Origin of the sequence: Shewanella frigidimarina (assembly GCF_003797125.1) — a bacterium.
GTDB lineage: Bacteria > Pseudomonadota > Gammaproteobacteria > Enterobacterales > Shewanellaceae > Shewanella > Shewanella frigidimarina.
This window is the reverse complement of record NZ_RKKE01000003.1, coordinates 1-57,671: the sequence shown is the minus strand read 5'-3', so window position 1 is coordinate 57,671 and position 57,671 is coordinate 1. Positions and strand designations below refer to the sequence as shown.

Sequence of the window (57,671 nt, the reverse complement as noted above, 5' to 3'; positions counted from 1 at the left end):
GATTTTGATCATTCGTATACGAGTGAATGGTTTCTACGTGGCCATTCTCAATAACGTATTTGTCGTTAACCGCTTTTAACACTGGTGTAATGGCGTTTGTGGTGCAGCTTGCCGCCGATACTATAGTGTCTTCATCAAGAATATCGTTTTCATTAACACCGTAGACGATATTTTTAATGGCGCCTTTAGCTGGTGCCGTTAACAATACTTTTGAAGCTCCAGGGCTTTTAAGGTGTAAACCTAAACCCTCTTCATCTTTCCAAATACCAGTATTATCGACAATTAACGCATCTTTAATATCATACTGAGTGTAATCAACTTGATCAGGAGAGTTAGCGTAAATAATCTGAATATAAGTGCCATTAGCAATGATTGCGTTGTTTTCTTCATCGACCTCAACAGAGCCATTAAATGGTCCGTGTACCGAGTCACGACGCAACAAGCTAGCACGTTTCTCTAAATCGCCCTTCTTACCACCGCGTAATACAATGGCACGCAAACGCAATTTGTTGCTTTTACCGGTACGTTCTATTAATAAACGAGCGAGTAAACGGCCGATACGACCAAAACCATAAAGTACAACATCGCGAGCCGGGGTATCATCACCGTGATTAACCGCTTCTGACAATTCCTGTGTCATATAAGCTTCAATGCCGCTTGCATCCTTGTTATTACGCCAGTAATTAATCGCTAATTTACCAATATCCACTCTGCAATGTTTAATCGCTAATTTGCTAAGTGCTACAACAAATGGGAAACTTTCACGAAGACGTAATTTTTCACCGACATGACGACGTACTAAACGGTGTGACTTAATGATTTCGATGGTTGATGCATTTAGTAATGGTTTACCATATACCATTACTTCAATGCCTTGGTTACGATACAACTTGCCAAGCAACGGTTGCATTGCTTCTGCCATTTCGAAACGTTCTTGCCAGCTCTGTAAATGTTTATCTGCGCTCATGTAGGGATCCTTTATCTCACTTTTCTCGTTTTTTCAGAAAGGTTTGAGTAACAAAAAGAAAAGACCAATAATTTAGTATATTGTATGGGGGTGGCCCCTGTTGGTCGCCGACATTGTAATGAAATACAGGCTATTTCGCTAGTAACAAATTTTCGGTAAATGTGTAATTTTATTAGACAATTTACCTCTCGGAGAGCATTTTGAGCAATAATTTTGTATTAATTACATCATTTACAGTTATTGGGGCATTATTTGGCCTTTTTGGCTGCGATAATGACCGTAATAGCGACCTCATTTGTAAAAATAATCCCGAACTTTGTAGCGATTTACACAAAGATAGTTGGTGCCGATTTGAAAAAGGCGACTTGATCCGTCATCGATACGCGTTAAAACAGAGCTCGTCGCCCACAGGCAAGCAACTTTATCAACAGTTGGTATATCTAGAAAATTACAGTAAATGCATCGAATTAGCCGCAGGGGTTCAACATAAGTTGAATACCGACCGTACGCGTGATCGCGAGCGAGCATTTGCGGTAAGTACTCAAACACTGTCTGAACTTCAAGAGTTTACTCGCACTAATAATGAGGTACATTTAGCCTTTTATCGCTGGATGCGTTTCAACGATCAAGACTCGTTCGCTATTGTAGAAGACACCTATAAGCAAGGTGTCCTCACTGACAATGACATCATTACCCAGCTTGCTGCTTATTATGTGCGAGTTTCACCTAACGACGCTAAAACACTTTATTTGCATTTGTTAGCCACAACTGAACCCGCCAAAATCGATCCTGATTGGTTTTTAGCGTTAGCATCGATATATCGACAACAACAAAATGCTGAAAAAGAATACCTGTTAACTCGAGCAAATTTGTTAATGAGTGACAATCATGCTGATGAAGAAAAGTTATTGGCTATCATTAATGGTAATAAAACATTAGCGACTGAACTCGATAAACAAGCACTTGAATTAATCTCAGCGGTAATGAGTAAGCAATTTGCACAGAGTCGCAGTGAAATGTTACTAAAATAGGCATTAATCAGCCCGCTAATAGACCAATATTATATAACGCACGGTAGTGTTCAACTTACAAAACTGTGCTTAATTTATATTCATAATGTGCTTAATGTAAAAAAAATACAAAATTATTGGCTTAATTAAGCATATTTAGGTGATTTAACTTGATTATTACGGCCAATTTGGTAATTTTACAACCAGGCGATTTACATGCCACCTAATTATTTTAACTTGAGGGATATGAGATGACTATCCGTGTAGCAATTAACGGCTATGGCCGTATCGGTAGAAATGTTTTACGTGCACTGTACGAAAGCGAAAAAAATTATCCAATCGAAATCGTTGCATTAAACGATTTAGGTGATGCATCTATTAATGCTCACTTAACTAAGTACGATACTGTACATGGTCGCTTCAACGCAAAAGTTGATCACGACGATGAAGCTATCTATGTTAATGGCGACAAGATCTTAACTTTCCAAGAACGTGACCCATCAAAGTTACCTTGGGCTGAGCTGAAAATTGATATCGTTTTCGAATGTACTGGTATTTTCACTTCTAAAGAATCTGTGCAACCGCACCTTATCGCTGGCGCAAAGAAAGTACTTATTTCTGCACCAGGTAAGAATGTTGATGCCACTGTTGTTTACGGTGTAAACAACGAAGTGTTAACTGCTGATATGACAGTAGTTTCAAATGCTTCTTGTACAACTAACTGTTTAGCGCCTATTGCTAAGCCGTTAAATGATGAGCTTGGTATTGAGTCTGGTTTAATGACCACAATCCACTCTTACACTAACGATCAACGTTTATCTGATGTGTATCACACAGATTTACGTCGTGCTCGTGCTGCGGCAATGTCTATGATCCCAACCCAAACCGGTGCAGCTGCTGCAGTAGGTTTAGTGGTTCCTGAGCTTCAAGGCAAATTTGACGGTTTAGCGGTACGTGTACCAACAATTAACGTGTCTTTAGTTGACTTAACTTTCTTAGCCTCTCGCGACACTACTGTTGAAGAAGTTAATGCCATCATTACTCGTGCTTCACTACAGTCTCCAATGTCTGAAGTATTAGCGATTAATGAAGAGCCATTGGTGTCTATCGACTTTAACCATAATCCTTTCTCTTCTAATTTCGACGCAACACAAACTCGTGTTAATGGTCGTTTAGTGAAAGTGATGTCTTGGTATGATAACGAATGGGGTTTCAGTAACCGCATGTTAGACAACGCTGTTGCGTTAATGAACGCTAAATAATCTATAAAGTTTTATTTAATACTTTATAGACATATAGTTAGCTTAAGAGCCTCGCATTTATGCGGGGCTTTTTGTTTTGACTGCTAGGTAAGCAACATCCCCTTCTCTTATTGTTTCGATGCTGTGTTGATTTCTGTTTATTAACTTTCTTTTGATCTATGCGGCCTTCGCCCACGCCTCCGCCCACGCCAGCGTCAAGATGTAAAGTGATTGCCCCTTATCGCTCCAACTAAATGTTAATAAAAAAAACAAAAAACGACATTAAGTCGGCTTTTAATCATATGTAAAAGCTTAAGCGTAGCACTTTCATATTCAATTCTTTGGCATAATTTGGCATGGAGGTGAGAATGATGAGGGCTTTTATAATTAGCTTTTCACCGGCGAAGGTCTCATCTGCTTTCGATATGTCTGCTTGGCGCACTGAAATACAATTACTGTGAAGAAATTCATAAATCATTAACAAAGGCAGCTTGTTTTTTAACCACAAATGGCATCTGAGCCATTGAACACGGTTTTTTTTATAATCTATAGATAGTATTGCGTTCTATAAGAATATTAATTAATGCTAGCCTATATTTCAAATCGTTAAAAGGAACAGTACATGGTCAATACATTTAATCTCAATATCGGCAACCGTATAATCTTAGGTATTACGGTCATATTGATCTTGGTCATGGGTACTGTTATCCCCTTCGTATTATCAGAATTCACAACCAATATTGATAGTGCTGAGCAGCGCGAGTTACATAAACTCTATGAAACTGCTACCGCTGAAATTGAGTCAACAGGGAAATTAGCCCAAGCGTTGGCAACTGTCGTTGCTCGTAATTCTGACTTACAAAAGTTGTTTGCCGAAGGCGACCGAGAGACGTTAGCATTAAAAACACTACCATTATTTGAAACCTTGAAAGAAGATTATGCCGTTCGTCAATTCCAGTTTCACTTGCCACCTGCTACCTCATTTTTAAGAGTACATAAGCCTGAAAAGTTTGGAGACGATTTATCATCATTTAGACAAACCGTTATCGTTACCAATAGAGACCAAAAACCAGTAAGAGGATTAGAGAAAGGCGTTGCAGGCATCGGAATTCGTGGAATTATGCCTGTCAATTATCAGAATGCACATATTGGTTCTGTAGAGTTTGGTATGTCTTTTGGCCAGGCATTTTTTGACCAATTTAAGAATGATTATAAGGTCGATATTGCGCTTTACACTCAAAAAAACGGACAATTTGAAGCATTTGGAGCGACGACTGAATCTCATAGTTTTTCTGATAATACTCGTCTAGCACAAGCATTCAATGGAGTAATACTTAACAACCAATCTACATTACACGACACTTCCTATGCTGTTTATTTACATCAAGTAAAAGATTTCTCTGGACAGCCAATAGGTGTCCTAGAAATAGCGTTGGATCGCACACACAATGTAAATGCTATCAATGATGTGACCTTTACTATGATTAGTGTTGGTGTCATCGCCTTGTTATTAGGTATCGCTATTGCTTGGGTTATTAGCAGAAGTATCACCACCCCAATAAATATGACAACCCATACAATGAACAACATTGCCGATGGCGATGGTGATTTAACGCTCCGTTTATCAGTAAGCGGAAATGATGAAATTACCGCATTATCCAAAGCATTCAATCAATTTGCAACAAAGGTACATAATACAATTAATCAAGTTATGTCCGCTACACAGCAACTAAATCACTCTGCCGAGCGTTTATCTGGCATCACACTCGAAACTCAAGCTGATGCAGTAAAACAGCAGCAAGAAACTGAGCAGGTTGCTACAGCAATGAATGAAATGAGCGCGACAGTTCAAGATGTTGCACAAAATGCAACAGAAGCTGCTGATGCGGCTCAAAAAGCAAATGAGGCTACTCAAGCTGGTAAGCAGGTAGTTAGCAAGGTTTCATCGGAAATCAATCAATTGGCTTCTGAAATCAATATTGCAACACATGCAGTGTCCGATTTACAAAATCAAACGACAGCCATTGATAGTGTTCTAGAAGTTATTCGAAATATTTCAGACCAAACAAATTTATTAGCGCTGAATGCGGCTATCGAAGCAGCCCGAGCAGGAGAGCAAGGTCGAGGATTTGCAGTTGTTGCCGACGAGGTTCGTACCTTAGCCAGTCGCACACAAGCTTCTACGCAAGATATACAAGCAATGATTGAACAATTGCAAAGTGGCGCGGCTAAAGCTGTTCAAGTAATGAAAGATAGCGGTAAAGTTACAGACTCATGCGTTACTCAGGCAATAAATGCAGACCATGCACTCGATGACATTTTTGCAGCGGTAAACACCATTACAGAAATGAATATTCAAATCGCCAGCGCAGCAAACGAACAATGTGCAGTATCAAATGAAATAAATAAAAACATTACCAATATCAACGATATTGTTACCAAAACAACCGAAGGGTCAATGCAAACAGCAAGTGCAAGTGAAGATCTGGCTGATTTATCTAAACAACTGAATTCCTTAGTAGGCCAATTTAAGATTTAAACAAAACGAAATACAACAAACCAATTTGTTAATTAACAAAAAACCAAGTCTACACCACTTGGTTTTTTTGCTTATCCTATAATGGCTCGCTTGGCATTATATTAATATTTATGGCTAGCGTACATTAGCGTAAAAGACCCAATAAAAAGCCGACGAGATGTCGGCTTTATGTTTTTATGATCACTAAACCCAAGATTTAGGCGTTGCCCTTCACTTTCATGTTCAATTCTTTAGCAAAATCAAGCATGCGTGTGAGTGGGATGAGTGCTTTGATACGCAGTTCTTCATCCACAAATATTTCATGATTAGTTTTATCGCTATCGACTAATGAAGCTTCGATAGCTTGCAAACCGTTCATGGCCATCCACGGGCAATGGGCACAACTTTTACAGGTTGCACCATTGCCGCCAGTTGGGGCTTCGAGCAAGGTTTTACCTGGAGCCGCTTGTTGCATTTTATAAAAAATACCGCGATCTGTTGCAACGATAAAGGTATCGTTAGGCATGGTTTGCGCGGCTTTAATCAACTGACTGGTAGAACCGACAGCGTCAGCAAGTTCTACCACACTCGCAGGTGATTCAGGGTGAACCAAAATAGCTGCGGTAGGATGCTGCTTTTTTAGCTCGCGCAATGCTTTGGCTTGAAACTCATCATGCACAATACATTCGCCCTGCCATAACAACATGTCAGCGCCAGTTTGTGTGTTGATGTACGAACCTAAGTGGCGATCGGGTGCCCAGATAATTTTTTTATCCTGGCTATCGAGATGCTCAACAATTTCTAACGCAATACTGGAGGTGACAACCCAATCTGCGCGGGCTTTTACTGCTGCTGAGGTATTGGCATATACCACGACAGTATGATCTGGATGCGCATCGCAAAATTCATTGAACTGCTCAATTGGACAACCTAAATCTAATGAGCAGGTTGCTTCTAGGGTTGGCATTAAAATGGTTTTTTCTGGGCTTAATATTTTAGCGGTTTCGCCCATAAACTTAACCCCAGCAACAATTAATGTCTTTGCGGGGTGATCGCGACCAAAGCGTGCCATTTCCAGAGAATCAGACACGCAACCGCCCGTCTCTTCAGCTAACGCTTGGATTTCAGGATCAGTATAATAATGGGCAACAAGTACCGCGTTTTGATCAATCAATAACTGTTTAATACGTGCTTTATATTGTGCTTTATCAACGTCAGACAACACGGCAGGTTTTGGCGGAAACGGATATTCAATCATTTCAATTTTAGGTGCCGACAGACTCATACATATTCCAATCTAGTGACAATATCCGAGTATTATACGAAAAAGAGGCTAAAAACAAAAGGACGCTTTAGCGTCCTTTTGGATAAGATAGATTAAACACTGTTAACGCATAGCTAATAGCATTTCTTGCGGTTGCTCTAGGTAGTGTTTCCATAGATTACAGAAGCGTGCAATGGTGCCACCGTCAATGACGCGATGATCGCCAGACCAGCTTACTTGCATAATCTTACGTGCTTCAACTTCGCCTTTAGCATTAAAGCGCGGCAATATTTGTAACTTGCCTAACGCAACAATGGCCACTTCAGGTTTGTTAATAATCGGTGTTGCCACAGTGCCGCCCAATGCACCAATATTGGAGATTGAGATAGTTCCGTCTTTTAAATCTGCTGGCGACACGCGGCCACTGCGTGCGGCGGTGGTTAAGCGAGTTATGTCGGCGGCAATATCTAAAATAGACTTACTTTGCACATCTTTGATATTGGGCACTAATAAGCCCACTTTTGAATCAACAGCCATACCAATGTTATGACGAGGCTTGTAAGTGAGTTCGGTGCAATCTGCATTAACTTGGCTATTCAATATCGGAAATTCAGTGATCGCTAATGACATGGCCTTCATAAAGAATGGCATCATGGTGAGCTTCACTTCGTCAGTTGAATAACGTTGCTTCATGCTTTCACGTAAGGCAACGAGTTCGGTAAGGTCAAACTCTTCACAGTAAGTAAAATGAGGGATAGTCGATACTGACTCAACCATCATTTTCGCCATAATGGCTTTGACGCCCTTTATGGGTTCAACTCGGTCACTTGCCGTTACATTCGCCACTGCACCGCTATTCACAGAACTGACAGCTTGAGCACTCACTTGACTCGTTGATGACACTGGCGTTGTGCTTGTTGCAGCTTTAGTGGCATTACCACCTTGCTGATGACGTTCAATATCTTCTTTGTAAACTCGGCCATTTTTGCCTGTGCCCACAACCATAGCGATATTAATGTCCAGTACTCGCGCCATTCGGCGAACGGCTGGGCTAGCTAAGGCTTTACCTTGTGCAACAGGTTCAAGATTAACTTGTGGCGCAGCTGCTTGTGCTTGTTCAACGACTTCAACAGGAGCTGACGGAGCATTAACTTCAGCTTCCACTTCAATGGCGAATAAAGGTGAGTGCACTTTAGCAAGCTGACCTTTACGATAATGCAGTTTTACAATTTTACCGGCTTTCATGGCTGGGATTTGCACTAACGCTTTATCGGTCATCACATCAGCGATGGGTTGATCTTCAACGACGATATCGCCTTCTTCGACTAACCAATCAACCAATTCACATTCAACAATCCCTTCACCGATATCAGGCAATAAGAACTCTTCAATGTTTGACTGACTGCTGGTTGTGGCCGTAACAGCATTACTGTTAGCTGAATCGTTAACCGGTGTCATGGCAGCAACAGGGGCTTCAATGACGCTATCGTTGTCATCACCATCCATTTCAACTGCGTACAATGGTTGATGAACAATGGCGATTTCACCTTTGGCGTAGTAAAGCTTGGTAATTTTTCCAGCATGCGGCGCCGGAATTTGCACTAAGGCTTTGTCTGTCATTACATCAGCAATCGGTTGATCTTCAGTGACAATGTCACCTTCGCTAACTAACCAATCAACTAATTCACATTCCACCACACCTTCGCCGATGTCGGGTAAAATAAAATCTTTAATCATATCTTACTCCTAAAACGACACAGTGGCCTTGATGGCTTCGAAGGTCTTTAATTCATCTGGCATGTATTCTTTTTCATGCACTAATGGATAAGGCGTATCTAAGCCGCACACACGACTGATCGGTGATTCAAGCGATAAGAAACATTCTTGCTGAATCGTTGCCGCGATTTCACCAGCAAAACCTCCGGTTAATGGCGCTTCATGGTTAATCAGTAAACGACCCGTTTTGGTCACTGATTTTGCGATAGTTTCAACATCCCATGGCGCGATTGTGCGTAAGTCGATAATTTCGCATGAAATACCTTCTTTCTCGGCACGTTCGCAGGCTTTTTCGACGATTTCCATCTGTGCGCCCCAAGCCAGTACAGTAATATCGCTGCCCTGCTTAACCACTTGTGCTTTGCCTAACTCTATTACGTAGTCACCGGCAGGTACTTCGCCAACAGATGCGCGGTACAAACGCTTAGGTTCAAAGAAAATCACCGGGTTTGGATCGCGAATAGACGCCAGCAACAACCCTTTAGCTTGTTCTGGATTACGCGGAATAACCACTTTTAAACCAGGTGTTTGGGTAAAATAGGCTTCAGGTGATTGAGAATGGTAATGTCCACCGGCAATACCACCACCGTATGGTGTGCGGAAGGTTAACCCACCCACATCAAATTGATTACCACTGCGGTATCTAAATTTTGCTGATTCATTAACGATTTGATCGAATGCCGGAAAAATATAATCAGCAAACTGAATTTCTGCAACAGCAGTCATGCCATAAGATGCTAGACCATTAGCAAAACCAGCAATACCTTGTTCAGTTAGCGGCGTGTTAAAACAACGGTCGCGACCAAACTGCTCTTGTAAACCAGAAGTCGCGCGAAAAACTCCACCGAAGTGGCCAACGTCTTCACCAAAAATCACCATGCGCTCGTCGGCAGTCATGGCTATTGATAACGCCTCATTGATGGCGTGTAACATATTCATTTGAGCCACGGTTTAGAGTCTCCCTGCGCTTTTTGGATAGGCTTTTGGATACTTAGCAATGTGTTCTTTCAGCTCTTTCAGCTGTTTTCTCAATGCTGGAGTCGGTTTATCAAGCACATCTTCAATAATTTCATCTAGTTTCGGAATAGGTAACTTTTCAGCCACTTTAACTGCTGCTAGCACTTCTTCGCGATAACGTTCAAATAACTTGGCTTCATCGGCTTCAGTTATCCAGCCTTTATTGACCATCCATAACTTAAAACGTTTTACTGGATCGTGTTGCTGCCATTTGGCTTCTTCTTCTTTTGAACGATATCCAGATGGATCGTCTGATGAAGAATGCGCGCCCAAACGATAAGTCATCGCTTCAATTAATACCGGTGCATTATGTTCTAGTGCATGGGCACGAGCTTGTTGCGTGGCCGCTAACACCGCTAACATGTCGTTACCGTCTACACGGATGGTATGCATACCGTAACCAACTCCCCGACTAGCAATACCGTTACCGGCAAATTGCTCTTCTGTAGGGGTTGAAATCGCATAACCATTGTTACGACAGAAAAAGATGGTCGGAGACTTAAGCACTGCAGCCATGTTCAAACCAGCATGGAAGTCACCTTCTGATGCTGCACCTTCGCCAAAGTAACAAATGGCGACGTTACGCTTGCCTTGCAGCTTCATACCATAAGCAACACCTGTGGCTTGTGGAATTTGAGTTGCCAGTGGTGATGAAATGGTTTGGTAGTTGAGTTCACGGCTGCCGTAATGAATCGGCATTTGACGACCTTTACCTAAATCTTTCTCGTTACTGAACATTTGATTCATAAATTGTTCAGTCGTAAAACCGCGATAACGCAATGAGGCGTGCTCACGATATTGAGCCAAAATGACGTCGTCTTTATCAAGTGCTGCAGTGCTGCCAATAATTGAGGCTTCTTCACCGGTACAGGTCATGTAAAAACTAATCCGCCCTTGACGCTGCGCACCCAACATACGCTCGTCTAATACGCGTGTAAAAACACAAGTATCAAAGATTTTTTCGGCCAAAGCCTTGTCGATTACTGGTAGAACCGCGTTTTCATACGTAGTGCCATCAGCTTGCAAAATACGCAAAATGGGGATGTGCAATGACGCTTTGTCTAAGAAGCTGACACGGTGCACTGTTTCATTGGTCAGTGGTGCGTTGCTCATATTATGCTCTTGTTATTGTTGAGCCATGTTCAACATAAACATGGCTCTATTTATACTATGCGAGTAGACATTACGTTAACGTAAACTACCTATCAATACTTACTCTCACTGTAATCGCATTTTACTCACGATTGACATGTATATATTGCTTTACGACTATAAAATTGACTCGTTTGGTGCAGGTACTAAACATAGCACTGTACGTTGCCCAATGGGCACATTTGCATTGGGAAATACGATGGCTTCTTGTGGGTATTCAACAATGATGGCATTACCGCCTTCTGTCGCTAATACCTCGCCCTGACTAAAGGCACTGAAGTTTTCTGCATCGCCTGCAAAGCTAAATTCAAAATCATCAAAGTGCTTGTTAATAGAGCGCGATACCTTATACAAGTTGACCTTGCTAGGGTCGAACTCAACAGGTGCTAACTTAGTTTCAGTAATCAACTTTTCAAGCATAGTATGAGTTTGTGCAAAACGACTCATGTCATTTTGGCCAAATGGCATCACTTTGCCTAATTCCACTGTAAAAGCATCTGCTTGGAATTGCTCTGACGAATAATAACTAAACGTTGTTGTTGGTTCGTGGTGAAACAACATAGTATCAACGCCACATGCCGCCAAAAACATAATTTGTTCACCGCTGAAAGCACGGCCTGGGCGGTATGGGTAAATGGCAAACTTTTCATGCTTTGAGGCACGGATAGCAGTATGTAAGTCGTAATGAATACGTTGGTTGTCGCTATTAGCATTGAAAAAATCAGCCACGTATTGCTCTAATGCTTTGGCACGGTGACGCTCTGGATGGCTTAAGCCCTCGCCTTTAGAATGCGCGCCACTAAAAAGACGATTCATGTTTTCATCAATAAAACGGGTTTTATTGATGATCGCTGCCGGATTACCAATTAAAAACATCACCCGCTGCTTGGCTACAATGCGTTGAGTCAGCAAATCTTTAATGAGTTGATTACAGATTTCAATCGGTGCAGTTTCATTACCGTGCACAGCACAAGACAGCACGATGTCTTTGGTGGCATTAGCCGGCGTAAATACAATCACTCCCGTATCCCACACATCTACGCGAGTATGATCTGCCAACATAAAATCATATGCCGCAGGTAATTGATTTGGATTGGCTAAGGTATAGGCTAAAAAATCGCGGTTTATCATCAGGTCAGATAACACTATCAACTCCTTGTCTCATTATTATATGGCGTAGTTAACTTTGACGTAAAACGATGTTAACTATTACTGCCTATTGTGGCGGATTCTATCATAGCCAAACGCTATTTTATTGGTGGCATAACTTAGATTTATTTATTAATAAAAGTTTGCTTGCAAATATTGTCGATATTCAACACAATTACAGCCATCTAGACTTCTATAATTTGTTTTAAGGGTTTGTCATGGCGTTAGCAACATTTGGTGCAGGCTGTTTTTGGGGTGTTGAATATTTTTTCCGTGAAATTAACGGCGTCATTAACGCAACGTGTGGCTACATGGGTGGCAAAGACAGTGCGACGACATATAAAGAAGTGAAGACGGGTTCCACTGGTCATGCAGAAGTGGTGCAAGTTGAGTTTGATCCAGAAGTCGTCAGTTACAACGAATTGTTGGACACTTTTTGGAAAAACCACAACCCAACCATGCTGAATATGCAGGGCGGCGACATTGGCACACAATATCGCAGTACGATTTTTTTCCACGATAAAGAGCAAAAAGCCCAAGCTGAAAGCTCTAAACTGGCGTTAGCACGCAGTGGTAAATGGGGGCAGCGTCATATTGTGACTGAAATTGTACCGATACAAACATTCCACATTGCCGAAGAATACCATCAGAATTATTTAGAAAAAAATAATTTACCAACTTGTCATTTGGTTTACTAATTGGATTGAGATAAATAGTACTTTTCTTATTACGTGATCAACCAAAATCACTGAGATTTTTGAGTTTACGACACATTGTTGAAATAAGAGAGATGTCCTTATTTCAACAATGAAACAAAAACACCCTATTTGACCAACAGCAGAGGATAGATTTTTTTGTTAGCTTGTACTTAATATTACTCATCGATGTAAAATCAATCACCCAGTAACACTATTAACTCTTATGGATATATAGATAGTAAATAATTAATCCAAGAGTAAAAATACTTACCGAAGAAATAATATAGAACCACGCAAGTTTTTTGTCTTTGCTTCGACTAAAGCGCTTTGTCGCTTCAATATTAACAAGAGAAGCATGACGTTTGAGGTTGGGCCAAGCTATAATCCCAGCGTAAGCAACCATTCGTGCACCAATACCTTTATCCCAAGCAGGGGGCTCTATCCCTTCTTTCAACATTTCTTGCTCAAGATGTTTAATAGTAATGCGGCCAAATAAAAATATGGCAGTACCCCATATAAGCAATACAATAAAAAACACTACCGCCATCAAGCTTTCAGTGGATAACTCTTCCATAAATCCCTCGCTATAGGCTATTTAACCAGTCACCTAAATTAAAGGCTTTATTAGCTCCGAATATCTCAATCCCATTACCGGCCTTAGTCACCACAATACCGATTGTTATCGTCGTATCTAAATATTAACGCAACCAATTTTGCTAGCTATCAGGGCCGTATAGATAAGCAACAGTAAACATAAGAGTAAAAAACACGACACTAGAGATCTGTACAAATACAGCCAAATACCAGTCGACTTTTCGACTAAAGCGCTTTGTAGCTTCTATGTCAACAATAGAAGCATGCCTTTTAGCGTTAGGGCGCATGATAATACTCGCATAAGCGGGGTATCTCATACCTATGCCTTTATCCCATTCTGCTGGTAATATGTCCTCTTTTGCCATTTCGCGCTCAATATGCTTAACGGTAATTCGGCCAAACAAAAGTACAGAAATACTCCACATACAGAAGGTAATAAAAAAAAATATACTCATCCAGTCTTCAGTTGATAGTTCTGACATGAATACCTCCTTTACAGGCTATTAAGCCAATCTCCGATATTATAGGCTTTATTGGCAGCCCATTTCCCAGCAATATCTCCACCTTTAGCCGCTACAACTCCAACCGTTATGGCAGTACCGATAATAATGACCCATCCAACAGGCGTAGCTAGCATAGCAACACCTAGGCCAGCTGCTACGACTTGACCTCCCCCCCATAAACCTGCCGCAGTACTCAAACCAAAACCGGCAGTTTCAACTGCTGCTCTTTTTTGCCAATTAGCTCCAGCTAAATAATCAACATGTACATTGCCCACACGAATCCCAGCATCAAGCACAATTAATCCTTTACCGAGAACATTAGCTCCCATTTCAAAAGCACGTAAATTTTGAAAATCGACTGTAGAGGTAAATTGAATCGGTTTTATGGACCTACCGCTTTTTGCTTTATTGATACCTCGATCAGCATTACTGTAAACAGTACCTCTTTTGCTTTTGACCCGACCAATGTATTTATTGATTTCTGCTTGGAACTTTTGATTAAAGTCTTTCCCTAGTTCCCTTGCGTTTTGTTCTAACATCATCATTTGGGCTTTAGGATATTTTGCTTGTGCGCCAATTCTTACTTTCTATAATGCATCTTGAAGTTTATTCGCGGCTTTAGCAAAGTTACTTAATCTTGTATCTAAGGCAGTTGATGCTGCGCCTATGGCTCCTATGCTTTCATTGCGCAGCATGGGTGCTAACTCTGCTTGATAAAAATCAGCGAGTGCTTGTAGGTTTTCGCCTCCAAACATATCATCCATCAAAGCGATATTTCGTTTTGCTTGTTGTGGTAAAGATTGTATTTGATTAAGCGTGCAGACTAATTCAGGTCTTTCTTGGCGCCAATTAGTACCATTAGTGTTGCCACTACGCATAATGAAAGGGGTGCCAGCAGAAACAAAAGCACCATTAATATGTGGATTGTCTTGTTGAAACGTGGCAAAGACTTGTTCGTTATTTGGGTTAACTGGGTAGGTATTACTTTTGCTATAGCATAGCTCTATATTATTTGGCATCGTTTAGTCCTTTAAAAAAATCAATCCTACTGAAGCTGCTATGAATCATTTGAGCTTCAGTCAATGAGCGATGAATATATTATCATTAAAAAAAAATGATGTATAATTGTTAAACTAATATATGGCGTTAGCTATGAGCGATGATGTTTCATTGGAATAAATGTTTTTTCTCTGTTCCAAGGTGTGCTTTCAGAACTGCAATATTTTAATCGCCATTTTATAAATGATCATTTTCTGCACAGTCATTCTAATTTGTTCACGATAAAAAGCCTCTTACTATCATTTATATCCTTCATTACTCATTTGGTATATTTTAACGTTGAGGTTACTTTTACCTGTGCAGGTCATAATGATTAACCATTATATTAACAAAAAATCAACAAGCGCTAACTGGTTTTGATTTGTTTCAGGTAACGTCACTCACCTGAAACGGAATATTTACACAATAGATAACCCCAATCGATTTCCTACACTCAACTTCACTTTACCCGCAGCGGTAAATTCCATACAATCCCATGTAAATTGCTTAAGGCATGTTATCGGAGAACAAAATCATGAGTGAAGCTCGTCACGTTAACCTACTAATTTTAGGTTCTGGCCCTGCCGGCTATACCGCTGCTGTTTATGCTGCGCGTGCAAATTTAAATCCTGTGATGATCACAGGCATGCAGCAAGGTGGTCAATTAACCACTACTACTGAAGTGGAAAACTGGCCAGGCGATGCTGAAGACTTAACCGGTCCAGCATTAATGGAGCGCATGCAAAAACACGCTGAAAAGTTTGATACCGAAATTATTTTCGATCATATCAATGAAGTGACCCTAACTGAGCGCCCTTTCCGTTTAAAAGGCGACAATGGCGAATTTACCTGTGATGCATTAATTATTGCCACTGGTGCATCTGCTAAATACTTAGGTCTTCCATCTGAAGAAGCATTTATGGGCCGCGGTGTTTCTGCCTGCGCTACATGTGACGGTTTCTTTTATCGTAACCAAAAAGTTGCGGTGATTGGTGGTGGTAATACTGCTGTTGAAGAAGCACTTTACTTAAGTAATATTGCATCTGAAGTTCACTTAATTCACCGTCGTGACAGCTTCCGTTCAGAAAAGATTTTGATTAACCGCTTAATGGACAAAGTCGCTAACGGTAATATCATTTTACATCTTGACCAAACACTTGAAGAAGTCACTGGTAACGATATGGGTGTGACGGGTCTTAAAAAGAAAAGCACTAAAGATGGTTCAGTGACAGATTTAGAAGTCGCTGGTGTATTTGTTGCTATCGGTCACAGCCCTAATACTGGTATTTTTGCTGGTCAATTAGAAATGAATCACGGTTACTTACAAGTAAACAGTGGTTTACAAGGCAATGCTACACAAACTAGCATCGAAGGTGTTTATGCTTGTGGCGACGTAATGGATCAACATTACCGTCAAGCAATCACTTCAGCCGGTACAGGTTGTATGGCAGCACTTGATGCTGAGCGTTATTTAGACGCAAAAAAGTAATCGACTGGATGTAATACAACAAAAGAGCAGCTCAGGCTGCTCTTTTTTATTGCCTTAAAAAACATTACACCGCTTTTTGATAAAACACTGCTTCAGTATCGCCTAAAGGATCGCGGTGAATACTTTTATGTTGAAACGTCATACCGAGTTTTTTCATAATCGCAATTGAGGCAAGATTGTCCTCTACAGCAACGGCACTCACATGAGTCACGCCATCAGGCTCACTGACTGTATCCATAACCGCTTTGGCAGCTTCTGTAGCATAGCCCTTACCCCAACAAATATGCTTAAAACGCCAACCTAATTCCAAGTTATGTGGTTGTGCTTGGGTGAAAAAGTACATTGGTCTGACTAATACCCAGCCTAAATACTCGCCGCTTAACCCGTGTTGATCATTGGCGTCACAATCGAGCGCATGGACTTTCCATAATCCCCAACCTTTTGACGGATTTAAATATTGAGCCAATCTTGGCAACATGATCGTATCTATCTGATGCTGAGTGGTTTTATTGCCACCATTAAGAAAGTGCATGACTCGTTCATCTTGGTCTAGTTCAAATAATAGTGCGCTGTCATTAAGGGTCATTAATGACAACTGTAATCTAGAGGTGTTTTCAATCTGCACAATATCAGTTCCCTAAAGGTTTTTTTGTCATGAGTTCACATGCTAGTAGTTGACACACAAGTTTACACAATGAAACAACAAACACTAAACATATCGATTAACATATACAGTAGAAAAAAAACTATTGGCGGTATGAAATGAACTTACTGCAAAAATATCGGATTATAAAAAGGAAGCATTGTGGCTACTAAAAAACAAATAATATTACCCATCATAGTATTAGGTATTGGAATAGCCGGTTTAGTTGGAATTGCTGCACTAAAAAAACCGCCTGAAGAAAAGCCTGCAGTTGATACCACCCCATTAGTGTCGGTTGAAGCACTTGAATATAAACCGATGACCTTCTCAGTCAGTTCATACGGTGTTGTCGCGGCAAAATACGACACCGAACTCGTCGCACAAGTCAGCGGTGAAATTATTTATTTAGCCGATAAATTCGTCAAGGGTGGCTTTGTTAAAAAAGGTGATGTTTTAGCTAAAATTGATCCCAGTGACTATGAAGCAGGTTTATTAGATGCTCAAGCAAACATAGCCTCATCTAAAGCCAACATGGTGCAAGAACGAGCCAATGCGGAAGTCGCCTTACGAGAATGGGCCGAGATAACCAGCAGTAAGCCAACCGATCTCAGTTTACGCAAGCCACAATTAGCACAAGAATTAGCCAAACTAAAAAGTGCTGAAGCGGGTTTATTACGTGCACAACGTGATTTAGAGCGTACGGTTATCCGCGCGCCGTATGATGCACTGATTTCCAGCCGTGAAATCGGTTTAGGTGCATACGTCACCACTGGCAGTAAAATTGGTCATGTTTACAATACTGATACAGCAGAAATCCGCTTACCGCTTGCCGATAAAGAAATGCAATATTTAGATCAAAAAGGCACTCATGCTGAGGTACGATTAGTGGGTAACTTTGCTGGAAGCAAACAAGAGTGGATAGGAAAAATTGTTCGCAGTGAAGGCGTGGTCGACAGCAAAAGCCGCATGACATACCTGGTTGCCGAAATAGACGACCCATACGGACTCAATAGCGATAAAAATGAATTACGATTTGGCACCTATGTTACCGCCTATGTTGAAGGCAGTAATGCCGGTAATGTGGCCATTATTCCGCGTCATTTGATTGTAAATGGTTTAGTTGCCGTGATGGATAGCGACAAAACCTTACGTTATAAACCTGTTAACATTATTCGCCAAGAAGGCGCGAATGTAGTGATTTCCGAAGGTATTGAATCAGGCGTGCAAGTTATCACATCAGCGCTTGATTACCCGCTAGAAGGTATGCAACTCGCTTTGCCTGAAGATAAAATCTTACAAGATGAGTCAGTAGAAACAGAAAAAACTGAACTTGCGATGGAAGGTAAATAAACATCATGGACGATACTAACAAAGGAATTATCGCCTGGTTTGCCCGCAATAGCGTAGCAGCAAACTTGTTGATGATCATTATCATACTCGGTGGTCTGTTGACCGCCAATACAATCCGTAAGCAATTCTTCCCTGCTGTTGAAGTTAACTGGATTCAATTTAGCGCCGTTTACCCAGGTACTGCACCACAAGAAGTGGAAGAAGGCATTACCATTAAAATTGAACAAGCCTTAGAAAGTGTTCAAGGATTAAAAAGGGTTATTACCTATTCAAATCGTAATATAGCGCAGGGATATTTTCAGGTTGAAGACTCATATGATCCACAAGTCGTACTTGAAGAGGTTAAGTCTGAAATTGACTCCATTTCAACCTTTCCTGGTGGCATGGAGCCCCCTAAAGTTGAACGGATTAAATTTCGCCAAGAAGTAATGTATTTAAGCCTTTATGGTGACTTAAACCAAAAGCAACTCAAAGATTTAGGCGAGCGCATTAATGATGAAATCATGCAATTGCCTGGGGTCAACATTAGCGAATATTATAGCGGCTTAAGTTATGAAATCGGCATTGAAGTCAGTAAAGACCGTTTACGTGAGTTTGGGATAACATTTAACGATGTCGCTGAGGCCGTTCGTGGCTATTCACGCAATATGTCGGCTGGCCAAATCAAAGCAGAAAATGGTTACATCAATTTACGCGTTCAGAATCAAGCCTATGTGGGTTACGAGTTTGAACAACTGCCTTTACTAACATTAGATGATGGTACCAAGATTTTATTGGGTGATATTGCCAGCGTAAATGATGGCTTTGAAGAAGGCATTCAATACTCTAAATTTAATGGTAAAAATTCAGTTACCTTCTTCATTGGTGCGGGTAAAAACCAAAGTATTACCGATGTGGCAGATACCATTAATAGCTTTGTCGATAAACAGCAAAAAATATTACCACAAGGTGTAAAACTTGAACCTTGGGTAGACATGACCTACTACTTAGATGGCCGTTTACAACTGATGCTCGACAGCATGAAAAGTGGTGCGATATTAGTGTTTATCATGCTGGCTTTGTTCTTGCGTGTTCGATTGGCTTTTTGGGTGATGATGGGACTACCCGTGTGTTTCCTAGGCACACTATTGTTTATGCCAATGGCATTTTTTGATGTAACCATTAACGTTATCAGCTTGTTCGCCTTTATCTTAGTACTGGGGATAGTGGTCGATGATGCCATTGTGATGGGCGAAAGTGCCCACAGCGAATCAGAAGAACACGGCCAAAGTATTGACAGCGTTATTCGTGGGGTTAAAAAAGTCGCCATGCCAGCAACCTTTGGTGTATTGACCACGATAGCCGCTTTTCTACCAATAACCATGGACGATGGTCCATCATCTGCATTTGGGCAGGCTATTGGTTTTGTTGTTATTTTATGTTTATTATTTTCATTAATAGAATCTAAATTGATTTTGCCTGCGCATTTGGCGCACATGAAAAAGCCTACCATTGTTAAACCAGGTTCAAAAAATCCATTAGATTGGCTGCGTAACGGCGTTAATTTTGTTCAAGGTAAAATTGATCGCGGCTTAACGAAATTTATAAAGTCTGTCTATCGCCCTTCCCTTGAATTAGCGGTTGAGTATCGTTACGCGGTTATCATGTTGTTTATCAGCTTGATTTTGATCTGTGTTGGGCTTTATATGGGCGGTTTGGTTCGTTTTATCGGTCAACCAAAAATTCCACACGACTTTCCAAGAGTCACCGTTGAAATGAACGTTGATGCATCAGAAAAATCGACACTCGCGGCCGCACTGGCCATAGAGCAGACTTTATATGATGTTGATAAAAAGATTGAACAGCAATATGGCCAGAAAATGATTTCTGACATGCAAGTCGATCTTAAAGGGCAAACAACAGCAGAAGTGATGACTAAATTGGTAGACCCATCACTTAGACCAATGGATACCTTTGCTTTAGCAGACTTATGGCGTAAAGCAATGCCACAAATTCCAGGAGTTAAATCGTTTAGCATTCAAGACAGTTTAATGGGCGGAGGTCGTGAAGATGGCGACATTAGCTTTAGGCTTGAAGGTAAAGATGAAAGCCAGTTAGTGGCAGCGTCATTAGCCCTAAAAGCCAAACTGAATTCACTTAAAGGCGTCAGTGACGTAAACGACAGCCGTCAATCAAGTGCCAAAGAAGTGCAGTTTCAGTTAAAGCCGTTGGCCAATGCATTGGGTTTAACCTTAGCCAATATCGCCTCACAGGTGGGCAACAGCTTTTACGGTCTTGAAGCACAACGTATTATTCGTAATGGTGAAGAAATAAAAGTGATGCTTCGCTACCCTGAAGAGCAACGTAATTCAATCGCATTGGTACAAGATGTGATGATTAACACCCCACAAGGTGCAGAATTACCGCTATCTGAAGTGGCTGAAATAATGGTGGTTCAAGGCGTTAACAGTATCCGCCGCGAAAATGGTAACCGTACCATTAACGTGTGGGCCAATGTAGATGCAGATCAAACTGAACCGTTTAAGTTAGCTAAAGATATCCGTGATAACTTTATGCCTGAGTTATTGATTAAGTATCCGCGGGTACACAGTGAAGTGTCTGGTAGTATTCAAGAGCAATTAGACAGCGCAGATACACAAATGCGTGACTTTATCTTATCGTTATTGCTGATTTATAGCTTGTTAGCTATTCCACTACGCTCATATATTCAGCCTGTGATGATCATGTCTGTGATCCCGTTTGGGGTTATTGGTTCCGTAATGGGCCACATCATTTTAGGTATCGATTTAAGTGTACTTTCGATGTTCGGTATTATTGCCGCGGCTGGTGTTGTGGTGAATGACTCGTTGGTGATGGTGGATTATGTCAATAACTCCCGCAAAGCGGGTGTGCCGATGAAACAAGCCGTTCTCAATGCAGGTTGCCGTCGCTTTAGGGCTATCATGCTAACGTCATTAACAACATTCATGGGTTTAGTGCCGATTATGGCTGAGACCAGTATGCAAGCTCAAATGGTGATCCCAATGGCGGTTTCATTAGCGTTCGGAGTATTATTTGCGACTGTGGTAACTTTATGTCTTATTCCATGTTTATATATTGCAATTGAAGACGGTAAAGCATTGATCCGCAAGGTCATCAATATTTACGTCCCTGCTCCTTCGTCTGCGATACCAGCAACCGAACAGCATTAAATGCAATTATAACTACAATAACAATAACAATAACAAAGGGCCTAAATGGCCCTTTTTTATTGCATTTTTTATGTTCGAGACAACACTTATAAATCGACTCTATCGATGGTTTTTTATGATGTGATAATCGATGTTCAAAGATTAAGTGAGTAATTGGTTTTATTCACAAAATAGTCCGTCCGTTAAAATAATCTCTTTATCGTTATTCGATAAAATAATATGCTAATCTAGCGCTAACTACCTTGTTTATTGCCAGTCAGCTAAGGTCACACTTTATGAGTCAACGCAGTATTAATGCACTCTTTAAACCCACTTCTGTGGCAGTCATTGGCGCATCTAACGGCAATAAACGCGCAGGTAAAGCAGTGATGAAAAACCTGCTATCAGGCGGTTTTTCTGGTCCAATAATGCCTGTGACACCCAAATACACCGCAGTAATGGGCGTATTGGCTTACCCCAATATTGAAGCATTACCGATCAAACCTGATTTAGCTATAATTTGTACCAACGCCCTGAAAGTGCCCAGTATTGTTGAACGTTTGGCTCAATTTGGCTGCAAAGTTGCGATTATTATGGCTTCTGGCATGGCATCGCAAACTGACGAGCAAGGTAATAATTTACTGGAACTCACCAAACAGTATGCGAAACGATACGGTATGCGTTTATTAGGCCCCAATAGTTTAGGAATGATTTTACCGCCTATAGGGCTCAATGCCAGTTTAGCGCACGCAGGAGCCAACGTCGGAAAAATTGCATTTGTGTCGCAATCGGCTGCTATTTGCACCACAGTCCTCGATTGGGCCAACAATAAAGGTATTGGCTTTTCGTCGTTTATTTCACTCGGCGATGCCACCGATATCGACTTTGACGAATTACTCGATTATTTGGGCCGCGACAGTAAAACCAGCGCTATCATGCTGTATATCGATTCCATTAACGAAAAACGTCACTTTTTATCAGCCGCCCGCGCTGCCTCACGCAATAAACCCATCTTTGTGATTAAATCAGGGCGCAGCCGTGAAGGAGTACAAGCTGCAATGCTCCATACTGGTGGTATTGGCGGTAACGATGCCGTTTATGAAGCCGCTTTTAGACGTGCCGGTATGTTAAGAGTAAACGATTTAATTGAATTATTTGCTGCAGTAGAAAGCCTTGCTCATTCAACCCCATTAAAAGGTGAACGATTAGTTATTATGAGTAATGGCGGCGGCCCTGCAGTCTTGGCTGCGGATGAGTTGATTATTAAAGGTGGCAAACTGGCACAATTGTCAGAAAAAACCGTGACAGAACTGAATGCTATTTTACCCAGTACATGGTCACGACAAAATCCTATCGACATGATTGGCGATTCAGACAGCCAACGCTACGCAGATACATTAAAAGTGCTCATGAGCAGTAACGATACTGACACTATTTTGGTGCTACATTCGCCATCGATATTAGGTGAAAGTGTTGAAATCGCTAATAGTATTATCGACACTATCAATCAACACCCTAATCGTAATCGAATCAATATGCTCACCAATTGGAGCGGTGAAGACTCAGCTTATTTGGCCCGTAAACGATTTACCAAAGCAGGCATTCCGACCTATCGAACCCCTGAGGGTGCCGTGAGAGCATTTATGCACATGGTCGAATATCGTCGTAACCAAAAGTTACTCCAAGAAGTACCGCAGTCAATACCCGATAATATTCCGACTGACAGCAAAGCTGCACGGCTATTGCTGCAACGCGCCTTGGATAATGGTCAAACAGTGGTTGAAACACATCAAGCTGTGGATATTTTGCGGGCTTACGGACTCAACACCATTGAAACCCGCTTTGTAAAAGATGTTGATGAAGCGGTTAATGTCGCCAACCAAGTGGGTTATCCTGTAGCGTTAAAAGTGCAATCACCAGACCTACTCTATAAATCAGATGTGCACGGCGTAGTGTTAAATTTAGCTTCTGATGAAGATGTTAGTCACGCCGCGCACTCTATTATTGACAGGGTTCATCAAATTAACCCTTCGGCCAAAATTGATGGATTAATTATTCAAAAAATGGCGTTAACCGCAGGTGCTCAAGAGATTAGAGTATCGGTAATTAATGACCCAGTATTTGGTCCAGCAATCTGTTTAGGTGAAGGTGGATCTGAATGGGACCCAACACGCGATGCCGCGGTTGCACTGCCACCATTAAACATGGCACTGGCTCGCTATATGGTGATTCAAGCACTTAAAACCCATAAGTTGCGAGACCGTCATTTGCCACTTGGTCTCGACATGAATGCTTTATGCGTGATGCTGACTCAAATATCTCACTTAATTATTGATTGTCCTGAAATTGCCGAAGTAGACATTAATCCTGTGTTGGCCGCGGGGGAAATAATCACCTTATTAGACGTCAATATGCGTCTTCATGCCACCCCGCAAGACAACATTAACCGTCTGGCCATTTTGCCCTACCCAAAAGAATTAGAACAAACTACCACGCTGAAAAATGGACTCGAGATAATGTTGCGTCCCATCTTGCCAGAAGATGAACCTAAGCACTTAGATTTTGATAATTCATTAAGTGATGAAGACAGATACAAGCGCTATTTTGGGGTGCGCTCACGAATGACCCATGAAGAAATGGCAGTATTAACGCAAATTGATTATTCGCGTGAGATGGCGTTTATTGCGACGACAATGACAGAAGATGGTGAAGAGCTAACGTTAGGGGCTGTGAGAGCGTCTATCGACCCTGATAATACCGAAGCTGAATTTGCTATGGCTGTTCGCAGTAATTATCAAGGGATTGGCTTAGGCAAATTATTACTGGAAAAACTGATTGCTTACTATAAAACCAACAATACACTGTATTTAACGGGCTTTACCATGTTTGAAAACCGCAGTATGGCCAACCTCGCCAAGTCACTTGGGTTTACCGTATCATTTGATATGGAAGAACATTTGATAAAGATGCACATGGATTTACAACCAAAAGCGCAATAACATTTTGGTTGTATTAAATGTAATCAACTGCAGGTAAAAATAAGCCCACATGACTCAACATATAAAAGTTGATTCATTGTGGGTTTAACGGTGTTAAATCAAACCTTGGTATCAGCGAATAAGCAAAACAAATGCTAATAACACAGTACAACCACTGCGAGTGATTAACCAAACTTGACGCAATTTTTACCAGCGGCTTTGGCAATATAAAGTTGTTCGTCAGCACGCGATAATAAGGTATCTACATCATCACCCGTTTGAATAGTGGCCACACCAATAGAAACGGTAATATGGCCCAGGTTCTGTTTCTTTTCCTTACCTATAGAAAGCTGTTTTAATGCAATTCTTTCACGTATTTTTTCAGCCACATTAACGGCATCAATAAGCTTGGCATTGGGCAACATTACCACAAACTCTTCACCACCATAGCGGGCAACCAAATCATCGCCTTTAACGGTATGCTTCATGGCTAAAGCCACATAAGCCAACACTTTATCACCAATTAAGTGTCCAAAAGTATCATTAAACATCTTGAAATTATCGATGTCTATCATCAACAAACTGCATACTGTTTGAGTGTCGACAAACTTGGTCATCTGCTCCGCGGCAAACAATTCATAGGAGCGGCGGTTTTTTAACGATGTGAGTTCATCCGTCATAGCCACTTTACTCAAATTTTCCATTTCGTCTTTAAGGTTGGCAATTTCATCCGATAATGATTCAAGACTTGCAGACATTTGATGATTATTAGCAATGACTTGGTCAACTTCGGCGATGATAGAGCCAACAATAAGATTAAGTTCATCAGTATTAGGATTTGTTTGTAGCTTTTCACCAAATTCATTGAGGTTAGTTGAAAATGATTCAGTGCCAACATTTAACTGCTCAATCTTATTTAGTAAGCTGTTAATCAGGATTTGAGTTTCGATTTGTACGTTCTCAATAACTTCTGGTGATTGCTCTTCAATAAATCGATTGTATAAGCCTAAATTAACTTCGGGAGTAAATTGAACACCATTAGCAATTAAACCGTCAATTGCGCGTTTTAAATTAAGGTTCCTCTCAGCAAAATAATCAAACCAAATAGCATAGTTTTCTGGCGTAACAGGAATCGATAAGGTCGCCATTTTAGGTAAAGCTAAATGCAGTATATGCGAGGTTTGTTCTAGATTTTGGGTATTATGCATCGAAGACGATACCTTATTAATAAATACAATGTGTCAAAGGTTATCAGTATGTTATGTCATACTTATGAACTAAACTCAATTATTGATGTTTCTGTTGCACAATAAACTAGCGTAAATAAAATATATTCATTTAACCCTTTCCATATCAAGCATCGTTTACACTAAACAAACCACGCTTATTATGGGATAAAGAGGGATAATCTAAATTCAAACTGAATGAGTTGATATCAAACCTGCCATGACTTTTATTAACAGTGCAATTGGTATGTTAAAAGACCATTTACTCTCTTGTTTGGAGATAAATTGACAGTAAGTACACATTAAAAATCAATTACCTTTTGAGCTGGTAACCACAAATACAATGCTATTTTATAGAGGTAGCGTTACATGCATTTTTATAAGGACAGAATATGAAACCTCTCAGTGTTACTGATACCATAAAAATCGCGATGACGGTTACTGTCATCTTTGCTAGTGTTATCTCATTTGGAACCAGAGCAACCAGTCCCGTTGACAATAATTATCTGAACACCCTAAAAATCAATAGTACGGTTATGGATGTCATTCAATATAAGCCGCAAGAAGCCAGTAAAATGTATCCTGCCCCCACAGAGGGAATGGTCCAACATGTATTGACCCTACCAGCACTAAATGATGAGCAAGATTACATGCTTGAAGTGCAAATAGGCCAAAATAAAATTGTCGATTGTAATAAGACTAAACTCATCGGTGAAATTGACAAAATATCACTAGCTGGTTGGGGATATGTCTATTACCAAGTAGATAAGGTGATGCAAGGTCCGACAACCAAAATGATGTGCACTAACGCCAAATCAGCTGAGTTTATTGTGCTTAATGAAGCCATGACGTTACGCTATGACAGCCGTCAACCAAAAGTGTTCTATTTGCCAGAAGGCACCGAATTACGCTATAGAGTGTGGAAAACAGTGAGCGAATTTGAGTTTAGTGGCCAGTAGCATTAGGACCCACAGGGCTTGTACTTATGCTTGGGATAGCTTGCTAATTCGTTGAAATTTTTTGGCTATTTCATTTGAGTTAGTTGACCCCTATCTAACGGCCAATGTGGGAGGCTGCGGCAAGAGTAATGCCAGTGAGTAGTGTAGATTGACACTCAACGAGTGCAATGGCTAAGCGGCGGTATTGCCTTGGTTGGAAAAGGTGATATGAAAATGGCTCATCAATAATTGGATAACATTGGGAAACGTTAAAATGATCCACTATTAACACTCAGCACACCGAGACACTCGTGTGCTGAGCTTAATCAACTCGATTTAGTAACGGCGAACCCTGACCACTTGCATTATTTCAATTTCAAATCCGCCCACGACTTCTTTTGCCGGGTAGTAAATCAAATTGACTTTATGGTCTAACAAACTCTTGAAACGTTGAGGTCGCTTGTATTTAAATGGCACATCGCAATCTTTAATCATTAACGTTTGAACCACCCACTCTCCAACTTGCCGTTGAATATGGGACACCACCGTCACGCCTTCACTTTGTATTAACTCACCGTGTCGCTCTAACAGTATTTTAGGAACCGGTTTCATGAATTTACCTTCTTAACAGTATCCAGAATATCTTGATATCGATAAGCACTAAAACGTCCAAAGCCATCTAATTGTTTAACTTTCAAACGACTAAACATTGGCATTATCATACCAGCAAGAAATTTGGCCTGCGTAGCAATGGTTGGAGTGGGTAACGATTTTGCTCGAGCCACTAACATTAACGGTTCGAGCAATGTTGTCACTGTGGCCGAGTCTGGTAACGGAGCCACAGCCTGTTTGGATAAGACGGCAATTTGCCCACGACAAACGCTGCAGTGGCCACATTCTTGTGGCACCGAGTGGTCATCAAAATAGTGAGCTAAATTTGCACTTAAACAACGATCAAGTTCAAAAAAATCGACTAGCTTACCAATCCGCACAATCTCTTTATGTTCATTCTCACTAAAATATTGACTGAGTTGCTGGGTCAATTGTTGTAATTGCTGCGGTGTCGCTAATGCCTGCTGTTGTACATCATACACTTGAGTGATTTTTTTTGTCTCAAGAATTATCAAATTCTGTTCAGCTAAATAGTCTAATGCCGCAACAACTCGTTGTCGTTCACAACCATGTTGTTGATATAAACTGTCAAAATCCAGTTGCCCCCACACCTTTTTAAACTGTGTATGGGCAAATACCTGACTCAAGAATTGCTGGCGCTGATCGTTAAATCGACTCAGGATGGCTTGCTGGTCTTCCACAAACCGATATTTAAATTCAGCAAAATAAGCATAGCTTGGACGGATCACGCCTAATAGTTCTAACTGCACAAATAACGTTTTCAAAGGCAATGAACGAATGTTACATGCTGTAGATAATGGCGTTTCTTGTACCTCCCAGCGACCATTTTCGGTTTCAGATGCAATAATGCTTAATAATTGACCTATATTATCTGCTTCTGGCGTATCGCCGTAAACAAAATTTTCAACAGTATTTAATCCATCTAAATTTGCTAACGTCACACAATGAGCTAGCAAACCATCACGCCCTGCTCGACCGATTTCTTGGCTGTAATTTTCAATCGACTTTGGTAAATCAAAATGGATAACAAATCGAATATCTGATTTATCAATGCCCATACCAAAAGCAATCGTCGCCACAATCACTTGAATGTGATTCTGCATAAATTGTTGTTGAATATGTTGTCTAACCGTCTGCTCCATACCTGCATGGTACGCTGCAGCATTTATCCCCTGACGGATTAAGTGTGCAGCAACGTCCTCAGCGGTTTGTTGTAGAGTTACATACACTATGCCAGCACCAGTATAGTGTTTTACGGTAAGCGCGAGTTGAGTGAGCTTTTGTTGCTGATTAACCGCGACAACCGACAAATCTAAATTCGGGCGATAAAAACCGGTTTGTATTACCTGCTCCGCTAATAAACCAAAACGCTTGGCCATATCCAATTTTACTTGTTCAGTTGCCGTTGCGGTTAATAACAAACTTTGAGGGATTGAAAATTCTTGGCAATATTGTGGAATTTTTAAATAATCAGGCCTGAAATTGTGCCCCCATTCTGAAATACAATGCGCTTCATCAACCACCAGCAACGAAATCGGTACTGATTTAAGAAATTGCCTAAAACGTTCATTTTTAAAACGTTCAACTGATACCATCAAAATTCGCGTACGTTGATCTCGTACATCACGCATCACTTGTTGTGTTTGATCATAAGTTAAACTTGAATCAATACTGGCCGCGGCGATGCCTTTACTCGCTAAAAATGCCAGCTGATCTTTCATTAAAGCCAACAACGGCGAAATAACTAAGGTTAGATTGGGTAACTGTTGGGCACAAAACTGATAACACAAGGACTTACCTGAACCGGTAGGAAATATCGCTAATGCAGAATGACCTGCCAAAATGGTTTCAATAACCGCTTGTTGGCCTTCTCTGAACTCAGTAAAACCAAATTGTTGCTGTAACAATTGATATAGCGTCTGTTGATCGAAAAACTTTGAAGCGGCTTCAGAAGTTGCTGCGTCGCTATATGGTGAGGAAGTCATATAAAATCCTGTTGTTAACCCCAAACAACATAGGATTATACGATAATTGATAAAACGGTAAGCTTTAGCACTATGGGAATAGTTAACATACGGTCTAAAGTGCTATGAAAGGAATGTAAAACACATGACCTACGTTTGCCGTTTACGGGCAATATATTGATTAATCAATTGGGTCAACTTATCTTCAAAACGCTCTTCTATGTCATCAAGATCTTGATCGAAAGAACCAATAAACTTAACCGCTTTGTCACGAGACAACACTTTACCTGCAAGACTGTATTGAATTTCTACTAAGCTTTTGTCTAAGCGAGGCGCAAGAAACCAATGACACACATCAGCATTTAAGTTTACTAATGCTCGCTCGGCTATTTGGCAAAAGGTGTTGATATGCTCAGCACCATCGGGCCCTAAACAACCGGGTTCAAGACGACACAAAACAACTAATTTTTTAGTATTTATCTCTCTAGCACTGTTTATCAACTCTTCCATAATGTGTACGAAACGGTCCTTAATAAAATCCTGTTGATTAGAATGTTACCTAAGTAAATCTTGTAACCTCATTGCAATAACTAACACCACTGGGGTTCAGTTAGCATCGCGTAATTTAGCAAAATATGCAACCGTTTGGCGCCGACTAAGCTATTTTTCAGCGCACTCATGACTGGCTTTTAATGCTTGTTTAAAAGCATTAATAAACTCAGCAATAGGCGTTAAGGTTTCTTTTGCTCGACGGTTACGCCCAAGCAATGAAGATTCTACGAATAAGTCAAACCAAGTCGATAATGCTAAACCATTTTGAGGCTCTTGAGCTGCGGTTAATGCCATTGCCGCGACTTCTGCCGTGCCCAGTTGAAAATCATGACTGCCTTTACGAAGAGCGTAAGTTGCTAAAGTTTCTGGTGCAAATGAAAGCACTGGCATTTGCTGTAAATACGGGCTTTTACGGTACATTTTAATGGCTTCACGCCAACTACCATCAAGCATCACCAACAAAGGTATTTTAGTTATGCCCTGCTCAGTGGTTAATGAAGTGGCCGTTATTTGCTCAACGACGACTTGATCGTTTTCAACATATTGTTGTGGGAACACTAAAAAGGGTTGATATGTTGGATTAGATAATAAGGCCAACATTGCAGTGTCTGTCTCGGTTCGAGTCCATAAAAACGCATGAGTGTCAGGAATTAAGTCGGCAATCAACCTACCACTATTGGTTGGTTTCAACACTTCATCGTTATACATAATCAACATAAAACTGGTATTGGTGTTTAAGTATTGACGATGTTTGCAGGTGCAAAATAATTCACCCAAGAGGCACAAATTGCATCTAACAAGCTTCTTCCCTCGCGCTCCAAAAGGCTTCGTCGACAAGGATTTTCGATATTCATGCAAACGGTGAACTGCATGAATTGGCGCTTTAGTGGGTTTACTCGGCAGTTCTGACATTTGGCAACTCTGAGATGAAAAAAGTTCATCACCAATATTGGTGATGAACTGATAAATGCATTAGGAGGAAATTATAGAATACGGCGTAATAAAAAGTCTGCTTTTAAACGGCGAATTCGATTCATGATTTTTTTCACCGGTTTAGGGTATTTCTGCAAAGTATCAATTTGGCTGTAATGGAATAATCGCTCAGTGTGTAGCAAGATATATTGCTGCTCCTGGATAAACGACTCTTTCCAGCATCCTGACTCATCATGCAATAATAAGCCATTTTCTAAATCCAATGCCCACGCTCGTGGGTTTAGGTTCGAACCTGTTATCAGATGTTTTCTATTATCGGCGCTGATGCCTTTCAAATGAAAACTGTTAATACCATCTTTCCATAGATGAATATTCAGTTGTCCGTTCTCAATAGCCCATTGCTGATTTTTGGCAAATTTACGCAGTGATTGCTCGTACATGTACGGCAACGCACCAATCGTTGAAAAATCTTGATCCGGCGGAATGTAGAAGTCATTCGCCGTTTTATCACCGACAACAATATCAATTTTTTTGCCATCACGCAGATGTCTTGCTAATGCACGAGTTAAAATTGTCGGCGGGTTGAAATAAGGCGTACAAATAAACAACTCTTTAGTCGACGAATCAACCAACTTAACAATAGTGTCATTTAATTCGTTGTTTTTTCTACCTAAACCCATCAATGGCGTAACACGATTACCCACTGTTGTAGAGGTATACTGATAACGAGCCTGTGATAGACGATGTTTAAAACTTTTTACATCGTTCTTTTCAGGGTTATCTTCATTGTCTGCCGCTTGACTTAAAACACTCACGGCAGGATCGCTAACAATATCCTGCTTTATCATGTCACGCATACTGCGTGCTAGTTCAGGACAATCGATAACATGGTATCTATCGAAACGGTATTTTTCTTGCTCGTGTAAATAAATGTTATTAATACTCGCACCACTGTAAATAACAGTGTCGTCAATGATAAAACCTTTAAGATGCAGTACACCCATAAATTCGCGAGACTTTACCGGTACACCGACAATATCAAACGGGTGCGATGCTTGATCCATTAATTGACGATATAAAATATAGTTACCACTGTCACCCTTTTGACCTATTAGGCCTCGGCGTGCACGATGATAATCAACTAACACTTTGATATCTAATTGTGGGTTTTGGTTTTTTGCGTCTAATAACGCCTGTAATACCTCACGGCCAGCTTCATCATCTTCAACATATAATGCTGCGATGTAAATTGAAGATGTTGCCGATGCAATTTTAGTTAGTAAGGCTTGCTTAAAATCTTTTGGCTTAAGCAACCAAGACACAGCATCTGCATTTAGGGCAATACCACCTAGCTTATCCAGCAAGGCATCCTCCTTAAAATGGGTGGCCATTACGATAATCAGTAATGGGATCAAATTTAAAAAACATCACAGCGATATATTGTAATTGTAAGTACGCTGTTCAACTGTTTAGCAAGTAACACATGCCATGTTTACTGATAAATTGAGGGAATAAGTAACTTCAACCTCAATTGATGATGTTTCTTTTAACGCAATATCGATAGTGTTAACGAGATAACCTTTGCAATGATAAATATCATTGTTAGATGGTTTATCCTGGTCAGTCTATCCGCTCTAATCAACTTATATCACGCCACAACATGCTGTAAAATTGTACTATTGCAGCTCTTAGGCATCTAAATCTGACAGAGTGAGCGAGCTTGGCGTTCTGTTAAGCTGATAGAAATTACCGACTAACAAGGTGATGAGCAAGATTTTTCTCACTTAACGGCGGTTTTAGTACGCTTTTTTGTTGTTAATTTGCGCAATAAAGCAAGATTGCTTGCTAACTAGCCAACTAAAACACCAATGGTAATGAAGTAAACACCAATTTACATAATCATAAATAAGGAAATATAACCAAAAATCATCAAATGCGTATCAGGCAAGGATATCATCAGCTAACATAACCTATCGTTACTGAACTCTTGTTATAGGCTTTTATGAATTCCATTCTTTTTTGTCTCCCCCAGCCTCGTTTCTTTCATGAACAACCATCTTTGCGGTTCACTCAAGCCTTATGTCTGCTAGGAGCATTTATTACCTCAAGCCTGCCCAATGTATCGCTCGCAGCAGAAGTCCCCAGCCAGGTAGCACTGAGTCAGCAACAAACAATCAATAGCGATAATATTAACCAGCAACCTACAGCATTGTATCTTGATAATATGCTGCAGCTACTAAAACCAGCACATTCACAGCTAGGCATCACAGTGTGGGACATGACGACTCAAAAAACAGTATTTGAGTACAACAATCAATCGTTAATGCAGCCGGCAAGTGTTCAAAAACTATTAACCGCATTGGCTGCAACTAAACAACTCGGTAAAGACTTTACTTACCAAACTCGCTTAACCACGTTAGCCCAGCAACCGCTGGATAAAAGTTTGATTGAAAATGGCATATATTCTGGCGACATTTACATAGAATTTAGTGGCGATCCAACCTTAAAATACCAAGATTTGCGACAGTTACTTGCCTCTTTAAGTCAGTTAGGTATTACTGAGCTTACGGGGAATATTGTATTAACCAGCGAGCAAGATAGCCAACTGCAGGCGCCTGGTTGGGTATGGGATGATTTAGGGATCTGCTACGCGGCGCCAATATCGCCTTTCATCATTGATAAAAATTGTGTCTATGGTCGATTAGCAACAACGGGCTACAATAAAGTGGCCAACATCACCATGATGGGAAATCGGCCCATTGAAATCAGCAATGATGCTTATTTTGTCACCCCAATTGTCAACCGACCTGTCGCTAAACCCGCTGTTCAGACATTAACTGATGCGGTTGTGCTTCCTGCATACCTCACGGAATCAGTACCACAGTGTCAATTAACGTTAAGTCGTTTCGATAATAATCGCTATCATCTGAGTGGCTGTCATGTCGGGGCTAAATCGTTACCTTTAGCAATAGCTATTACCGAACCACAATTGTACGCGCAACAGATCGTAGCCAAACAATTGGCTTCTTTAGGCATTGTGCATCAGCAACCCATTACAGCAAGTATAATAAACACAGAAGCGCAGTTTATGGCTCAAAGACAAGTCATCGCCAGCCACCAATCTGCAGCCTTGCCTCAGTTACTTGAAACCATGTTGCTCAAATCAGATAATTTAATTGCCGACAGTTTATTAAAAAAATTGGGTGAGGTTTATTATCAAGCACCAAGTGACTTTGCCCGGAGTGGCCAAGCATTGAAAACCATTCTGTATTCAATTGGCATCGATTTATCAAATGCAAACATCGCTGATGGCTCTGGTTTGTCGCGTTATAATTTACTCACGCCTGAACATGTATTAAGTGTACTGACTACCCTATACCAACAACCTGAATACCGCTTCTTACTCGAGTTGTTACCACAATCTGGTGTAAGTGGTACTTTGCGCTATAAACGCTATTTCAATAAATCTCCGTTGAAAAACCACGTGTTTGCTAAAACTGGCAGTATGCTGGGCATTGCAAACTTAGCGGGACGAGTTAATGTCAGTAATGGTCATGATTATTTATTTGTTTTATTCGAAAATGGGTTAAGTCCGCAGATTAAAAAACAACAAAAAGCGCCTTTTTCGGCGGTGTTTTTGCAAACCATGATGGATGTCCCAAGATAACCTGTACTAGAGATAGCATCACCATAGCAGCCATATTTTGCTAAAACGGTGGCTGCTATCTTCTGCTTAATCTAAAAATAACGATTATGGCCACCAGCATCGGTGACCTGAGTAAAAATGATACTTTAAACATCAATAAAGTAACAAATAACGTAAAATCATCATTATATCGACACAATTTTCCTTTCAGCACTAGCGCATATTTCAACTTGCTATAACATTGTTAGCCGTAACCTTAAGATATGAATATTTTATCGTGTGGAGATAATATGGATAAGCAAGTGAGTTCGCGTGGCACCAAAGAAAAAGCCCTTCGTTTAAATCTAGACGAAAAAAAGTACGGCACCATTGTCGAAATTGGTGCCGGACAAGAAGTCGCACGTAACTTTTTTGTGGCTGGCGCCGCTGCGGGAACAATAGCTAAAACCATGTCAGCCTACGATATGAAGTTTTCTGACGCGATTTACGGCGTGCAAGAAGATGGACGCTATGTCAGTAAAGCCCGCGTATTAGCAATGATGGAGCAGGAGTTTGACCTTGTTGTCGATCGTGTCGGCGGCGTTCGTTCAAAATCATCACGTTATTTCAGTTACGCAACAACCGTATCGGCTAAAAGTTTTAATCGTAAAAATGAATGCCATGCGTGGTGTGGTGTGCGGATTCAAATGTACCCTGGTGCAGAGCCTTCTAATATTATTGTCCATGTGCGCATGTTTGACGATACCGCTGAAGCTCAGCAGCAAGCGCTAGGTATTTTAGGTGTAAACCTTATTTACGCCAGCTACTATTATTTTGAAGATCCAAAAATGATTATCGATTCGTTAACCGATAACATGAAAGCCAATCGGATTGAAATTGACTGTATTGACTTTCAGGGTCCCTACTTTGAAGATGTCGACAATCAAGCAAAGAATATTCATCTTATTCGCAGCTGGAAAACTCGCGCGATTATGTTCAAAGCTGATGGCACAGTCGCGGTACCTGCCGATATGCTGTACAAAAAGAACGTGTTAACCATTCGAGGTTCATTTAAACCTGTTACCAACCTTAATGTTGATATGATCCAGCAAGGCTACAAAGCCTTTTCGACATTAGAAGGGGTAACTGATAAAAATACCGTATTAATCGCAGAAATATCACTGAATGACTTACACGGTAAAGATGCCAATATGACCGAAAAGGACATTATGGAACGGGTTAAATTGCTTAATTTATTAGGCTATAACGTGATGATTTCTGATTACACCCGCTATTTCTCATTACGTGCTTATTTCCGTCAGTACACCCAATTGCAAATCGGCATTGTGGTGGGTATTGTTAACATTAAACAAATTTTTGATGAAGAATATTATCGTGGGATGGAAGGCGGAATTCTCGAAGCTTTTGGTAAGTTATTTCCTGATAATACGCGTTTATTCGTCTACCCAGAACGAGATGAAAAGGGTGAGCTAAATGACTTAAACACTGTCAGCGTGCCTAATAATTTGCGTTATTTATTCCGCCACGTGCTCGATAACGGCTTTATCACCAGTATTGAATCAAGCAATCTTGATTTGTTTAATATTTTTTCTCGAGAGATTTTACAGCAAATTTGCCGCGGTCAAGGAGAATGGGTTGGCGCCGTCCCCGAAGCTGTCAGTAAAGCCATCATGGAACAAAAATTATTTGGTTACCGCGGCTAATGAATATAGAGCAACTTTTTACGATAACTAAGATGCCATGCCTTGGTTAGTTACGCTGGGATTGAGTATTAGGCATTAGGTGAAAAATGATAACTTATCAGTGGGTAAACAATTGATTCCATTTTTTACTTTCATTATGCAAAAAGTTCGTTAATACACTATTGTTAAATGGCTAACCTATATGAGGTTAGCCATTTTTTTATTGGCATTTTATTCACTAAAAGTTAATTTACTGTAATCAAATTTAAATGCGCTACCGTTAATGACTCTAGGCTACCCACACGGACTTAACCACACACGTTAACATTTAAATTAATACCATCATTAATGACTGCTCGTCCGTTTTTAATGTTCACCCTTACTAACCACAGGAAATAGCGATTGTTGCAGATATTGGCTTTATCTATGCTTATTTTAGGACTCGGCATGCTGGTCTTTAGTTTAAGAGCAGTAAATAAAATTTGTATTAAGGACAATAATACTGGCTGGCGAGTATTGAGAGGGTTGATCTTCTTTTTCGTGTTGGGCTATTTAGGCGTTTTTTATTATCTGAGTAAACAATCAAATTTAGCTGTATCTGATATCATTTTTTGCATCATTATGTTCTGTGGAGGAGGATTTGTCGTTTTGGTAACTCGACTGAGTTTATTGAGTTTAGTAAAAGTCGAAAAATTGGTCATTAATGAACGTAGTAATGCTTTACACGATAGCTTAACAGGCCTACCTAACAGAAAATACTTAATGGATTCATTAAGCCAGCATGTCAATGCTGGGCTGCCATTTAGTCTACTGCTGATTGATTTGAACAAATTTAAGCAAGTCAACGATGCATTAGGCCATTACTATGGTGATTTATTGCTTATCGAAGTCGGTAAAAACATCTCTGAACATTTACCCGATGATGCACAGTTATTTAGACTAGGCGGAGACGAGTTTGCCGTCATTGTCACCCAAGTAGAATTAGAACCCCTTCAACACACCATTAACACAATCCATTTAGCACTTGAATCAGCATTTTGTATTGAAAACTACGATTTACTTGTTGGTGCAAGCATTGGCTTAAGCCACTTTCCTATTCTTGCAAATGAAATAGGTCTGCTATTACAACAAGCAGATATTGCAATGTACTCAAGTAAGAAGTTAGCCACCTTATACACTATTTATGACCTGACTCTTGAAAACAATGCTGCCGAAAAAATGAATATCAGTGCTTCATTAAAACGTGCCATTGAACAACAAGAATTTGAACTCTGGTATCAACCTATCATTAATTTACGCAACAACCGTCTTTATGGTGTTGAAGCGCTTATTCGCTGGCCTCGGCCAGATGGCAGTTACACCCCGCCAAGTGTGTTTATTCATATCGCGGAACAAACCACTCTAATAAACCAAATAACCGACTGGGTTATGCAACAAGTTGCAAAGGATGTTGAACATTTTGAATCCTTAGGACTATCTCTCTGTATCCACCTAAATTTATCAGCTAAAGATTTGCAAGACCCCAATTTGGTCAATAAAAGTATTTCTCTTGTTAAGGGTAATCATTCATCGCAGAAGATAATGTTTGAGATAACCGAAAGCGCAATGATGACTAACGTAGAGCAAGCTAAAGATGCCATGGCACAGATTACTGCCGCAGGTGGTACATTCAGTATTGATGATTTTGGCACGGGGTTTTCTTCACTAGAACTATTGCGAGACCTTCCTGTTACCCAAATTAAAATTGACGGCTCATTTATCAACAGTATTCATCATAGCGATGCTGACTTGGCGATAGTTAAATCGGTAATATTTCTGTCAAAGCACTTGAAATGTAACGTTGTAGCAGAAGGTGTAGAACGAAGTGCAACGACAACATTATTGGCATCACTTGGTTGTGATCTTGCCCAAGGTTACTACTACAGTAAACCAATACCCATTTCATCTTTTGCCAATTATATCCAAGAACAACAATCAGTAAGCGCCGTAGCCAATCAAAATAGCTTTTAATGACTTGGATCATGTCTAATACTAAACTTTTGGCCTAATCTCTATCAACAATTGTTCTATTATTGAACGAACCTTAATGCTAAAGTGACTAATCTTACTCATCAATAAAACCGATTAGCTGGACCAATAAAAATCGCTTTCATTCATAGTCACAGTCAGTTAGCCTGTTAACTCAATCCAGTGATGCATAAAATTTATGCTATTTTTAGTGATAAGGGAACCTATCATGGACAAAGCACAACATACCCAAGGCAAGTGCCCAGTAGCTCACGGTGGCAATACCACAGTCGCAAGCGACGTAATGGAATGGTGGCCTAATGCGCTTAATCTCGATATTCTTCACCAGCATGACAATAAAACCAATCCAATGGATCCAAATTTCGATTATCGCGAAGCTTTTAAAAGCCTCGACCTGTCTGCGGTAAAACAAGATCTTCGCGCGTTAATGACTGATAGCAAAGATTGGTGGCCAGCCGACTGGGGCCATTATGGTGGTCTGATGATCCGTATGGCTTGGCACTCTGCTGGAACTTATCGTATGGCAGATGGACGCGGCGGTGCTGGAACCGGTAATCAACGCTTTGCGCCCCTCAACAGCTGGCCAGATAACGCCAATTTAGACAAAGCTCGTAGATTACTGTGGCCAATTAAAAAGAAGTATGGCAATAAATTGTCTTGGGCTGATTTGATCATTCTCGCCGGTACCATCGCTTATGAATCCATGGGTCTAAAAACCTTTGGTTTTGCTGGCGGCCGTGCTGACATTTGGCATCCGGAAAAAGACATTTACTGGGGTTCAGAAAAACAATGGCTGGCAGCAAGTGACTCAGATAACAGCCGTTACTCTGGACAACGCGACCTTGAAAATCCATTAGCTGCTGTGATGATGGGGTTAATTTATGTCAATCCTGAAGGTGTAGATGGTCAACCGGATCCGTTAAAAACTGCACAAGACATTCGTGTCACCTTTGAACGCATGGCAATGGATGACGAAGAAACTGTCGCCCTTACTGCTGGTGGACACACTGTCGGTAAATGTCACGGTAATGGTAGTGCTGAAAACCTCGAAGCCGCTCCAGAAGGCGCAGAGCTTGAAGACCAAGGTTTAGGCTGGTTAAACAAAACAAGCCGCGGTATTGGCCGCGACACCGTAACAAGCGGTATTGAAGGCGCTTGGACAACCAACCCAACTCAGTGGGACAATGGCTACTTTGAGTTATTGCTTAACTACGAGTGGGAACTTAAAAAGAGCCCTGCTGGTGCATGGCAATGGCAGCCTATCAACATCAAAGAAGAACATAAGCCTGTTGACGTTGAAGACCCATCGATTCGCCTAAGTCCTATCATGACCGACGCTGATATGGCAATGAAAATGGACCCTGAATATCGAAAGATATCAGATCGCTTTTATCAAGATCCAGCTTACTTCTCAAAGGTGTTTGCCCGCGCTTGGTTTAAATTAACCCATCGTGATTTAGGCCCTAAAAGTCGTTATCTTGGAACTGATGTTCCTGCTGAAGAATTAATTTGGCAAGACCCTATTCCACAAGTTGATTACAGCTTAACTGAACAAGAAGTTACCGATATTAAGGCTAAAATCTTGGCCAGTGGATTAAGTATTGCTGAACTTGTTGCTACCGCTTGGGACAGTGCCCGCACTTTCCGTGGCTCAGATTTTCGTGGCGGAGCAAACGGCGCCCGTATTCGCTTAGCGCCACAGAAAGACTGGCAAGGTAATGAGCCGGCAAGATTACAAAAAGTATTAGCCGTGTTAGCGACTATTCAAGCAGGCTTAACTAAATCTGTCAGTATTGCAGACTTAATTGTACTCGGTGGCACTGCTGCAGTAGAAAAAGCAGCTCATGCGGCTGGAGTCCACGTTAAGGTGCCTTTTGCCGCTGGTCGCGGTGACTCAACCCTAGCACAAACAGATGTTGAATCTTTTGACGTATTAGAGCCACTACACGATGCATTTAGAAACTGGCAAAAGAAAGACTATGTTGTTCAGCCAGAAGAAATGATGCTCGACCGTACTCAATTAATGGGACTAACCGCGCATGAAATGACGGTATTGGTGGGTGGTATGCGAGTACTAGGTGCCAACTACGACAACAGCAAACATGGCGTATTTACCGACAATGTTGGTGTGTTATCAAATGACTTTTTTGTCAACTTAACTGATATGTCGTATAACTGGAAACCTGCAGGTAAAAACCTTTATCACATCGTGGATCGCAGCACCGATAAAGTGAAATGGACTGCTACCCGAGTCGATTTAGTCTTTGGTTCAAACTCTATTTTACGTTCGTATGCAGAGATTTATGCGCAAGACGACGCAAAAGAGAAGTTTGTTAACGATTTCGTTAAAACATGGACTAAAGTAATGAATGCAGATAGGTTTGATCTTCATTAAGGACTAAAGCAAATTAACCACATATAAGCCGTGACATTTTAATTGTCACGGCTTTCTATTTAGATTGTTTATCATGTAACAAAGCCAATATCAGGTTTGTTAATAACCTTAGTCATTTAGTTAGCTGTTACACTTTAAATGTCGAAATGAGTAAGTCTAAATCTTTATAGCCATTTTTAATTTTTTCACTTGTTGAAAAAATCTCATCACTTTTCTTCAGATTATCAACAGATATATCGCTAATGCGAGTAACATTAATATTCAATTCAGTTATCACAGCACTCTGTTGCTCTGTCGCTGAAGCAATATGAATATTCATCTCTAATATCTGATTAATTGATGACTTAATAACACCCAATGCATCTGCCACTTTAATTGTTTCCGTTACAGATTCTGATGATTGAGTTCTGGCACGAACAACGGAGGTATTAACACTTTCAACTGATTCTCTTAACTCATCAATTATGCTGTCGATCTGCTGAGTAGATTCATGTGTTCTACTCGCTAAAGAACGTACCTCATCAGCAACAACAGAGAATCCTCTACCAGCGTCACCAGCTCTGGCGGCTTCAATCGCAGCATTCAAAGCAAGTAGATTAGTTTGTGCAGCAATACTAATGATAACGTCTAAAATAGTACCTATTTTTGCAAAGTTAGTTTGTAACTCTTCCGCAGCATCGGTGGTGATTAACAGCTCTTCAGATAAACCATTGATTTTCACTACTGCTAAATCTACTACACTGTTAGTTTTATCAGCTTCATCATTAGCAATATTTGCACTATCCGCTGCATTTTGTGCATTAGCTGCAACCTCAGAAGCAGCCATAGACATTTCATGAATCGCCGTTGCTGCGCTTTCGGTTTCACGTTGCATATTATGCGTTATCGTATTCGCTTCGGAGGAGATATTTTCTAACGCTAAGGCAAGGTCACGGCTATGAGCCCCAGATTTTGAGACCTCTTTCACTAATGTCTGAATTTTAGTCACAAAAATATTAAAATAACCAGCAAACTGTTTTAGTTCATCATTCCCTGATTCTGACAAGCGCAAGGTTAAATCCCCCTCGCCTCGAGCAATGTTTTCAAAAGCAGATATGGTTTGTTGTAAGGGAACGGTGATACTTCTTGAAATGATGATAAGTAACAATAATACTGGCAAACCAACGATAATAGTTACAAGTAGATATTCCTTCGAAAAAGCAAGTTTATCTTGTTCAATATCATCGATAAAAATACCGGTTCCAATCATCCACCCCCAAGGCTCAAAGCGTTTTACAATTGATACTTTAGGACTAGACACTTTTTCATTCGGTTTATTCCACATGTAGTACACAGTGCCATATTTATTATTAGCAGATTGTTTTATAAATTCTTTTGTTATCAAAAGCCCAGTAGGATCTTTCATGTTTATTACATTGACACCAACAATTTTGGCCGCAAATGGATGCTGTAACATCACGCCTTCAATACTTTGGGTCAAATAATACTCTTTACCCTCATAGCGTATGTCATTTAACGCCCCTAATGCCGCTGATTTGGCATCTTCCTCAGACATGACGCCATTTTGAGAAAGAGTGTAGTATTGAGTCACAATCGCTTCAGCAACGTCCACTAATGCGATTAACTTTTGCTGCTTCTCTTTATGCAATAAGTTATCCATATTATTTAGTGAAAACAAGAACATAACGATAGTAGCAAGACCTGCAATACAGAGCATTAGTAATAACCGACTTGAAATTTTTATTCGTCGAAATAAAGAATTAATAGTATTCATTGCTGTTTTCTCAGTTAATTAGCACGATGAGCTGATGTATTTTTGTTACATCGGTAATTAAGAATTCTTAAAATGAGAAAATAAATTAACAAATTTTCTCATTTTGAACACTTGACTCAAATTAGCTACATCTGATTGTTAATACATAGTTCACAAATATACACAGACTGAGATATAAACAATTAACAAACAAAATTAGCGCATTATCTAATATAACTTTCTGCAAGAAATGCACCGTTTGTAAAATTTACCCTTCAACTCACAGAAATTCTATCAATAAGAAGACAATATGATTGATAAAATAAAAATTTAGGTAGTTTGTGATATACATATTCGAAAATCAGAATTAATATTACGATAACTTTTGTAAGTCGATAACAGCAAATATTAAATATAGCGTTTTATGGTTACTTCATAAGTAATTTTTAGAACTACTCCGCTTACTTGTTAATAGCAAAAATGGACAAACCTAACATGTCCACAGCAGTCTTTTCTTATTAAAAGTAATGTATATAAAAGGTGTAAAGCAACTCCATTACTATAGCTATTTCTATCAATGTGATGGCAACTCTATTTCTTTTCGAAACAAAAAAACACTGAATAATCAGTGCTTTTTTGTAAACTTTAATTTAATCAGATTTGATCAATAATTAATTTTTTAATGCTCCATCAATCATTGTCTGCGCTTGAGCAATAATCTCATCCAAATGTTGCTGACTAATAAAGCTTTCAGCATAGATTTTAAATAAGGCTTCAGTACCCGATGGACGCGCAGCAAACCAGCCATTCTCAGTGGTCACTTTAATACCACCTATCGCAGCATTATTACCTGGTGCATGACTTAATATTGCTGTAATCGCCTCACCCGCTAATTCTGTGTCGGTAAAGCTGTCACGATTTAACTGTTCAAACTTAGCTTTTTTCTTAAGACTAATTGGACTATCGATACGAGTGTAAAAACTTTCACCAAATTGATCGGTTAACTCTTTATAGCGTTGTGCAGGTGTTTTGCCTGTTACGGCTAAAATCTCAGCCGCTAGTAATGCTAAAATAAAGCCGTCTTTATCAGTACACCAGGTACTGCCGTCACGTTTTAAAAACGCTGCACCAGCACTTTCTTCGCCACCAAAAGCAATCGTGCTATTTGCTAAACCAGCAACAAACCATTTAAAGCCCACAGGCACTTCTAAGCATTGTCGACCTAAGGCGTTACACACACGATCAATCATTGCACTCGATACTAAGGTTTTACCCACAGCCAGTGACTCAGACCATTGCGGACGATGAGTCATTAAATACTCTATCGCTACTGCCAAATAATGATTAGGGTTCATCAGCCCAAAGCCTGGGCAAACAATACCGTGACGGTCATAATCCGGGTCATTACCGACGCACAAATCATAATCTTCGCTGTACGCTAACAAACCTGCCATTGCATAAGGAGACGAGCAATCCATACGAATTTTGCCGTCTTTATCTAATGGCATAAAACCAAATGTGGGATCAACTTTGTCATTGACTAAGGTAATATCAACACCATATTTAGCGGCAATTTTTTCCCAGTAATAAATACCTGAACCACCCAGAGGATCGACACCTATACGAATATTGGCTTTTTTAATGGCATCCATATCAATGACTTCAGCAAGAGATTCAACATAAGGTGCAATAAAATCGACTTCATCAATCCAACCCGACTTAACCGCTACGCCATAATTGACTTTTTTAACCCCTGAAAGCTGATTGGCTAAATATTCATTGGCTTTGGTTTCGATGAGTTTAGTAATTTCACCTTCAGCTGGGCCACCATGAGGTGGATTGTACTTAATGCCACCATCTTGTGGAGGATTGTGCGAAGGAGTAATAATTAACCCATCGATTAACGCAGCAGGTGCTGAGGAGTTTGCACGAACAATCGCTTGAGACACTACTGGTGTTGGAGTAAAACCATCATGCTGTTGAATTAACATTTTAACTTGGTTAGCCGTTAATACTTCGACCACAGACATAAATGCTGCATAAGACAAAGCATGGGTGTCAAACCCCACAATCATTGGCCCGCTAATATTGGCTGAATGGCGATAATCGACTACAGCTTGGGTAATGGCCCAAATGTGATTTTGATTGAAACTGGATAAAAACGCACTGCCTCGATGACCCGATGTACCAAATGTCACTTTTTGTTGCACGTCTTCCACATTGGGAATAATGCGATAATAATGACTCATCAATTTAGGAATATTCACTAAATCCGTTTGTAAAGCTTGCTGTCCTGCGCGTTGATGAATGGCCACGAATGGTCTCCTAGTTAGTAAAATGAAAATGGAATTTTCGACAAAACTCAAAAGTTAAATGTGTTCGGCGATGCTCTTCGCTCTTTCACTGTCACAACCTAAATGTTCCAATACCTCAGTTAAGATGGTTTGTTTTTTGGCGGTATTGTTATTGGTGGTGACCCAAAATCCACTTGACGCGATTTCTTTTGGATTAGAAGATTTACTTGAATTTAATAAAGCCTGTTTAGAACGGGCAAAATACAAACGTCCTTTGCCTTGAACATTAAGCACTTTGTCAAAATCACTGCCAGCAGTGGATTCAAGACTGGATAATAAATACATAAAACGCCCGACGGCACCTTTCTGTTGGCTCAATAAGTGCTCGCTAACCATGGCATCAAAATCATTACTGGTTGACGTTGCAATGTCTTCATCTACAGGATAATGCTTATTTGCGCTATTTTGATCAGCGATGACTTTTTCTACAGCCGCTTTGGCTTGATCAAAAACGGGATGACGATTCACTGGCGATTGCGATTCTAAACTTGGGTGACTAATGTCTGTCGGTAAGCTTACATCGACATTTTCGACTGACAAGTTCAATAAACGACGCAAAATATCGGAAGCGCTTTCGCCGATGCGTTCAGTTTTACTGGCAATAAAGCGATAAAGTTCTTCGTCAATTTCAATGTATTTCATCAGAGTCATCCTTTTTCTATCAGTCTTGTCATTACTGTAGCCAAGATTAAATTGGCATCAGGTAAGTCGGGATCGCAGATCAAATTAGCATTAATGCGATCAAAAAAATATTGCTTCAGTGTAAGCCATGCTTAACCTACTAATAAAGTGGCAAAATCATTAAATGGACGATATTACCAAGTTTTTATTAAAAGCAGTTTAAAATATCAGCAACTATGGCGGCGAGAGTCTGCAAAACTTGATTTGACTGACGCATTGCAGCAGAATCTTCCACATTAATTGTTCCAATGAGTTTGTTGCGTTATGCATTATGTATCTTCTGGTCAAGGTGAAGCTGTCCTACTTATTCATGGGCTTTTTGGCAATCTTGATAATCTAAAAAATCTCGGCAGTGTGCTTCAGCAGCAACATCAAGTCATACGGGTTGATGTGCCTAATCATGGGTTAAGCGAGCATTGGGACAACATGGATTACCCCCAACTTGCTGATGCCATGATTGATGTACTCGATGATTTACACATCAAACAAGCCCATGTGGTCGGCCATTCTATGGGCGGAAAAATTGCGATGGCAATGGCACTTTTACACCCCGAACGTATTAAAAGCTTAGTGATTGCAGATATCGCACCGGTAGCGTATAGCCCAAGACATCAAACCGTGTTTGCAGGCCTAACCAGTTTAGTATTAAACAGCGATACAACTCGAAAGTCTGCCCTAGCACATTTGATCAACGCCGGTATTGATGAGCCGACATCTCAGTTCTTACTAAAGAATTTGCAACGCACCGACAGCGGCTTTGAGTGGAAAATGAATTTAACTGGGCTAATCGAATCTTACGACCGTATTATCGGTTGGGATTTGCCTTTAACCGGCAACGATCATTTTGATAAACCCGCACTATTTATCCGTGGCGGTGAGTCCAATTATGTCACTGCTGAGCATCGAGATGAAATCATGCGCCAATTTCCACAAGCCAGTGCAAAAACATTGAACGGTACAGGCCATTGGTTACACGCACAAAAACCTGAGATATTTAATCGCATCGTGTCTGAGTTTATTGAACAAAACCAAGGGTAAATTTTTAATATTTACCTTTTTGAACATAGCCGATTGTATCGTGATGTGATATATTCGCGCCCTCTTTTCGCCAGACACTCAATAGCGAAGGTAGAAGTATGTTAAACCAATACATGGAACAAATTGAAGTTGTAGGCTTAAACTTGTTTTTTGCATCGATATTCTTTTTTATCGGCATGGCTATCCATGATGTGCTTAAACAAGGTGAAGTCCCTAAATTTGGTCGATATATTGTTTGGGCAGTGTTATTTCTCGGCTGCGCCGGGTTTATTGCAAAAGGTATTATTCAGATGACCTGGGAAGGCTCTGGGATCGGTTAAAGAGTACAATGGCAAAAGAAACAACAGATAGAACGACTATTGACCTTTTTGCCGCAGAAACTCGCCGTGGGCGTCCGAGAAGTAACCCTCTTTCTCGGGAGCAGCAATTAAAGATCAATAAGCGTAACCAAATTCAGCGTGATCGCGCTAACGGTTTAAAGCGAATAGAGCTAAAGGTGTCACAAGATTTGTATGATGCCTTGAACCAACAAGCTTTGAACAGTAACATCAGCCGTAGCCAGTTAATCGAATTTATTCTGCAACAGCAACTCGACAACTGAGACTTTTTAGAACATCGCACAACGCGAACTAGATATTTAAAGGATAGACAATGGCAACTGTAGGTCTTTTTTTCGGTAGCGACACTGGCAACACCGAAGCTGTAGCCAAAATGATCCAGAAAAAACTGGGTAAAAGCATGCTTGATGTTAAAGACATCGCGAAGAGCACCAAGGAGCAAATTGCTGAATACGATTTGCTTATGTTTGGTATTCCAACATGGTATTACGGCGAAGCACAGTGTGATTGGGACGACTTTTTCCCAGAGCTTGAGCAAATCGACTTTACCGATAAGTTAGTCGCTATTTTTGGTTGTGGTGACCAAGAAGATTATGCTGAATATTTCCTTGATGCGATGGGCATGGTACGTGACATTGTTGAAGCTCGAGGCGGTATTATCATTGGCCATTGGCCATCTGAAAGCTACAACTTCGAAGCCTCTAAAGGCATGGCAGACGACAAGCACTTTGTCGGTTTAGGGATTGACGAAGATCGTCAGCCAGAGCTAACCGAAGAACGTGTTGACGGCTGGGTTAAGCAAATTTATGAAGAAATGTGTTTAGCTGAGTTAGAAGACTAATCCACATCATCAAGTTAGATTTGTGAATCAAAGCGGCTTCAGTGCCGCTTTTTTATGCCTATAGTTTAGGTTAACGGTTAAGTAACGATTAATATGTCAGTCAATAATTCCAACCCATTACATCATCATTGGGATATCTTTTGTACTGTGGTCGATAACTATGGCGACATAGGTGTCACCTGGCGTTTGGCTAAGCAATTGGTAGCAGAATATGACATCCCCATTAATTTATGGGTCGATGACTTGCTGAGTTTCTCACATATTTTACCTATGCTAGATCCACATAAGTCGAAACAAATATTCAATAGCGTGAATATATTTCAATGGAATAACCCATTAGATATAGAGTTTACTGCTGGTAACGTCATTATTGAAGCATTTGCCTGTGAATTACCATCACAAATAAAATCCATAATAAATCAATTGCATCAACCCCCTCTTTCTCAAGCGCCTACTTGGTTAAACCTTGAATACCTCAGTGCTGAAAATTGGGTAGAGGGTTGCCATGGGTTGCCCTCTTCACAACCTAGTGGAGTTAAAAAGTGGTTCTACTTCCCAGGTTTTACCCCTAAGACTGGCGGGCTTATCTGTGAGCGTGAATTATTTAATCAACGAGACGAATGGCAAGCTGACTCTACACATAAATTAGCGTTGTTCAAAAAGCTGGGTTTACAAGGGATAAATGCCGAAGACACGGTTATCAGTATCTTTAGTTATGAAACACCAGCCTTAGCTGCGTTGTGTGAATTATGGCAAGCATCTCAAACCCCAATTCATGCTCTAATCCCTAAAGGACGTAGTTTACATAGCTTAACGAGCATATTGCCCTGCGACATTAAAGATTTGATACCCGGTCAACAATTTACAATAGGTAACTTAACCCTACATATATTACCCATGACCGATCAAAATGGTTTCGATCGCTTGCTATGGAGCTGTGATTTTAATATTGTGCGGGGTGAAGATTCGTTTTTACGTGCTCAATGGGCTGCAAAACCCTTCATATGGCACATTTATCCTCAAGAAGATGATTATCACTTGGTAAAATTACAAGCTTTTATGCAAATTTACTGCGATAATCTTGCTCCAGAAATTGCTACTACTTGGTCTGAGGTGAATTTGGCCTTCAACCAGGGGAATACAAATGCAGTAGTAATGCACTGGCAACAATTACATTCTGTTAATTTGTCTTTAATGCAACATGCTATTGAATGGCCAATTAACGCGTTAAATGAAGCAGATCTTGCGAGTCGACTAGTTCAATTCGTTAACAATAGCTAAGATACTGCTCTATAAATAAAAAAAGTCTAAATATATAGGAAATAGTGAAATGAAAACTGCTCATGAAATCCGTCCTGGTAACGTGATCATGTTAGATGGCAGCCCATGGGTTGTTCAGAAGACTGAAACAACTCGTTCTGGCCGTAACGCTGCAATCGTTAAGTTAAAATTAAAGAACGTATTGCTAGATTCTGGTACTGAACAAACCTTCAAAGGTGAAGACAAATTAGACGATATTATTTTAGAACGTCTTGATTGTACTTACTCATACTTCGCTGACCCTATGTATGTATTCATGGATGAAGAATACAACCAGTATGATGTAGAAGCTGACAACTTAGGTGATGCTGCTGACTATATCATTGATGGTATGGAAGACGTTTGCCAAGTGACCTTCTATGAAGGCAAGGCTATTTCTGTTGAATTACCAGTGCACATTGTTCGTGAAGTTATCTACACCGAGCCTTCTGCTCGTGGTGACACTTCAGGCAAAGTAATGAAGCCAGCTACCATTACCGGTGGTGGTACTGTTACCGTCGCTGATTTTGTTAAAGTGGGTGACAAGATTGAAATTGATACTCGTACAGGCGAGTTCAAGAAGCGCGTTTAATCGCCCGTTAACTTGAGTTATTAGTAAAATAGTAATAACACAAGTCAACTCAGCAAAAGCCAGCACTTAGTGCTGGCTTTTTTGTTATAAAACACCTGTTTCACTCTGAATGACAACCAATAAACAGCATAAAACACTAAAGCAAAGACTAATTCATCTATCAAATCAGCATTTAACACTAATATTATTATTCATTTTACTTGTTTGCCTCTTTCACAATGCCGATAAATTCGTTATGGTTCGCTAACTTAAGCCGTATTTAGTTATCGAGAGTAGTAGTATGCGACCCATTATCAAATCCAATAAGCTTGATTCCGTTTGTTATGACATCCGCGGACCTGTACATAAAGAGGCCCGTCGTTTAGAAGACGAAGGTCATCGTATTTTAAAGCTTAATATCGGCAACCCTGCCCCCTTTGGATTTGAAGCCCCAGAAGAAATCGTTCGAGACGTTATTTTAAACTTACCCAGCGCCCAAGGTTACTGCGAGTCAAAAGGCTTATTCTCTGCGCGTAAAGCCATTGTGCAGCATTACCAAGCTCAAGGTATTTTTGGTGTTGATATTGAAGATATCTATATCGGCAATGGTGTCTCTGAATTAATCGTAATGGCCATGCAAGGGCTGCTTAACACCGATGACGAAGTGCTCATCCCATCACCTGATTATCCGTTATGGACAGCTGCAGCAAACCTTGCTGGCGGTAAAGCAGTCCATTATCGTTGTGATGAAGAAGCCGATTGGTTTCCAGACTTAGACGATATTAAAAGTAAAATAAGCAGCCGCACACGTGCGATTGTGATAATCAACCCAAACAATCCAACTGGCGCTGTTTACAGTAAAGAATTGTTGTTAGAGGTTGTTGAGCTATGTCGTCAACACGATTTAATATTATTCGCTGATGAAATTTACGATAAAATTTTATACGACGAAGCCAAACATATTCCTGCCGCTGGTTTATCTGACGACATTTTAACCATTACCTTTAATGGTTTATCTAAAGCCTATCGCGCAGCAGGTTTCCGTGTTGGTTGGATGATGTTGTCGGGTAATTTAAAAGCGGCCAAAAGTTACATTGAAGGCTTAGAAATGCTGGCGTCTATGCGTCTGTGTGCCAATGTACCCAATCAACATGCCATTCAAACGGCATTAGGCGGTTATCAGTCAATTAATGAGCTCATATTACCTAACGGCCGCTTAACCATACAACGCGATGCGGTGTATGAATTGCTTAATCAAATTCCTGGGGTAAGCTGTAAAAAACCTAAAGGAGCCTTGTACGCATTCCCGAAATTAGACATGAAAAAGTTTAATTTACGTGATGATGAACGTTTGGTGCTTGATTTGTTAAAAACCAAAAAAATTCTGTTAGTACAAGGAACTGCCTTTAACTGGCCTGAGCCAGATCACCTTAGAGTGGTTTTTTTACCCCATAAAGAAGACTTGGCTAAAGCGCTCACTGAGTTCGGTGAGTTTTTAGAAGACTATCGTCAATAGCACCTTAACGAGATATCTCACTAATAAAATACTAAGCGACTGAACAGTCGCTTTTTTTTATTGAAAAGCTCATGTAAGCTGAGACAAACTATTGAGCGCAGTAAGGAGTCTCATGAGTCATTTATTTGCCCATTTATCTCGAATGAAACTGATCCAACGTTGGCCGTTAATGCATAATGTACGCCGCGAAAACGTTCAAGAGCATTCACTACAAGTGGCGATGGTCGCTCACGCTTTAGTAATTATCAGTAATAAAAAATTCGCTACCAACTTAGACGCTAATGAAGCAGCAACCATTGCCATCTATCATGATGCTAGCGAGATTTTAACTGGCGATTTACCCACTCCAGTAAAATACTTTAATAAAGAAATTGAAGCCGAATATAAAAAGATCGAAGCCATTGCTGAACAGAGAATGTTAGAAATGGTACCTGATGAGTTTAAAGACGATTACCGCAGCCTGTTTATCAGTGAAGCAGCGGATCCACAATACAAAGCCATTGTGAAAGCTGCTGATACTCTCTGCGCATATTTAAAGTGTTTAGAAGAACAAAAAGCCGGTAACAGTGAATTTAATAGTGCCCGTAAACGTTTAGAACAAATGTTAGACGACAACCCTAACCCTGCAGTAGGTTATTTCCGTGATTGTTTTATTCCAAGTTTCACCTTGAATTTAGACGAAATTAATCAAATGTTGTAAAGGAATTTTATGCCTGATAACACCATCGAGTCCAGTAATACAGAACAGAACAGTCGTTGGCAGCAACGTTTACTCGGTGAAGATAAACAGCGCCGTAATGATCATCGCAGCCCATATCAGCGTGACCGCGCACGTATTCTACATTCAGCAGCATTTCGTCGGCTTCAAGCCAAAACGCAAGTGCTTGGTGTTGGCATGAATGACTTTTATCGTACACGGCTAACGCATTCATTAGAAGTATCACAAATTGGTACCGGCATAACTGCTCAGCTGCGTCGAAAATATCCGGACCTTAGGTATTTACTCAATTCAATGAGCCTCATTGAATCAATTTGTTTGGCTCACGACATCGGTCATCCACCTTTTGGCCACGGCGGTGAAGTCGCATTAAATTACATGATGCGCCATCACGGTGGCTTTGAAGGCAACGGGCAAACTTTTCGAATTTTAACTCGTTTAGAACCCTATACCCCTTCATGGGGGATGAACCTTACTCGGCGTACTTTGCTTGGGGTAATGAAATACCCAGCAACTTATTCGCAATTGTATATCGATCAGCTTAGGCCCGACATTGCCAACCATCGCCAATTAAAACCCTCAGAATGGCCACCTGTAAAAGGATTGTTTGATGATGATATGCCCATTATTGATTGGGTATTAGCAGCATTATCAGCATCGGATAGGCAGTTGTTTATCAGCAGTGAACAAAGCCATACACATGTAGATTATCCCCATTTAAAAACGCGCTATAAATCATTTGATTGCTCGATTATGGAATTAGCCGATGACATTGCTTATGCCGTACATGATCTCGAAGATGCTATTGTCATGGGGATTGTTAACCAACATCAATGGCAGCGCGATGTGGTTGAGCAGTTAACTGAAATAAAAGATCAATGGCTGATATCGGAAATCGCTAACATTGGTGACAAGCTATTCTCTCATGAACATCATTTACGCAAAGATGCCATCGGTACCTTGGTCAACGGTTTCGTCACCGCGATTGGCATTAGCACCAATTCGCAATTTGACGAAGACTTACTGAAATTTAATGCCGAATTAGAGCCAGACTTTGCTGCAGCATTACACGTACTGAAACAATTAGTATTTAAGTATGTTATTCGTAAACCTGAAATCCAGATGTTGGAATACAAAGGCCAACAGATTGTGATGGAATTGTTTGAAGCGTTTGCCTCGGATCCTGAACGTCTGTTACCGATTAATACTCGGGACCGATGGTTAGCAGAGCGGAATGCCAATAATAATCCAATGCGGGTGATTGCTGATTATATTTCTGGAATGACCGATGAATTTGCTGGGCGTTTACATCAGCAATTATTTGGTTCAAAAACCGCTGGCATTATGGAGTTAAGTCGCGAGCAATAACATTTATTGCCCTGTTTATTTTCATAAAAAAGCGCTTGGTTATAACAACCAAGCGCTAACGGGTTAGATATAGGGAAATAGCACAACCTTCCCCACTCTTCTCTCTTAAGCCTACACACAATAAACACACATATTAATATTCACTGCTTGCATCAACACGAGGATTACGGTCCATAAATCTCAGGCCTTACCAATCACTGCAGAATTGTTCCTGTAACGACACTATCAAGCTATCTTCGGCGCCGACGGTATCAAGCACATTACACAAATAACGTAAATTGTAGATTTTCACACCGCATACTTAGCCACGTTTCATAGTTGGATTTTATAACCCACCAGTGATCGATATTGATTTAGAAGCCAATACATCTAGATTTTGAATAAACCACCTCGTTACTCAAGTAGAATAAACGTCTCCAAAAAACATACACAAGCCCGTTCTGTGAGCGTATTACCTTTATAAATATTGATGTCAATCACAATTCTCTAATTAAATAAGCAAAACGAGCTTTAGCCATTGCTTATGCACATAACACGATCATAAAATGTTGTTTAAATTCAATAGAATATTTTAAACAAAGTGATTCAACCTATTAATTAAACAACCAAATAGCTAAAAAAATAGACTATTTTCAATGTGGAACAATTGAAAAAGACCCTAACGTCATCAAACTGTTAACAAAAACTTAAGATGGCTTAATGGCATCATGCACCAAATATTTTCATTACAGGGCTGATATAAACAGATTTGAATAATGAGTTGCAACCATTTTCGTCATGTTTACGTACTAGGATAAGCAGATGTTAGATATTCAACAATAGAGTTTATGTTCACAAAACAACCTGTTGTTGTAATAAAATTACATTTAGTTATGCATTTGTGGTCACCATCACAGCAAATACCCCATTAAAGTTGTAATTTTATTTACAAAGAATATTTTGCAAAACTGATTTGTTGAATATTTTTAAAGGAAACCACTATGACAGTCACCAATACACAAGAGCTTGATTTATTAGTTGAGCGCGTGGCCAAAGCCCAAGCCGAGTTTGCCAATTTTAGCCAAGAAAAAGTTGATACTATCTTTAGAGCGGCAGCCTTAGCTGCAGCAGATGCGCGCATATCTCTGGCGAAGATGGCCGTAACAGAAACGGGGATGGGTGTATTAGAAGATAAAGTGATTAAAAACCACTTTGCATCTGAATACATTTATAACAAATACAAAGATGAAAAAACCTGCGGTATTTTATCTGAGGACTTAACCTTCGGTACCATTACCATTGCAGAGCCTGTAGGTATTATTTGCGGTATTGTCCCAACAACTAACCCTACTTCTACTGCTATTTTTAAAGCGCTTATTAGCTTAAAAACCCGTAATGGCATTATTTTTTCGCCGCACCCAAGAGCTAAAAACTCAACCACAACGGCAGCTAGAATTGTTTTAGATGCAGCCGTTGCAGCAGGTGCTCCCAAAGATATTATTGGCTGGATTGATCAACCTAGTGTTGCCTTGTCTAATCAGTTAATGACTCATGCGAAAGTTAACCTCATTTTAGCCACTGGTGGACCAGGCATGGTTAAAGCGGCCTATTCATCTGGTAAACCTGCCATTGGTGTTGGTGCTGGTAATACACCTATCGTTATCGATGAGACCGCAGACATCAAACGCGCGGTAAGCTCTATATTAATGTCAAAGACTTTCGACAATGGTGTGGTGTGTGCATCTGAACAAGCGGTAATTGTAGTAGACAGCATTTATAAGCAAGTTAAAGAGCGTTTTATCAGCCACGGTGGTCATATTCTATCTAAAGCTGAAACCGCAGCCATGCAGAGTGTGATCCTTAAAAACGGCGGCCTTAATGCTGATATCGTTGGCCAAAGTGCAGTGTCTATAGCTGCAATGGCAGGTTTTGAAGTGCCTAGTACCACCAAAGTGCTTATCGGTGAAGTAACTGACATTAATGATGCTGAAGCCTTTGCTCACGAGAAATTATCCCCGTTATTAGGGATGTATAAAGCAAAAGACTTTAATGAGGCAATGGACAAAGCGGAAGCTTTAGTCACCTTGGGTGGTATTGGCCATACATCTGGTTTGTATACCGATCAAGACACCCAAGATGAACGCGTTAAAGCCTTTGGTTTTAGAATGAAAACAGCCCGTATTTTGATTAACACACCTGCTTCACAAGGTGGTATCGGTGACTTATATAATTTCAAGCTAGCACCATCGTTAACACTAGGTTGTGGTTCATGGGGCGGTAATTCAATTTCTGAGAACGTCGGCCCAAGTCATTTAATCAATAAAAAAATGGTCGCTAAGAGGGCTGAGAACATGTTGTGGCATAAGCTTCCATCATCTATTTATTTCCGTCGCGGTAGCTTACCAATAGCACTTGAAGAATTAAGTGATAAAAAACGCGCGTTGATCATCACTGACAAGTTCTTATTTAATAACGGTTACTGTAATGAAACCTTAAAAATTCTTAAAGCACAAGGGCTTGAAACCGAAGTGTTCTACGAGGTAGAAGCCGACCCAACCTTAGCTATTGTTCGTCAAGGTGCTAAAGTTGCGCAAAGCTTCCAACCGGACGTCATTATCGCGTTAGGTGGTGGCTCACCAATGGATGCAGCGAAAATCATTTGGGTTATGTACGAACACCCTGAGGTTGATTTTGCTGATTTAGCACTGCGTTTCATGGATATTCGTAAACGTATTTACAAATTCCCTAAAATGGGTGTTAAAGCTCAAATGGTTGCCATTCCGACAACCTCAGGTACAGGATCAGAAGTGACTCCTTTTGCCGTGGTAACCGATGAAGTAACCGGAAAGAAATACCCTATTGCTGACTATCAATTAACGCCGAACATGGCGATTGTTGATCCTAACTTAGTCATGGACATGCCAAAATCATTGACCGCTTTTGGTGGTATTGATGCTGTCACACATGCGTTAGAAGCTTATGTGAGTGTAATGGCAAACGAATACAGTGATGGCCAAGCACTACAAGCATTAGACCTATTGTTTAAGTACCTACCGGACTCTTATGAATTTGGTGCCAAAGCACCAGTCGCTCGTGAAAAAGTCCATAATGGTGCCACCATAGCCGGTATTGCTTTTGCCAACGCATTCTTAGGCGTTTGTCACTCAATGGCGCACAAATTAGGTGCCGAATTCCACTTAGCTCACGGTTTGGCTAATGCACTACTAATCTCTAACGTGATCCGCTTTAACGCGACAGATATGCCAACTAAGCAAGCAGCGTTTAGTCAATACGACCGTCCTAAAGCGTTGTGTCGTTATGCTGCCATTGCAGATTATTTAAAGCTAGGTGGTAAAACTGATGCTCAAAAAGTTGAAAAACTGATTGAAAAAATCGAACAGCTGAAAACAACCATTGGTATCCCTGCATCAATTCAGGATGCTGGTGTTAATGAAGCAGATTTTATCGCCAAACTGGATGAACTTGCTGAAGATGCATTTGATGATCAATGTACTGGTGCCAATCCACGTTACCCGTTGATTAAAGAGCTTAAACAAGTGCTATTAGACAGCTTCTATGGCCGAGCTTATAAAGACTAGTCGATTCTAAAATAAGCAGTAAGCTTTAAACATTACGCCTTACAATATTGTAAGGCGTTTTTTTGTCTTAACATTCCCACCGAAAATGAACCTATGGCTATTCAACTCAGTTAGCGAGACAAAGGACTGTTTGATATCCGTTTATTATCCCGAGTTGAGGTTACTTAGCTAAGGCCAGCATAACGGCCTTATTGGCATGAATTTGAGTCGTATCATACAAAGGAACATGCGTATGTTGTTGCTGCACTAATAGGGCTATCTCTGTACAACCTAAAACCACCGCCTCAGCCCCTTGCTCATATAATTTATCAATAATGCCAAGATAGCATTGTCGTGATTGCGGATTTATCGTGCCCAGACATAGCTCTTGATATATCACGTCATGAATTAAAGTTTGCTCGTGTGGTGAAGGAACCAGTACCTCAATGGGATAGTTATCACTTATCCGTTGCTTATAAAAGTCCTGTTCCATGGTAAAGCGCGTTCCCAGTAGGCCGACTTTACTGATCCCATCGGCTAACAACACCTCCGCTGTGGCATCTGCAATATGCAAAATAGGTATCGAGATTTGTGCTTGGATATCATCAGCCACTTTGTGCATGGTATTGGTACAAATCAATAAGAAGTCTGCCCCGCCAGCTTCAACCGCTTTAGCGGCTGTGGTCAAATGAATCGCGGTATCGTGCCACAATCCTTTATGTTGCAGGGTTTCTATTTCAGCAAAATCGACACTGTATAAACAAATTTTGGCCGAATGCAGTCCACCTAATGCAGACTTAACACCTTGATTAATGGCTTTGTAATAATTGAGTGTCGACTCCCAACTCATACCACCTATCATACCGATTGTTTTCATACTCACTCCTGTAACTGAATGCTGTACGTCTATAAAAATACTATTCCCATGATAGAAACATAATATGGGATAACAAGCTTAATGCCGATCAGTTAAGCGGTAAAACGAGAAAATTTAACTGATCGGTTGACCGATCTTTCTAGTCTGCGAAAATCCGATAATCTTTATTATCGGATTTTTTTATGGAACTTTCAGAAGCCCTTGCT

44 protein-coding genes (1 of these 44 running past the window's edge) are annotated in these 57,671 nt (G+C 40.4%); 23 read left to right on the top strand and 21 right to left on the bottom strand.

All coding sequences use genetic code 11. The features are described from left to right. Positions 1-967 carry the 5' portion of a glyceraldehyde-3-phosphate dehydrogenase gene (locus EGC86_RS09775; protein WP_011637403.1) on the bottom strand. Its footprint begins 470 nt before the window's first position, so 967 of the gene's 1,437 nt are visible here — the first part of the coding sequence; its start codon is at positions 965-967; its stop codon lies beyond the left edge, outside the window. Between the two features lie 200 nt (positions 968-1,167). On the opposite strand from EGC86_RS09775, the gene EGC86_RS09770 reads away from it, so the two are divergent. From EGC86_RS09770 to EGC86_RS09760, 3 genes are all read left to right on the top strand, one after another. After that, entirely contained in the window at positions 1,168-1,998 is an 831-nt protein-coding gene (locus EGC86_RS09770; RefSeq protein WP_123777402.1) for a DUF2989 domain-containing protein, read from the top strand. A 230-nt stretch (positions 1,999-2,228) separates the two neighbouring features. Next, positions 2,229-3,239, top strand: a complete 1,011-nt coding sequence (gene gap, locus EGC86_RS09765; RefSeq protein WP_011637401.1) for a type I glyceraldehyde-3-phosphate dehydrogenase — start codon at positions 2,229-2,231, stop codon at positions 3,237-3,239. Positions 3,240-3,840: 601 nt separating this feature from the next. Beyond that, positions 3,841-5,757, top strand: a complete 1,917-nt coding sequence (locus EGC86_RS09760) for a methyl-accepting chemotaxis protein (protein WP_123777401.1) — start codon at positions 3,841-3,843, stop codon at positions 5,755-5,757. Between the two features lie 196 nt (positions 5,758-5,953). Here EGC86_RS09760 and nadA read toward each other — a convergent pair whose 3' ends face one another. The 5 genes from nadA to astE form a co-directional block, all read right to left on the bottom strand. After that, complete coding sequence (gene nadA / locus EGC86_RS09755) at positions 5,954-7,021, bottom strand: quinolinate synthase NadA (protein WP_123777400.1); 1,068 nt, start codon at positions 7,019-7,021, stop codon at positions 5,954-5,956. A gap of 102 nt (positions 7,022-7,123) precedes the next feature. Further along, positions 7,124-8,737: a dihydrolipoyllysine-residue acetyltransferase gene (locus EGC86_RS09750; protein ID WP_123777399.1), complete on the bottom strand. Its 1,614-nt coding sequence runs from the start codon at positions 8,735-8,737 to the stop codon at positions 7,124-7,126. A gap of 9 nt (positions 8,738-8,746) precedes the next feature. Beyond that, the gene (locus EGC86_RS09745; protein WP_011637397.1) at positions 8,747-9,724 is read right to left on the bottom strand and encodes an alpha-ketoacid dehydrogenase subunit beta; all 978 of its coding nucleotides are present in this window, start codon (positions 9,722-9,724) and stop codon (positions 8,747-8,749) included. Between the two features lie 3 nt (positions 9,725-9,727). After that, positions 9,728-10,906, bottom strand: a complete 1,179-nt coding sequence (locus EGC86_RS09740) for a thiamine pyrophosphate-dependent dehydrogenase E1 component subunit alpha (RefSeq protein WP_011637396.1) — start codon at positions 10,904-10,906, stop codon at positions 9,728-9,730. Between the two features lie 156 nt (positions 10,907-11,062). Beyond that, a complete protein-coding gene (gene astE, locus EGC86_RS09735) occupies positions 11,063-12,091 on the bottom strand; it encodes a succinylglutamate desuccinylase (protein WP_123777398.1) in 1,029 nt (342 codons plus the stop codon). A 221-nt stretch (positions 12,092-12,312) separates the two neighbouring features. Between astE and msrA the strand changes: the two genes are divergently transcribed. Further along, positions 12,313-12,792, top strand: coding sequence for a peptide-methionine (S)-S-oxide reductase MsrA (msrA, locus tag EGC86_RS09730; protein WP_123777397.1), 480 nt, complete (start codon positions 12,313-12,315; stop codon positions 12,790-12,792). A 214-nt stretch (positions 12,793-13,006) separates the two neighbouring features. Here msrA and EGC86_RS09725 read toward each other — a convergent pair whose 3' ends face one another. The 4 genes from EGC86_RS09725 to EGC86_RS09710 all read right to left on the bottom strand — a co-directional run bounded on the left by EGC86_RS09725 (position 13,007) and on the right by EGC86_RS09710 (position 14,908). Continuing rightward, positions 13,007-13,366, bottom strand: a complete 360-nt coding sequence (locus tag EGC86_RS09725; protein ID WP_123777396.1) for a hypothetical protein — start codon at positions 13,364-13,366, stop codon at positions 13,007-13,009. Positions 13,367-13,508: 142 nt separating this feature from the next. Beyond that, entirely contained in the window at positions 13,509-13,868 is a 360-nt protein-coding gene (locus tag EGC86_RS09720; protein WP_123777395.1) for a hypothetical protein, read from the bottom strand. An 11-nt stretch (positions 13,869-13,879) separates the two neighbouring features. Continuing rightward, the gene (locus tag EGC86_RS09715) at positions 13,880-14,434 is read right to left on the bottom strand and encodes a hypothetical protein (RefSeq protein ID WP_123777394.1); all 555 of its coding nucleotides are present in this window, start codon (positions 14,432-14,434) and stop codon (positions 13,880-13,882) included. Between the two features lie 42 nt (positions 14,435-14,476). Then, positions 14,477-14,908, bottom strand: a complete 432-nt coding sequence (locus tag EGC86_RS09710; protein ID WP_123777393.1) for a hypothetical protein — start codon at positions 14,906-14,908, stop codon at positions 14,477-14,479. Between the two features lie 554 nt (positions 14,909-15,462). Here EGC86_RS09710 and trxB point away from each other — a divergent pair. Beyond that, the gene (gene trxB / locus EGC86_RS09705) at positions 15,463-16,416 is read left to right on the top strand and encodes a thioredoxin-disulfide reductase (RefSeq protein WP_123777392.1); all 954 of its coding nucleotides are present in this window, start codon (positions 15,463-15,465) and stop codon (positions 16,414-16,416) included. Positions 16,417-16,480: 64 nt separating this feature from the next. Here the strand turns inward: trxB and EGC86_RS09700 are convergent, their stop codons facing one another. After that, positions 16,481-17,041, bottom strand: a complete 561-nt coding sequence (locus tag EGC86_RS09700) for a GNAT family N-acetyltransferase (protein WP_123777391.1) — start codon at positions 17,039-17,041, stop codon at positions 16,481-16,483. Between the two features lie 180 nt (positions 17,042-17,221). On the opposite strand from EGC86_RS09700, the gene EGC86_RS09695 reads away from it, so the two are divergent. From EGC86_RS09695 to EGC86_RS09685, 3 genes are all read left to right on the top strand, one after another. After that, entirely contained in the window at positions 17,222-18,409 is a 1,188-nt protein-coding gene (locus tag EGC86_RS09695) for an efflux RND transporter periplasmic adaptor subunit (protein WP_011637391.1), read from the top strand. Positions 18,410-18,414: 5 nt separating this feature from the next. Continuing rightward, positions 18,415-21,600 carry an efflux RND transporter permease subunit gene (locus tag EGC86_RS09690; protein ID WP_011637390.1) on the top strand — a complete coding sequence of 1,062 codons (3,186 nt, stop codon included), beginning with the start codon at positions 18,415-18,417 and terminating at the stop codon, positions 21,598-21,600. Between the two features lie 275 nt (positions 21,601-21,875). After that, a complete protein-coding gene (locus EGC86_RS09685; protein WP_011637389.1) occupies positions 21,876-24,578 on the top strand; it encodes a bifunctional acetate--CoA ligase family protein/GNAT family N-acetyltransferase in 2,703 nt (900 codons plus the stop codon). A 164-nt stretch (positions 24,579-24,742) separates the two neighbouring features. Here EGC86_RS09685 and EGC86_RS09680 read toward each other — a convergent pair whose 3' ends face one another. Beyond that, positions 24,743-25,765: a GGDEF domain-containing protein gene (locus EGC86_RS09680; RefSeq protein ID WP_011637388.1), complete on the bottom strand. Its 1,023-nt coding sequence runs from the start codon at positions 25,763-25,765 to the stop codon at positions 24,743-24,745. Between the two features lie 410 nt (positions 25,766-26,175). Between EGC86_RS09680 and eco the strand changes: the two genes are divergently transcribed. Then, a complete protein-coding gene (gene eco, locus EGC86_RS09675) occupies positions 26,176-26,742 on the top strand; it encodes a serine protease inhibitor ecotin (protein WP_102036751.1) in 567 nt (188 codons plus the stop codon). Positions 26,743-27,057: 315 nt separating this feature from the next. Here the strand turns inward: eco and EGC86_RS09670 are convergent, their stop codons facing one another. From EGC86_RS09670 to pssA, 5 genes are all read right to left on the bottom strand, one after another. Further along, on the bottom strand, positions 27,058-27,333 hold the full coding sequence (locus EGC86_RS09670) for a hypothetical protein (protein ID WP_011637386.1): 276 nt from the start codon (positions 27,331-27,333) through the stop codon (positions 27,058-27,060). Continuing rightward, positions 27,330-29,339, bottom strand: a complete 2,010-nt coding sequence (locus EGC86_RS09665; protein ID WP_123777390.1) for a RecQ family ATP-dependent DNA helicase — start codon at positions 29,337-29,339, stop codon at positions 27,330-27,332. Before EGC86_RS09665 ends, EGC86_RS09670 begins: the two co-directional genes overlap by 4 nt. 129 nt (positions 29,340-29,468) lie before the next feature. Next, the gene (locus EGC86_RS09660) at positions 29,469-29,828 is read right to left on the bottom strand and encodes a hypothetical protein (protein WP_011637384.1); all 360 of its coding nucleotides are present in this window, start codon (positions 29,826-29,828) and stop codon (positions 29,469-29,471) included. 150 nt (positions 29,829-29,978) lie between these two features. Continuing rightward, complete coding sequence (locus EGC86_RS09655; protein WP_123777389.1) at positions 29,979-30,782, bottom strand: tRNA-uridine aminocarboxypropyltransferase; 804 nt, start codon at positions 30,780-30,782, stop codon at positions 29,979-29,981. Between the two features lie 71 nt (positions 30,783-30,853). Continuing rightward, positions 30,854-32,194, bottom strand: a complete 1,341-nt coding sequence (pssA, locus tag EGC86_RS09650) for a CDP-diacylglycerol--serine O-phosphatidyltransferase (protein ID WP_011637382.1) — start codon at positions 32,192-32,194, stop codon at positions 30,854-30,856. Positions 32,195-32,805: 611 nt separating this feature from the next. On the opposite strand from pssA, the gene dacB reads away from it, so the two are divergent. From dacB to katG, 4 genes are all read left to right on the top strand, one after another. After that, complete coding sequence (dacB, locus tag EGC86_RS09645) at positions 32,806-34,470, top strand: D-alanyl-D-alanine carboxypeptidase/D-alanyl-D-alanine endopeptidase (protein WP_123777388.1); 1,665 nt, start codon at positions 32,806-32,808, stop codon at positions 34,468-34,470. A gap of 269 nt (positions 34,471-34,739) precedes the next feature. Then, on the top strand, positions 34,740-36,152 hold the full coding sequence (locus EGC86_RS09640; protein ID WP_011637380.1) for a hypothetical protein: 1,413 nt from the start codon (positions 34,740-34,742) through the stop codon (positions 36,150-36,152). A 627-nt stretch (positions 36,153-36,779) separates the two neighbouring features. Beyond that, complete coding sequence (locus EGC86_RS09635) at positions 36,780-38,141, top strand: putative bifunctional diguanylate cyclase/phosphodiesterase (RefSeq protein WP_245423130.1); 1,362 nt, start codon at positions 36,780-36,782, stop codon at positions 38,139-38,141. 226 nt (positions 38,142-38,367) lie between these two features. After that, positions 38,368-40,554 (top strand): catalase/peroxidase HPI, encoded by a 2,187-nt coding sequence (katG, locus tag EGC86_RS09630; protein WP_123777387.1) that lies wholly within the window; start codon positions 38,368-38,370, stop codon positions 40,552-40,554. Between the two features lie 127 nt (positions 40,555-40,681). Here katG and EGC86_RS09625 read toward each other — a convergent pair whose 3' ends face one another. From EGC86_RS09625 to seqA, 3 genes are all read right to left on the bottom strand, one after another. Beyond that, the gene (locus EGC86_RS09625) at positions 40,682-42,328 is read right to left on the bottom strand and encodes a methyl-accepting chemotaxis protein (RefSeq protein WP_123777386.1); all 1,647 of its coding nucleotides are present in this window, start codon (positions 42,326-42,328) and stop codon (positions 40,682-40,684) included. A 650-nt stretch (positions 42,329-42,978) separates the two neighbouring features. After that, positions 42,979-44,622: a phosphoglucomutase (alpha-D-glucose-1,6-bisphosphate-dependent) gene (gene pgm / locus EGC86_RS09620; RefSeq protein WP_123777385.1), complete on the bottom strand. Its 1,644-nt coding sequence runs from the start codon at positions 44,620-44,622 to the stop codon at positions 42,979-42,981. Positions 44,623-44,676: 54 nt separating this feature from the next. After that, entirely contained in the window at positions 44,677-45,303 is a 627-nt protein-coding gene (gene seqA / locus EGC86_RS09615) for a replication initiation negative regulator SeqA (protein WP_123777384.1), read from the bottom strand. Positions 45,304-45,606: 303 nt separating this feature from the next. Here seqA and EGC86_RS09610 point away from each other — a divergent pair, with 303 nt between their 5' ends. The 10 genes from EGC86_RS09610 (at position 45,607) to adhE (ending at position 56,609) form a co-directional block, all read left to right on the top strand. After that, on the top strand, positions 45,607-46,380 hold the full coding sequence (locus EGC86_RS09610) for an alpha/beta fold hydrolase (RefSeq protein ID WP_123777383.1): 774 nt from the start codon (positions 45,607-45,609) through the stop codon (positions 46,378-46,380). 98 nt (positions 46,381-46,478) lie between these two features. After that, on the top strand, positions 46,479-46,700 hold the full coding sequence (locus tag EGC86_RS09605) for a DUF2788 domain-containing protein (protein WP_011637373.1): 222 nt from the start codon (positions 46,479-46,481) through the stop codon (positions 46,698-46,700). A gap of 8 nt (positions 46,701-46,708) precedes the next feature. Then, positions 46,709-46,981 carry a LexA regulated protein gene (gene ybfE / locus EGC86_RS09600; protein ID WP_011637372.1) on the top strand — a complete coding sequence of 91 codons (273 nt, stop codon included), beginning with the start codon at positions 46,709-46,711 and terminating at the stop codon, positions 46,979-46,981. 50 nt (positions 46,982-47,031) lie between these two features. Continuing rightward, complete coding sequence (fldA, locus tag EGC86_RS09595; protein ID WP_011637371.1) at positions 47,032-47,559, top strand: flavodoxin FldA; 528 nt, start codon at positions 47,032-47,034, stop codon at positions 47,557-47,559. A 93-nt stretch (positions 47,560-47,652) separates the two neighbouring features. Then, entirely contained in the window at positions 47,653-48,840 is a 1,188-nt protein-coding gene (earP, locus tag EGC86_RS09590; protein WP_123777382.1) for an elongation factor P maturation arginine rhamnosyltransferase EarP, read from the top strand. 49 nt (positions 48,841-48,889) lie between these two features. Further along, a complete protein-coding gene (gene efp / locus EGC86_RS09585) occupies positions 48,890-49,450 on the top strand; it encodes an elongation factor P (RefSeq protein WP_011637369.1) in 561 nt (186 codons plus the stop codon). A 280-nt stretch (positions 49,451-49,730) separates the two neighbouring features. Next, on the top strand, positions 49,731-50,945 hold the full coding sequence (locus tag EGC86_RS09580; protein ID WP_011637368.1) for a pyridoxal phosphate-dependent aminotransferase: 1,215 nt from the start codon (positions 49,731-49,733) through the stop codon (positions 50,943-50,945). Positions 50,946-51,057: 112 nt separating this feature from the next. After that, positions 51,058-51,645, top strand: a complete 588-nt coding sequence (gene yfbR, locus EGC86_RS09575) for a 5'-deoxynucleotidase (protein ID WP_102037600.1) — start codon at positions 51,058-51,060, stop codon at positions 51,643-51,645. A gap of 9 nt (positions 51,646-51,654) precedes the next feature. Then, positions 51,655-53,031: an anti-phage deoxyguanosine triphosphatase gene (locus tag EGC86_RS09570; RefSeq protein WP_123777381.1), complete on the top strand. Its 1,377-nt coding sequence runs from the start codon at positions 51,655-51,657 to the stop codon at positions 53,029-53,031. 980 nt (positions 53,032-54,011) lie between these two features. Further along, the gene (gene adhE / locus EGC86_RS09565; RefSeq protein ID WP_011637360.1) at positions 54,012-56,609 is read left to right on the top strand and encodes a bifunctional acetaldehyde-CoA/alcohol dehydrogenase; all 2,598 of its coding nucleotides are present in this window, start codon (positions 54,012-54,014) and stop codon (positions 56,607-56,609) included. Between the two features lie 160 nt (positions 56,610-56,769). On the opposite strand, the gene EGC86_RS09560 is transcribed toward adhE, so the two are convergent. Beyond that, complete coding sequence (locus EGC86_RS09560; RefSeq protein ID WP_123777380.1) at positions 56,770-57,465, bottom strand: aspartate/glutamate racemase family protein; 696 nt, start codon at positions 57,463-57,465, stop codon at positions 56,770-56,772. Positions 57,466-57,671: the final 206 nt, after the last annotated feature.

What these genes read in the sequence shown, in the direction of transcription:
- gap (WP_011637401.1), top strand. Translation starts at nt 2,229, where the DNA reads ATGACTATCCGTGTAGCAATTAACGGCTATGGCCGTATCGGTAGAAAT.
- EGC86_RS09760 (WP_123777401.1), top strand. Translation starts at nt 3,841, where the DNA reads ATGGTCAATACATTTAATCTCAATATCGGCAACCGTATAATCTTAGGT.
- nadA (WP_123777400.1), bottom strand. Translation starts at nt 7,021, where the DNA reads ATGAGTCTGTCGGCACCTAAAATTGAAATGATTGAATATCCGTTTCCG.
- EGC86_RS09750 (WP_123777399.1), bottom strand. Translation starts at nt 8,737, where the DNA reads ATGATTAAAGATTTTATTTTACCCGACATCGGCGAAGGTGTGGTGGAA.
- EGC86_RS09740 (WP_011637396.1), bottom strand. Translation starts at nt 10,906, where the DNA reads ATGAGCAACGCACCACTGACCAATGAAACAGTGCACCGTGTCAGCTTC.
- msrA (WP_123777397.1), top strand. Translation starts at nt 12,313, where the DNA reads ATGGCGTTAGCAACATTTGGTGCAGGCTGTTTTTGGGGTGTTGAATAT.
- EGC86_RS09725 (WP_123777396.1), bottom strand. Translation starts at nt 13,366, where the DNA reads ATGGAAGAGTTATCCACTGAAAGCTTGATGGCGGTAGTGTTTTTTATT.
- EGC86_RS09720 (WP_123777395.1), bottom strand. Translation starts at nt 13,868, where the DNA reads ATGTCAGAACTATCAACTGAAGACTGGATGAGTATATTTTTTTTTATT.
- EGC86_RS09715 (WP_123777394.1), bottom strand. Translation starts at nt 14,434, where the DNA reads ATGATGATGTTAGAACAAAACGCAAGGGAACTAGGGAAAGACTTTAAT.
- EGC86_RS09710 (WP_123777393.1), bottom strand. Translation starts at nt 14,908, where the DNA reads ATGCCAAATAATATAGAGCTATGCTATAGCAAAAGTAATACCTACCCA.
- trxB (WP_123777392.1), top strand. Translation starts at nt 15,463, where the DNA reads ATGAGTGAAGCTCGTCACGTTAACCTACTAATTTTAGGTTCTGGCCCT.
- EGC86_RS09690 (WP_011637390.1), top strand. Translation starts at nt 18,415, where the DNA reads ATGGACGATACTAACAAAGGAATTATCGCCTGGTTTGCCCGCAATAGC.
- EGC86_RS09685 (WP_011637389.1), top strand. Translation starts at nt 21,876, where the DNA reads ATGAGTCAACGCAGTATTAATGCACTCTTTAAACCCACTTCTGTGGCA.
- EGC86_RS09680 (WP_011637388.1), bottom strand. Translation starts at nt 25,765, where the DNA reads ATGCATAATACCCAAAATCTAGAACAAACCTCGCATATACTGCATTTA.
- eco (WP_102036751.1), top strand. Translation starts at nt 26,176, where the DNA reads ATGAAACCTCTCAGTGTTACTGATACCATAAAAATCGCGATGACGGTT.
- EGC86_RS09670 (WP_011637386.1), bottom strand. Translation starts at nt 27,333, where the DNA reads ATGAAACCGGTTCCTAAAATACTGTTAGAGCGACACGGTGAGTTAATA.
- EGC86_RS09665 (WP_123777390.1), bottom strand. Translation starts at nt 29,339, where the DNA reads ATGACTTCCTCACCATATAGCGACGCAGCAACTTCTGAAGCCGCTTCA.
- EGC86_RS09660 (WP_011637384.1), bottom strand. Translation starts at nt 29,828, where the DNA reads ATGGAAGAGTTGATAAACAGTGCTAGAGAGATAAATACTAAAAAATTA.
- EGC86_RS09655 (WP_123777389.1), bottom strand. Translation starts at nt 30,782, where the DNA reads ATGTCAGAACTGCCGAGTAAACCCACTAAAGCGCCAATTCATGCAGTT.
- pssA (WP_011637382.1), bottom strand. Translation starts at nt 32,194, where the DNA reads ATGGCCACCCATTTTAAGGAGGATGCCTTGCTGGATAAGCTAGGTGGT.
- dacB (WP_123777388.1), top strand. Translation starts at nt 32,806, where the DNA reads ATGAATTCCATTCTTTTTTGTCTCCCCCAGCCTCGTTTCTTTCATGAA.
- EGC86_RS09640 (WP_011637380.1), top strand. Translation starts at nt 34,740, where the DNA reads ATGGATAAGCAAGTGAGTTCGCGTGGCACCAAAGAAAAAGCCCTTCGT.
- katG (WP_123777387.1), top strand. Translation starts at nt 38,368, where the DNA reads ATGGACAAAGCACAACATACCCAAGGCAAGTGCCCAGTAGCTCACGGT.
- EGC86_RS09625 (WP_123777386.1), bottom strand. Translation starts at nt 42,328, where the DNA reads ATGAATACTATTAATTCTTTATTTCGACGAATAAAAATTTCAAGTCGG.
- seqA (WP_123777384.1), bottom strand. Translation starts at nt 45,303, where the DNA reads ATGAAATACATTGAAATTGACGAAGAACTTTATCGCTTTATTGCCAGT.
- EGC86_RS09610 (WP_123777383.1), top strand. Translation starts at nt 45,607, where the DNA reads ATGCATTATGTATCTTCTGGTCAAGGTGAAGCTGTCCTACTTATTCAT.
- EGC86_RS09605 (WP_011637373.1), top strand. Translation starts at nt 46,479, where the DNA reads ATGTTAAACCAATACATGGAACAAATTGAAGTTGTAGGCTTAAACTTG.
- ybfE (WP_011637372.1), top strand. Translation starts at nt 46,709, where the DNA reads ATGGCAAAAGAAACAACAGATAGAACGACTATTGACCTTTTTGCCGCA.
- fldA (WP_011637371.1), top strand. Translation starts at nt 47,032, where the DNA reads ATGGCAACTGTAGGTCTTTTTTTCGGTAGCGACACTGGCAACACCGAA.
- earP (WP_123777382.1), top strand. Translation starts at nt 47,653, where the DNA reads ATGTCAGTCAATAATTCCAACCCATTACATCATCATTGGGATATCTTT.
- efp (WP_011637369.1), top strand. Translation starts at nt 48,890, where the DNA reads ATGAAAACTGCTCATGAAATCCGTCCTGGTAACGTGATCATGTTAGAT.
- EGC86_RS09580 (WP_011637368.1), top strand. Translation starts at nt 49,731, where the DNA reads ATGCGACCCATTATCAAATCCAATAAGCTTGATTCCGTTTGTTATGAC.
- yfbR (WP_102037600.1), top strand. Translation starts at nt 51,058, where the DNA reads ATGAGTCATTTATTTGCCCATTTATCTCGAATGAAACTGATCCAACGT.
- EGC86_RS09570 (WP_123777381.1), top strand. Translation starts at nt 51,655, where the DNA reads ATGCCTGATAACACCATCGAGTCCAGTAATACAGAACAGAACAGTCGT.
- adhE (WP_011637360.1), top strand. Translation starts at nt 54,012, where the DNA reads ATGACAGTCACCAATACACAAGAGCTTGATTTATTAGTTGAGCGCGTG.
- EGC86_RS09560 (WP_123777380.1), bottom strand. Translation starts at nt 57,465, where the DNA reads ATGAAAACAATCGGTATGATAGGTGGTATGAGTTGGGAGTCGACACTC.